This is a genomic window from Streptomyces sp. NPDC057694, assembly GCF_042799415.1.
Classification (GTDB): Bacteria; Actinomycetota; Actinomycetes; order Streptomycetales; family Streptomycetaceae; genus Streptomyces.
On the sequence record NZ_JBHVIX010000010.1, the window covers coordinates 1 to 57,188 of the forward strand.

Genomic DNA, 57,188 nt, shown 5'->3' on the forward strand with positions numbered 1-57,188 from the left:
CCCCTGAGATGCGCACTGCGTGCGCCATCTCAGGGGCGCGGGGAACTGCGCGACCAGCCACACTCAACCGGCACCCGAAGTCCCACGAAGCGCATGCCACGCTCCCCCGGGGAAGGATGGCCTCATGGGATTTCACGTCGACTCTGAGGCCGGGCGGCTGCGCCGAGTGATTCTGCATCGGCCCGATCTGGAGCTGAAGCGGCTCACGCCGAGCAACAAGGACCAGTTGCTCTTCGACGACGTCCTCTGGGTGCGCAGGGCGCGGCAGGAGCACGACGGGTTCGCCGACGTGCTGCGCGACCGGGGCGTCACGGTGCACCTCTTCGGCGACCTGCTCACCGAGGCGCTCGCCGGGGACGAAGCCCGCGCGCGTGTCCTGGACCGGGTCTTCGACGAGAAGGAGTACGGGCCGCTCGCCACCGACCACCTGCGGGCCGCCTTCGAGGCACTGCCCGCGCACGAGCTGGCCGAGGCGCTGATCGGCGGGATGACGAAGCGGGAGTTCCTGGCGAGACACCTGGAGCCGACGTCCGTCCGCTTCCATGTGATGGACCTCGACGACTTCCTGCTCGCGCCGCTGCCCAACCACCTCTTCACGCGTGACACGTCGGCCTGGATCTACGACGGGGTCTCGGTGAACGCGATGCGCTGGCCGGCCCGGCAGCGCGAGACCGTCCACTTCGAGGCGATCTACCGCCACCATCCGCTGTTCCGGGACGAAGGGTTCAACGTCTGGTCCGAGGGGCAGGCCGACTACCCGTCCACGATCGAGGGCGGCGACGTGCTCGTCATCGGGCAGGGCGCCGTGCTCATCGGCATGAGTGAGCGCACCACCCCGCAGGCCGTAGAGATGCTCGCGCACAAGCTGTTCGCCGCGGGCTCGGCCCGCACCATCGTCGCGCTGGACATGCCGAAGCGGCGGGCCTTCATGCATCTGGACACGGTGATGACGATGGTGGACGGGGACACGTTCACGCAGTACGCGGGCCTGGGCATGCTGCGCTCGTACACCATCGAACCGGGCGCGTCCGCGACGGAGTTGAAGGTCACCGACCATCCGCCGGAGCACATGCACCGGGCCATCGCGGCGGCCCTGGGCCTGAGCGGCATCCGGGTCCTGACCGCCACGCAGGACGTGCACGCCGCCGAGCGCGAGCAGTGGGACGACGGGTGCAACGTGCTGGCGGTGGAGCCCGGCGTCGTCGTCGCCTACGAGCGGAACGCGACGACGAACACCTTCCTGCGCAAGCAGGGCATCGAGGTCATCGAGATCCCGGGCAGCGAGCTGGGCCGGGGCCGGGGCGGTCCGCGCTGCATGAGCTGCCCGGTGGAGCGGGACCCGGTGGCGTAGACCGACCGCCCCACCGAGCCACCGTGCACGGCGCCGAAGACAGCCCGTATATAAATGTGGAGCATCGTATAGACTTACATCGTCCTGTTGTTCCTTTCCTTGTCCCCGAGCCTTACTCAGGAGCGCCCCATGGCGACGACCGCCCGCCCCGACCTCGCAGGCCGCCACTTCCTGAAGGAGGTGGACTTCAGCGCGGAGGAGTTCCGTGGGCTGGTCGAGCTGGCCGCCGAGCTGAAGGCCGCCAAGAAGGCGGGCGCCGAGACGCAGTACCTCAAGGGCCGGAACATCGCGCTGATCTTCGAGAAGGCGTCGACGCGGACCCGCTGCTCGTTCGAGGTCGCGGCCGCCGACCAGGGCGCCTCGACGACGTACATCGACCCGGCCGGCTCGCACATCGGCAAGAAGGAGTCGAGCAAGGACACCGCGCGCGTCCTCGGCCGGATGTTCGACGCCATCGAGTTCCGCGGTGACGAGCAGGCGATCGTCGAGACCCTCGCCGAGTTCTCCGGCGTCCCGGTCTACAACGGACTGACCGACGACTGGCACCCCACCCAGATGCTCGCCGACGTGCTCACGATGACCGAGCACAGCGACAAGCCGCTGAGCGAGATCGCCTTCGCCTACCTCGGTGACGCCCGCTTCAACATGGGCAACTCCTACCTCGTCACCGGCGCCCTGCTCGGCATGGACGTCCGGATCGTCGCGCCCAAGAGCTACTGGCCCGCCGCCGAGATCGTCGCGCAGGCCGAGAAGCTCGCCGAGGCGAGCGGAGCCCGCATCACGCTCACCGAGTCCGTCCCGGACGGCGTCGCAGGCGCCGACTTCGTCGTCACCGACGTCTGGGTCTCCATGGGCGAGCCCGAGGAGATCTGGGACGAGCGGATCAAGGCGCTCACGCCGTACGCCGTCACGATGGACGTGCTGCGCGCGACGGGCAACGCGGACGTGAAGTTCCTGCACTGCCTCCCTGCCTTCCACGACCTGGGCACCAAGGTCGGCCGCGAGATCCACGCGAAGTACGGACTGGAGTCCCTGGAGGTCACCGACGAGGTCTTCGAGTCGGCGCACTCCGTCGTCTTCGACGAGGCCGAGAACCGGATGCACACCATCAAGGCCGTCATGGTCGCCACGCTCGGCCGCCCGTAGATCGCGTAGCAAACACCCCATAACCGTTCAAACTGGTGGGGCCGGAACACCCTCTCCGGCCCCACCGGCATGCGGCACACCCCCCGCCGCACCCGTACCACCAGAAAAGAGCACCACCCCATGCCGCCGACCCCCACCGGCCTGCGCATCAAGTCGCCCGAATCCCTCATCGCCGAATCGGGCGCCGACCTCGAAGGCCATGGCCTCAAGCGCACCATGGGGCTCTTCCAGCTCGTGTGCTTCGGCGTCGGCGCGATCGTCGGGACGGGCATCTTCGTCGGCCTGTCCGACACGGTCGCCGAAGCCGGTCCCGCCGTCATCGTCTCGTTCGTGCTGGCCGCGATCACCTGCATCTTCACGGCGTTCTCGTTCGCCGAGCTGGGCGGCGCGATCCCGGTCTCGGGATCCTCGTACTCCTTCGCCTACGCGACCCTCGGCGAGCGCGTCGCGTTCCTCGTCGGCTGGTGCCTGCTCCTGGAGTACGGCGTCTCGGTGTCCGCCGTGGCCGTCGGCTGGAGTCAGTACCTCAACGAGCTCCTCGACAGCCTCTTCGGTTGGCAGCTGCCCGCAGCCCTGTCCGCGGGCCCGTCCGACGGCGGCGTCATCAATCTGCCGGCCGTCGTCGTCCTGCTGATGGCCGCGACGCTGCTGGTGCGCGGGATCCGGGAGAGCGCGGGGGCCACCGCGGCCATGGCCGTGCTGAAGATCGGCATTCTGGTCGCGTTCTGCGCCATCGCCTTCACCGCGTTCCAGGACCACAACCTGACGCCGTTCCTCGCGAACGGGGTCGGCGGGGTCACCTCGGGCGCCTCGCTCGCCTTCTTCTCGTACATCGGCTTCGACGCCGTCACCACCGCCGGCGAGGAAGTGAAGAACCCGCGGCGCAACATCCCCATCGCGATCCTGATCTGCATCGGGATCGTCACGCTGCTGTACTGCGCGGTCGCGGTCGCCGCCATCGGCGCGCTCGGCGCGGACGCCGTCGGCGACAAGCCCGCCGCGCTCTCCCTCGTCGTCGACGACGTCACCCACTCCGGCGTCGGCGGCGGCATCATCGCCTTCGGCGCGGTCGTCGCCATCGCGTCCGTCGTGCTCGCGGTGATGTACGGGCAGACCCGGATCCTGATGTCGATGTCCCGCGACGGGCTGATCCCGCGGGTCTTCGAGCGGGTCTCCCCGAAGACGTCGACGCCGGTGCGGGGCACCTGGATCGTGGCGGTCGTCTTCGCGATCCCCGCGGCGTTCTCGTCGCTGGACGCCGTGGTGAACCTGACGACCATCGGCACGCTCGCCACCATGGTCGCCGTCAATGTCGCGGTCGTCGCCCTGCGCCGCTCGCACCCCGGCCTCAAGCGCTCGTTCCGGGTGCCGCTGTACCCGCTCAGCCCGGCCCTGGGCGTCGTCTTCTGCCTCTACCTGATCTGGGGCACGGGCTGGACGACCTGGGTGCAGTTCGCGGTGTTCCTCGCCGTCGGCGTGCTCGTCTACGCCTTGTACGGGCGCAAGAACTCCCGGCTCGGCGCGGGCGCGGACGCTACGCCTCCGAAGGGGGCCGCTGCCTAGGCACCGCGGGAAGCGTGAACCACACCGCCTTGCCGGACTCGGTGGGGCGGTGCCCGCACGACGAGGACAGCGTGCGGATCAGGAGCAGGCCGCGGCCGTGCTCCTGCCACGGGTCGGGCTCCTCGGCGTCGTCCGGATTGGTGAGATCCGCGGGCGGCGCCGGGTCGGCGTCGTGCACCTCGACCTGGCAGCCGGTCTCCAGCAACTCCACCACCAGCTCGATGGGGGCGTCACCGGCGGTGTGCTCCACCGCGTTCGCCACCAGCTCGGCCGTGAGCAGCTCCGCGGTGTCCATGTCGGCGGCCGGCGAGTCGATCTCGGTCAGCGCGGTACGGACGAGGGCGCGCGCCACCGGCACGGCGGCAGCCGTGTGCGGCAGGGCTATGCGCCACGACGTGGGCGTGGAGGGCCCGGGGGGAGGAGTCAAAGAGGGTCCTGAGGGGGCGGGTGGGGGCGGTTCGGGCGGGACGGGCGGTGGGGAGTGCTGCGTGAGGTGGCCGTCCTGCGTTCAACCTTATGAATGGTACGGCGTGCGTCGATAGAGGCTCCCGGTGGTCTTCCTCGGGACATTGGGCTCTATGAGCTGATCTGCTCCTTATTCCCGCCCTCCGTCTCCGACCCCAAGGGTGCACCAGGCACCTGTATCGCGTTCTGCTGACGACAGTCACGAAGCGGTGATACCTTCGAGAGGTAGCCGCCGGAGCACGCCTGCCCGCAGGAGGCCGTACGCGCATGAGTCCCTTCACCGGCTCCGCCCCGCGCACCGAGACCTGGCGCCACCTCGCCTACGGCGTGGACCCGCACGGCGTCGCCACCGTCACCCTCGCCCGGCCCGAGAAGCTCAACGCGCTCACCTTCGGCGCCTACGCCGATCTGCGCGATCTGCTCGCCGAGCTGTCCCGGGAGCGGGCGGTCCGCGCCCTGGTCCTGACCGGCGAGGGCCGCGGCTTCTGCTCCGGCGGCGACGTCGACGAGATCATCGGCGCCACCCTCGCCATGGACACCGCCCAGCTGCTCGACTTCAACCGGATGACCGGGCAGGTGGTGCGGGCCGTGCGCGAGGCGCCCTTCCCCGTGATCGCCGCCGTGCACGGGGTCGCCGCGGGCGCCGGGGCGGTGCTCGCGCTCGCCGCCGACTTCCGCGTCGCCGACCCCAGCGCCCGCTTCGCGTTCCTGTTCACCCGGGTCGGACTGTCCGGCGGCGACATGGGCGCGGCCTATCTGCTGCCCCGCGTCGTCGGCCTCGGCCACGCCACCCGGCTGCTGATGCTCGGCGACGCGGTGCGCGCCCCGGAGGCCGAGCGGATCGGCCTCATCAGCGAGCTGACCGACGAGGGGCGGGCCGACGCGGCGGCGCTCGCCCTCGCCCGCCGGCTCGCCGACGGCCCCGCCCTCGCCCACGCCCAGACCAAGGCGCTGCTCACGGCCGAGCTGGACATGCCCCTCGCGGCCGCCGTCGAGCTGGACGCCGCCACCCAGGCGCTGCTGATGACCGGCGAGGACTACGCCGAGTTCCACGCGGCCTTCACCGAGAAGCGTCCGCCGAAGTGGCAGGGGAAGTGAGGCCGGCGTGAGCGTGCGTGCGCGGAAGATCGCCGTCATCGGCGGCGGCCCCGGCGGTCTGTACGCGGCCGCGCTGCTCAAGCGGCTCGACCCGGCCCGCGAGATCACGGTCTGGGAGCGCAACGCCCCGCACGACACCTTCGGCTTCGGCGTCGTCCTGTCCGACGAGACCCTCGGCGGCATCGAGCACGCCGACCCGGTCGTGTACACGGCGCTGCGGGACGAGTTCGTGCGCTGGGACGACATCGACATCGTGCACCGGGGAGTCCGGCACACCTCCGGCGGCCACGGCTTCGCCGCACTCGGCAGGCGCCGCCTCCTGGAGATACTGCAGAGCCGCTGCCGCCAGCTGGGCGTCGAGCTGCGCTTCCGCACGCAGGCCCCGCCCCTGGACCGGCTGCGCGCCGAGTACGACCTGGTGGTGGCCGCCGACGGGGTGCACAGCGCGACCCGCACGGCCTGCGCCGACGCGTTCCGCCCGCACATCGAGGAGCACCGCAACCGCTACATCTGGCTCGCCGCCGACTTCGCCCTCGACGCGTTCCGCTTCGAGATCGCGGAGACTCCGCACGGAGTGATGCAGCTGCACGGCTACCCCTACAGCGACAGCGGGTCGACGGTCATCGTCGAGATGCGCGAAGAGGTGTGGCGGGCCTCCGGTCTCGCCGACCTGGAGGTGCGGGAATCGGTCGAGGCCTGCGCGAAGACCTTCGCCGACGCGCTCGGCGGACGCGGCCTGAAGTCCAACAACTCCTCCTGGCTCACCTTCCGCACCGTCGTCAACGACCGCTGGTCGCACGGCAATTGCGTCCTCATCGGCGACGCCGCCCACACCGCGCACTTCTCCATCGGCTCCGGCACCAAGCTCGCCGTCGAGGACGCCCTCGCGCTCGCCGCGTGCCTGCACGAACACCCCACCACAGGCGCCGCGTTGCAGGCGTACGAGGCCGAGCGGCGGCCCGTCGTCGCCTCCACCCAGCGCGCCGCGCGGGCCAGCCTCGAATGGTTCGAGGACCTGCCGCGCTATCTGGACCAGCCTCCGAAGCAGTTCGCGTTCAACCTGCTCACCCGCAGCCGCCGGGTCACCCACGGCAATCTGCGGCTGCGCGACGCCGGCTTCACCGAGTCGGTGGAGCGCGAGTTCGGCTGCCCCGAGGGCACACCGCCGATGTTCACGTCGTTCCAGTTGGGCGGGCTGCGGCTGCGCAACCGCGTCGTCGTCTCCCCGATGGACATGTACGCGGCCGTGGACGGCGTGCCCGGCGACTTCCATCTGGTCCACCTGGGCGCCCGGGCGCTCGGCGGGGCGGGCCTCATCATGACGGAGATGGTCTGCGTCAGCCCCGAGGGCCGCATCACCCCGGGCTGCGCCGGGCTCTACACCCCCGAGCAGTCGGCGGCCTGGCGGCGGATCACGGAGTTCGTGCACACCCGGGCGCCCGGCGCCGCGATCGGCGTCCAGCTCGGCCACTCCGGCCGCAAGGGCTCGACCCGCCTGATGTGGGAGGGCATCGACGAACCGCTGCCCGACCCGGCGGACAACTGGCCGCTGGTGGCGGCGTCCCCGATCCCGTACAAGGAAGGCAGCCAGACTCCGACAGAACTCACGGCCTCTCAACTCGCGACCGTCCGGGACCAGTTCGCCTCGGCCGCCTGGCGGGCCGCCCGCTCGGGCTTCGACCTCCTCGAACTGCACTGCGCGCACGGCTATCTGCTGTCCGGCTTCCTGTCACCGCTGACGAACCGGCGCGACGACGCCTACGGAGGCCCCCTCGAAGCGCGGCTGAGGTTCCCCCTGGAGGTCTTCGACGCGGTGCGCGAGGTGTGGCCCGACGGCCGGCCCATGACCGTACGGATCTCGGCGACGGACTGGGCCGACGGCGGCACGACACCCGAGGACGCGGTGGCGATCGCCCGGGCCTTCGCCGCGCACGGCGCCGACGCGATCGACGTGTCCACCGGGCAGGTCGTCGCCGACGAGCGGCCGGCCTACGGGCGCTCCTACCAGGTTCCGTACGCCGACCGGATCCGCGGCGAGACCGGTGTCCCGGTGATCTCCGTCGGGGCGATCTCGTCCTGGGACGACGTCAACTCCCTGGTCCTGGCCGGGCGTACCGACCTGTGCGCGCTGGCGCGGCCGCACCTGTACGACCCGCACTGGACCCTGCACGCCGCGGCCGAGCAGGGCTACACCGGACCGGGCGTCGGATGGCCGGATCCGTACCGCGCGGGCAGCAGGCCGCCGCAGACCGGACGGCTCGACGCGCCCAAACCCCGCCTGGTGCTGCCGAGCTGACCCGGCCCATGAGCGTTCACCCCACCTCATTGCAATGACGCCTTCTTAACGCGCCTTTACCTCGCGTGTGTTGACGAATTCGATCGTTGACCACCTGGTGAACGCAATGTAGCTTTCGGGCGTTCGACGAATCCTGACCATGTGCACGGGCGCCGACGGCGGCGCAGGGGGAGTGACGTGATGGGGCAGAACGGCAGCGGTTTCTCGAAAACGGGGCTGCGGAAGGTGCACGACGTGCTGGCGCGGAGCGTCGACACGGGCAAGATTCCCGGAGTGGTCGCCCTGTTCAGCCGGGGGGACGAGACGCACGTCGAGACGATCGGCACGATGCGCCACGACGGCGGCGACCCGCTGCGCCGGGACACGGTCTTCCGGATGGCGTCGACGTCCAAGCCGGTGTCCGTCTCGGCGGCGATGGTCCTGCTCGACGAGTGCCGGATCCACCTCGACGACCCGGTGGAGCAGTGGCTGCCCGAGCTGGCCGACCGCCAGGTGCTGCGGACGATCGACAGCCCGCTGGACGACACCGTGCCCGCCCACCGCCCGATCACCGTGCGGGACGTGCTGACCTCCACGTTCGGCCTCGGCATGGATATGACGGTGATCGGCACCCCGGTCATGAACGCCGTCTTCGAGAAGGGCATCACCCCCAATCTTCCCGAGCCGATGCCCGGGCAGGACGAGTGGATGCGCCGCCTGGGCACCCTGCCGCTGATGTACCAGCCCGGCGAGCGCTGGCAGTACCAGATCGCCAGCGACCTGGCCGGCGTCCTCGTCTCCCGGGTCGCGGGCCAGTCCTACGAGTCGTTCCTGCGCGAGCGGATCTTCGAGCCGCTGGGCATGAAGGACACCGGGTTCCATGTCCCGGCGGACCAGCTGCACCGGCTGCCCCCGCTGTACGCGCCCGACCCGGCGACCGGCGAGTTCCATGTGTGGGACGAGGCCGCGACCGGCCGCCACAGCGCGCCCCCGGCGTTCCAGGGCGGCGGCGGTGGACTGAACTCCACGGCCGACGACTACCACGCCTACTTCAAGATGCTGCTCGACGGCGGCCTGCACGACGGGGAGCGGATCCTGTCCCGGCCCGCCGTCGAACTGATGACGACGAACCGGCTCACCCCCGAACAGCAGGCAGCGCGCCAGGAGTTGGCCCTCAACAACGTGCACATCTCCTTCGGCCAGGGCCAGCACGGCGGCTGGGGCCTCGGCATGGCGGTGCGCACCTACCGAGGCGACTACGCGCCCGTCGGCCAGTTCGGCTGGGACGGCGGCAGCGGCACCTCGACGTACGCCGACCCGGTCAACGGGATCGTCGGCATCCTGCTCACCCAGGTCGGGGCATCCGCGCCGTACTCGATCCACCTGATGCACGACTTCTGGACCACCCTGTACCAGGCGCTCGACGACTGACGGCGGCCAACGACGTGCGCCCGGTCCCGGTGAACAGCACCGGGACCGGGCACACGCCCTCACTTATCAGCGGGACAACTCGGCCATCCCCGCGGTCAGCGTCGTCCCGTCCGCCGGGTCGACCAGCAGGAAGGCGCCGGTGCGGCGGATCTCCGTGTACGCGTCGAGCGCCAGTGGCTCGGCGGTGCGCAGCACCACGTGCCCGAGGTCGTTCGCCGTCAACTGCGCAGCCCCGCCCAGGGACTTGACGACGGCCTTCACCGTGCGGGTGGTGTGCCGTACGAGGACGCGCTGCCCCACCGTCAGCGGCTCGTCCGCGAGATGGCAGACGGCCGCGCGCACGTCCTGGGTGACCTCCGGCGTCCGGTCGCCGACCGGGGCGATCAAGTCCCCGCGCGCCACGTCCAGTTCGTCGGAGACCCGCAGGGTCAGGGACGCACCGGCGTGCGCCTCGTCCACGGCCGTGCCGAGGACGCTCAGGGCGGTGACCGTGGTCGTACGGCCCGAGGGGTGCACGGCGACCCGGTCGCCGACGCGCAGGGTGCCGGAGACGAGCTGCCCCGCGTAGTGCCGCGCCTCGCCGTGCCGGATGACGTACTGGACCGGGAAGCGGGCGGGCGCGTGCGGCGACTCCGCGGTGACCTCGACCGTCTCCAGGTGTTCCAGGACCGTCGGGCCGCCGTACCAGTCCATGCGGGCGGACGGCTCCACGACGTTGTCGCCGGCCAGCGCCGAGATCGGGATCGCGGTGACCGCGGGAATCCCCAACTCCGCAGCCAGTGAGCCGAATTCATTGGCTGTCCGGGCGAACGCCGATTCTTCGTAGCCGACGAGGTCCATCTTGTTGACGGCGAGCACGACGTGCGGGACACGAAGCAGCGCGGCGATGGCGGCGTGCCGGCGGGTCTGCTCGACGACGCCGTTGCGCGCGTCGACCAGGATGATCGTCAGCTCCGCCGTGGAGGCGCCCGTCACCATGTTGCGCGTGTACTGCACATGGCCCGGGGTGTCCGCGAGGATGAACCGGCGCCGGGGCGTCGCGAAGTAGCGGTACGCGACGTCGATGGTGATGCCCTGCTCGCGCTCGGCGCGCAGCCCGTCCGTGAGCAGCGCCAGATCGGGCGTGCCGGTGCGGGAGATCGACTCCAACTGGTCGGCGAGGACCGACTTGGAGTCGTGCAGCAGCCGCCCCACGAGCGTGGACTTGCCGTCGTCGACGGAACCGGCCGTGGCGAGCCGCAGCGTCCCGACGCCGGCGATCGGGGAAACAGCGGGGACAGTGGGGGAGGTCATCTCTAGAAGTACCCTTCGCGCTTGCGGTCTTCCATCGCGGCCTCGGACATCTTGTCGTCGGCGCGGGTGGCGCCCCGCTCGGTGAGCCGGGAGGCGGCGATCTCGGCGATGACCTGGTCCAGCGTCTCCGCGTCGGAGTCGACGGCACCGGTGCAGGACATGTCGCCGACCGTGCGGTAGCGCACCCGGCGCTTCTCCGGGACCTCCCCGTCCTTCGGGCCGCCCCACTCACCGGCCGTCAGCCACATGCCGTTGCGGCTGAACACCTCCCGCTGATGGGCGAAGTAGATCTCGGGGAGTTCGATGTTCTCGCGGGCGATGTACTGCCAGACGTCGAGCTCGGTCCAGTTGGAGAGCGGGAAGACGCGGACGTGTTCGCCGGGCGCGTGGCGGCCGTTGTAGAGCTGCCACAGTTCGGGCCGCTGGCGGCGGGGGTCCCACTGCGAGAACTCGTCGCGCAGGCTGAAGACGCGTTCCTTGGCGCGGGCCTTCTCCTCGTCGCGGCGGCCGCCGCCGAAGACGGCGTCGAACCTCTCGGCCTGGATCTTCTCGGTGAGCGGCACGGTCTGGAGCGGGTTGCGGGTGCCGTCGGGGCGCTCGCGCAGCAGACCGCGGTCGATGTAGTCCTGCACGGAGGCGACATGCAGCCGCAGCCCGTGCCGTTCCACCGCGCGGTCGCGGTAGTCGAGGACCTCGGGGAAGTTGTGCCCGGTGTCGACGTGCAGCAGCGGAAACGGCACGGGCGCGGGGGCGAAGGCCTTCAGCGCCAGGTGCAGCATGACGATGGAGTCCTTGCCGCCGGAGAAGAGGATCACCGGCTTCTCGAACTCGCCCGCGACCTCGCGGAAGATGTGCACCGCCTCGGACTCCAGGGCGTCCAGGTGGCTCAGTGCGTACGACGACTCGCTCATACCAGCCCCTCCGCGGACAGGACCGCGTGCACCGAACCGGCCGACTCGGCCGGCGTCTGCGCCTGCGTCTCCAGGAACAGATCCGGCGAGAGCGGCGCCTCGTACGGGTCGTCGACGCCGGTCAGCCCCTTGAGCTGACCGGCGGCCTGACGCGCGTACAGGCCCTTGACGTCGCGCTCGCTGCACACCTCCAGCGGCGTGGCGACATGGATCTCGAAGTACGGGGTGTCGCTCGCCGCGTGCCGCTTGCGGACGGCCTCCCGGCTGTCCGCGTAGGGGGCGATGACGGGCACGACGGCGAAGATGCCGTTCCGCGCGAGGATCTCGGCGACCAGGCCGATGCGCTGCACGTTCGTGTTGCGGTCCTCGCGGCTGAAGCCGAGGCCCGCGGAGAGGAAGCGGCGGATCTCGTCTCCGTCGAGCACCTCGACGCGGTGGCCCTCCGCGCGCAGCCGCCCGGCGAGGGCGCGCGCCACGGTGGTCTTGCCGGAGCTCGGCAGACCCGTGAGCCAGATCGTGGCCCCTCGGGGCCGCTGCCGTGCCGTCCCGGCCTGGTTGGCCGTAGTCATACGTGGAGTCCTTTCGCGGCATCGTGCGCGCCGCAACTCATCGGTGGAGCCTGTCAGTTGGTGGACTGGCCCGTGGTGGTCAGTTCGGTGAAGAGGGCCTCCCAGCGCGGGTGCACCGCGTCCGGGCCGTAGGCCGCCGCCGTCAGGAGCGCCGCCGTGCCCATCTCCGCGCGCAGCCCGCGGTCCGCCATCAGGCGGCTCAGCGCGTCGGCGAGCGCGTCCGGGTCCTGCTCGGGGACGAGCAGTCCGTCGACACCGTGCGTGAGGACGTCGGAGGGGCCCGTCGGGCAGTCGAAGGAGACCACCGGAAGGGCGTGCGCCATCGCCTCGATCATCACCATGGGAAGCCCCTCGAAGCGCGAACTCAGCACGTAGACACTGGCCTTGGCGAGTTCGTCGTCGAGCCGTTCGCTGTGCCCCATCAGGAAGACGTGGTTGTAGAGGTGGTGCTCCTCGATGAGAGCGCGAAGGTGCGCCTTCTTCTCGCCGGTGCCGTAGATCCTCAACTGCCAGTCGGGGTAGGCCTCGACGAGCTTCGCCCACGCCGGGATCAGCAGGTCGAAGCCCTTCTGGGGGAAGAGCCGCCCGGCCGCTACCACGATCCGCGAGCCGTGGTCGGAGGGGATCTGGTCGAGGGAGTGCACGGCGTTGGGGATCCGCACGACACGGGTTCCGGGCAGCAGCCGGGCGTACTCGGCGCGGTCCCGCTCCGTCAGTACGGCGACGGCGGCGAAGGCGCCGTACGTCTCGACGATGCGCCGCTGCACATCGGGCTTGTGCGTGCCGTGGTTCATGTGTTCCTGCGCCACCCGCACCACGCCGTTCGTGGCGTGCGCGGCGGCCAGGAAGTTCAGTGCGGGGCGCGTCGTGACGAGCACCCCGTCGGTCAGCGACCGCAGATAGTCGGCGAGCGCCAGCTCCACCCGGCGCGTGAAGTACCGGGCGCCGAACTCGCCGGCGGGTATCTCCGTGCCGGGCCCGTCGAGGTCCGTGAGCCGGCCGCGCAGGGCGCGCCGCAGCAGCGCGCCGAACCCGCGCGCGGGCGCCTGCGGCTCGGGGCGCCGGCCCTCGCGCATGTCGAGGAGCGTGGTCACGGGAATCCGCTCGTCCAGCGGGAACTGCAACGCGTCACGGTTGCGCAGCGCGCACACGATCTCGACGTCCCAGCCCGCCGCCACCAGGGAGTTGGCCTGGTTGAAGACGGTGCGGATGGTGCCGCCGCGCCCGTAGGCGTGCATGAGCAGATAGCGGATCTTGGGAGGGGTCGGGGCCGTCACGGGCGACACTCCAGGGACAGGTTGTCCTCGACCGTGAAGTACGGCTGCACCCCGAAGTCCGCGCCGGGTACCGGCTGCACCGGGTAGATCATGATCGCCTTCTTGCCGCGGATGTCGTCGAGCTTGCGGCCGACGCGCAGCTTGTGGGTGCCGTCCGTCAGGTGCAGGTCCCACTGCTCGGCGTCCGAGAGGGCTTCTTGAAAAGCGAGTTCGGAGACCTTGAACTCGCCCGCGAAGCGTTCGCCGTCCAGCACGGCGTCATAGCGCAGTACGTGGTCGGTGCGCGAGCGGCGGGTCAGGGTGAGCCGCCAGGAACGCTCCCGGGCCTCGTCCAGGCCGAGCAGCCGGCCGGTCACCCGGATCCGCCCGTCCCGCGGCCACACCTGCTCGACCTCGGCGTGGGGCTTCACTTGAGGTACCCCCAGGCCTTGCACATCGGCTTGAGGATCTCGGGGATCTCGTCGTCCTTCGGCAGCTCGCGGCCCTGCTGGACGGTGCCCGTCCGGATCTTGTCGCGCCAGTCGCCGAGCCCCTTCTGGATCTGGGTCTCGTCGCGCGAGCCGTACTCCAGCATGGAGGGTTCGAAGTCGATGCCGAGGAAGTCGCAGAGGGCGCGCAGCCTGCTCTCGGGGTCGGCGGTCAGCTCCTCGTAGCGCACGGTGTGGCCGCCGGTGAGGCCCTTGCGGGCGTTGTCGACGGCCTTCATGTAGCGCAGCGCGTCCGCGCACGCCTCGTCGTAACTCCGCTTGTCCGGGTCGCCCTCGTGCCAGGATTGGGCGATGGAGACCGGGTGGCGCAGCAGGAAGACGAACCGGGCGTCGGGCCAGCAGTCGCGGATCCGCCGGTAGACGAAGGCGTTGCTGGGCGTCTTCTCCACGATGAAGTCCTTGCCGGACCTGACGAGTTCGCGGTGCATGACGCGGTCCCACAGCAGATGCTCCAGGTCGCCGCGGCTCAGGTCGAGGGCGTCCATGGCCCGCTCCGACAGCTTGCTGCCGTAAGCGACCTCCAGGCGGCGGATGTGCAGCTCGTGCGGGGAGTGCAGCCGCGAGTGCGCGTTCAGCAGCATCCGCAGCAGGGTCGAGCCCGAGCGCACCGGCGACATGATGAAGACCGGCCTGGTGAGCAGCCGGTCCGTGGCCAGGTCGGCGGAGGTCGAGTAGGCGGGCGTGGGCCGCTTGGCCGGCGCGACGGCCGGCTTCGCGGGCTGTACCGGCACCTTCGTCAGCGGCGTCGCGGGTGCTCGTCGCACCTGGAGGCCGGTGGTGGCGGTGAGCGCCCGGTTCATCTTGCGCATCAGACTCATGCGTCCCGACGCTAAAGGCGCTTTCTGAGAAGAGGCACGGAGAAGCCTGAGGGTTCCCTTAGCACGCTTTCATGTGATGCGGATCACCAGCGGCGATGTGTTCATGAAGCGTTCACGAATCGGGCCGCCGCGGTGTGCAGCCGCTCGTGCAGCGCCCGGAACACCGCCGCCGACCGCAGCCCCGGCCACCGCGCGGGCAGCAGCTCGGGCGGCAGCCCCGGATCGGCGTAGGGCAGGTGGCGCCAGGAGTCGAGGGCGAGCAGATGGTCCCGGTAGGCCGCCATCGGCGGGGTGTCCTCGCGCGCCTCCCAGGCCCGCAGCACCGGCCCGTGCTCGTCCAGGAACGCCTCGTGCAGCTCCGCCAGGGCCGCCAGGTCCCACCAGCGCGCCACCGCCTCGGCCGTCGCCGCGAAGCCCAGGTGCTCGCCGGTGAACAGGTCCACGTACCCGGCGCAGCCGGCCCGCTCCAGGGTGTGCCGGGCCTCCGCGTACAGCCCGGCGGGCGCGAGCCACACCCCGGGCGCCGCCGTGCCGAAGCCGAGCCCGGCCAGTGTCGAGCGCAGGACGTGCCGCTTGGCCCGCTCGGACTCCGGGACGGAGAACACGGCGAGCACCCAGCCGGTACCGCCCGGGGCGTCCCCGTACACGCGGCGGTCGCCGTCGTCGAGGAGCTGGCGGGCGTCGTCCGACAGGGCGTAACCGGCGGCTCCGGCAGTGGTGCGCGCGGGAAGCAGCAGCCCGCGCCGCTTCAGCCGGGACACCGCCGAGCGCACCGACGGCGCGTCGACCCCGGCCGCGCCGAGCAGCCGGATCAGCTCGGCGACCGGGACGGGCCCGGGGAAGCCGCGCCCGTGGGCGCCGTACAGGGTGACGATCAACGACCGGGGCGTATGCGGGGTCTGCTCGGACACGTGATCACTTTACGGTTCCGGGCGCCGCGGGGCCGGGCTCGCTCTCGGCGGCTCCCGGCTCGCGCAGCCGGAACCGCTGGAGCTTCCCGGTGGCGGTGCGCGGCAGCGCGTCCAGGAACACGATCTCGCGCGGGCACTTGTACGGCACCAGCTCCGCCTTCACGAACTCCCGGAGCGCCTCGGCGTTCTGGCCCGCCCCCGCCCGCAGCACCACGTACGCCACCGCGATCTGCCCTCGCGAGGCGTCGGGCCGCCCCACGACGGCCGCCTCGGCCACATCGGGGTGGCGCAGCAGCGCGTCCTCGACCTCGGGGCCCGCGATGTTGTACCCGGCGGAAATGATCATGTCGTCGGCGCGGGCCACGTACCGGAAGTAGCCGTCGGGATCACGCACGTACGTGTCGCCCGTGATGTTCCAGCCGTGCCGCACGTACACGCTCTGCCGCGGGTCGGCGAGATAGCGGCAGCCGACGGGCCCGCGCACGGCGAGCAGCCCCGGCTCGCCGTCCGGCAGGCCGTTTCCCGCCCCGTCGACCACGCGCGCCCGCCAGCCCGGCACGGGCACCCCGGTCGTGCCGGGTCGGGCGGCGTCGTCGGCGGCCGAGATGAAGATGTGCAGGAGTTCCGTGGCACCGATGCCGTTGATGAGGCGCAGCCCCGTCGCCTCGTGCCAGGCGTGCCAGGTGGCGGCCGGGAGGTTCTCCCCGGCGGAGACGCAGCGGCGCAGTGACGTGAGGTCGTACGAGGTGCGGGCCGGGTCCGCGAGCATCGCCCGGTAGGCCGTCGGCGCGGTGAACAGGACCGACACCCGGTGCTCGGCGACGGCCGCCAACAGCCTTGGCGGGCGCGCCTGTTCGAGCAGCAGCGCCGAGGCTCCGGCGCGCAGCGGGAAGATCACGAGCCCGCCGAGCCCGAAGGTGAAGCCGAGCGGCGGACTGCCCGCGAAGACGTCGTCCGGGGTGGGCGCCAGCACGTGCCGGGAGAACGTGTCGGCGATCGCGAGCACGTCCCGGTGGAAGTGCATGCAGCCTTTGGGCCGCCCGGTCGTCCCGGACGTGAAGGCGATCAGCGCGACGTCGTCGGCGGAGGTGCGCACGGCCTCGTACGCGGACGGTTTCGTGGCCGCGCGGCGCAGCAGGTCGTCGGGCCCGTCCCCGCCGAACGGGGTGATCCGCAGCCCGGGTGCCTCGGCCTTCACCAGATCGTCGAGGGACCGTACGTCGCACAGGGCGTGCCGGACCTGCGCGATGTCGCACATCGTGGCCAGCTCGGCCGCCCGCGCCTGGGCGAGCACGGTCACCGCGACGCCGCCCGCCTTCATCACGGCGAGCCAGCAGGCGGCGAGGTGCGGGGTGGTGGGGCCGCGCAGCAGGACGCGGTTGCCGGGGACGACGCCCAGCTCGTCGGTGAGCACGTGCGCGATCCGGTCGACGGTGGCTCTCAGCTCGCCGTACGTCCACGAGGGCCGGCCGGGGGAGTGGAACGCGGGACGGTCCGCGCCGACCCGCTCCACGGTCGCGTCCAGCAGCTCGGCGCCGCAGTTCAGGACATCGGGGTAGCGCAGCTCGGGCCGGTCCAGGAGCAGGCCCGGCCACTGCTCGGCGGGCGGCAGATGGTCGCGCGCGAAGGTGTCGACGTGCCCCGAGGGGAGAAGTGAGCCGAGCGGATGGTTCATGGCCGGGTGCCCCCTTGCCGTCGCGTGGTCGCCCGCCGACATCGCACTCCAACCGTATCGTGATGGTGACGACAGTCAACGGGGCGCGATACGGTGCATGCATGGGCACCTTCTCGCTCGATCCCGACCAGTCGGCCTGGTGCGCGGAACTGCGCGGCCTCGCGCGACAGCATCTGGCCCCCCTCGCGGAGAAGGGCGAGCCGGGCCGGGTCAACCGCCCGCTCGTCGCGGAGCTCGGCCGACTCGGCCTGCTGGAGCGGCTGTTCACGTCCGGGGCGCTCGATCTGTGCCTGATGCGCGAGTCGCTGGCCCAGGTCTCCACGGAGGCGGAGACGGCCCTGGCCCTCCAGGGCCTCGGCGCCCACCCGGTCCACGCCTACGGCACCGAACCCCAGCGCACCCACTGGCTCCCCGAGGTCCGCGCGGGCCGAGCGGTAGCGGCCTTCGCCCTGAGCGAGCCGGCAGCAGGCTCCGACGCGGCAGCCTTGGAACTCCGAGCACAAGAGCAGCCCCGCCAGGGGCGCGGGGAACTGCGCGAGCAACCACAGGCGCCCCGTAAGGGGCGCGGGGAACTGCGCGACCAGCCACGACGAGACCCGCACGCGCCGACGGCGAATGAGCCCCGCCAGGGGCGCGGGGAACTGCGCGACCAGCCACGACGAGACGAGCACCCACCCACCCACACCTGGCTCCTCACCGGCGAGAAGACCTGGATCTCCAACGCCCCGGAAGCCGACTTCTACACCGTCTTCGCCCGCACCGGACCCCCCGAATCCCGAGCCGGAGGCGTCACCGCGTTCCTGGTACCGGCCGACCGCCCCGGCCTCACCGGCACCCCCCTCGACATGCTCTCCCCCCACCCCATCGGCACCCTCACCTTCGACGAGGTCCCGGTGACCGAGGCCGACGTACTGGGAGAGCCCGGCCAGGGCTTCCGCGTGGCCATGAACACCCTCAACCTCTTCCGCCCCAGCGTCGGCGCGTTCGCCCTCGGCATGGCCCAGGCGGCGCTCGAAGCGACCCTCGCGCACACCGCCCGCCGCGAGGCGTTCGGCGGCCCGCTCAAGGACCTCCAGACCGTGGCCCACCAGGTCGCCGACATGGCGCTGCGCGTCGAGTCCGCCCGCCTCATGGTGTACGCGGCGGCATCCGCGTACGACGAGGGCGCCGACGGCGTGCCGGGCCGGGCCGCGATGGCCAAACTCCTCGCCACCGAGACGGCCCAGCACGTCGTCGACACGGCGGTCCAGCTGCACGGCGCGCGGGCCCTGCGCCGTGGCCATCTCCTGGAGCACCTGTACCGGGAGGTGCGCGCGCCCCGGATCTACGAGGGCGCCTCGGAGATCCAACGTGCCATCATCGCCCGTGAGTTGTACAAGGAGGCAGCCCGATGAGCCGTGAGCCGAACCGGGTGAACCCACCCGAACTCTCCCCGCCCAGCGGCTTCTCGCACGCCGTCGTCGCCTCGGGCGGCCGCCTCGTCCTGCTCGCCGGGCAGACGGCACTGGACACCGACGGCAAGATCGTGGGGGAGGACCTGCCCGCCCAGTTCACCCGCGCCCTCACCAACCTGCTCACCGCGCTGCGCCACGCGGGCGGCGCCCCGGCGGACCTGGGCCGGGTCACCGTGTACGCGACGGACGTGGCCGACTACCGCGCGCACGCCCGTGAACTCGGCGCCATCTGGCAGAGGTTGGCGGGCCGCGACTATCCGGCGATGGCGGTGATCGGCGTGACCCGGCTCTGGGACGAGGCGGCCCTGGTGGAACTGGACGGGATCGCGGTCCTGCCCTGAGCCCGCGCGTAGGCTCGGCCGCATGACGACGCAGCAGATCGAACTCGCCGTAGGTCCGATCGCCTACGAGGACACCGGCGGCGACGGCACCCCGGTCGTCCTTCTGCACGGTCCCGCCCAGGACGGCACGGTGTGGCGGCACGTCGTGGACGAACTCGGCGCGTCCGTACGGTGCATCGTGCCGACCCTCCCGTACGGCAGCCACCGCACCCCGCTGCGTCCGGGCGCCCGGCTCTCGCCGCGCACCATGGCCCTGCTCATCGGCGAGTTCGCCGACGCGCTGAAGCTCGGCGACGACACGGTGTTCGTGGAGAACGACGCGGGCCGCCTCCAGCAACTCGTCGCCCAGCGGCCCGAGCGGGTGGGCCGGATGGTCGTCGCGGGCTGCGAGGCCTTCGACAACTACCCGCCGGGCGTGCCCGGCAAGATGCTGGAGATGGCCGCCCGCGTCCCGGGCGGCGTCGCCTTCCACGCCTGGATGCTGTCCGTACGCCCGGTGCGGCGGATCCCCGGCCTCGGATTCGCCGTGATGTCCCGGCGTCCCGTCCCGCACGAGCTGCTCGACCGCTGGATCGAGCCGCTGCGCAAGGACCCGGCGGCCCGCGCGGTCCTCGTCGACTACCTCCGTGCGAGTGTGCGGACGGAGATGATGGACACCGTGGACGCGCTGCGCGCGTACGACCGCCCGGCGCTGGTCGTCTGGGGCAGACAGGACCGGCTGAACCCGATCGCGCACGGCCGTCGGCTCGCCGAACTCCTGCCGCAGGGACGGCTGGTGGAGCTGGACGACTGCGGAACGCTGATCCCGCTCGACCAGCCGCGGGCGTTCGCGGCGGCGATCGAGGAGTTCGTGACGCGGACCTGAGGGGGCGCGATCCTCGGCAGCGGGGTTCGGCAGCGGGGGTTCAGCGGGCGAACCCGGACGACAGGAACGCGACCTCGTCCCGCGTCGAGATGCCCTCCGCGATCCACCAGTGCGTGAGGTCGTCCCGGCCGCCGTCGGTGGACGCGTGCAGTCCCCAGCCCCAGACGAGTTCGTCCTTGCCGTCGCCGTCGAAGTCGGCGACCTCGACCACGTGGGCGCCACGCCGCGCGGCCGACATCTTCTTGCCCGCGACCTCGGCGGGCCCCTGCCGCCGTACGACCGTCTGCGCGTCGCTTCCCTCGGCCAGGCTCACCCCGCCGGCGCTCGCGGTGAGCAGCAGCGCGTCGCGGCCGTCGCCGTCCGGGTCGGCCGCCCGATAGAAGCCGTGGGACGCAACCCGCAGCCCTTCCGGATCCGGCAGCCGGTATGTCACCGGATCGCCGCCGTCGCCCGGGTACACGGCCAGCGAACCGTCGACGTCCGCCGCCTCGGTCTCGTAGCCGGGCTCGTTGTTGCGGCCGCCGTCGTCACCGACGGCCAGATCGCGCTTGCCGTCCCCGTCGAAGTCGCCGAACGCGTGGGCGTTGCCCTTGCGGACCTTGACGCCGTGGCCCGAGCGGACATCGGCGTACCAGACGCCGTCCTCCTGCTCGCCGTCGTCCGTCGTGCGCACCAGTAGGCCGGTCCTGCGCGGGTGTCGGGGGTCGACGTCGTCCGCGATGAGGCCGCCGCGCGCGGGCAGGGTCCCCGTGCGGGCCGCCGCCCCGCTCGACCGGTCGAAGGGCCCGTACAGGATCCACACCGTGTTCTGCTCGCCCGCGTCCTGCCCGGCGAGGTCCAGGTGTCCGTCGCCGTCGAAGTCGCCGCGCACCGGGCCGGACATGCCGAGCTTCGCCGCGGCGGGCAGCCGGATCCGGATCGCGCGGCCGCCGGCCGGGCCGTTCGCCGAGCCCCAGGTCACGTACGGTTCCAGGCGCTGGCCCGTGGTGAGCCCGTCGGTGGCCCGCTCTCCGGGCACGGTGTCGACGTAGTCGGGGAACCCGTCACCGTCGAGATCGGCGGTGACGATGTCGTCGGCGGAGATGCTGTCCGCGCTGCCTCCGGAGACGGGGTCGTGGGCGGGCAGCCCGAAGTCCCCGCGCTCGTGGACGACCCGCGTCGTGGGGTCGAGCCCGTGCGCCGAGCCGAACACGACGGCGATGCGCTGGTCCGCCCCGGACTGGTCGGACGCCCCGGTCGCGGGGCGCGTCGACACGGTCATCAGCAGATCCGGATGCCCGTCCCCGTTGAGATCGTCGGGGTCCTTCGACCCCTGTCCCGCCGCGGGCGCCCGGCTCGCCCGGGGCGCCCGCGGACCGTCCGCCGCCGAACTGCGCTGCGCAGAAGGTGACTTGTCGCTCCGCGATCCGGCGTCCCCGCTCCCGCACCCCGTGAGCAGGACGAGAGCGAGACCGGCGGAGAGGACGAGGGGGGAGCGGTGCCGAGGAGGCTTCATCCGCCCACCTTCACACCTCGCCCCCACCCGTACCCCTGTTCGCTACCGGATCGTTGCCGTCGCCACCGCGCCGGCGCGCGTCAGGGAGCCTGCCGACGCGCTTCAGGGGGTCTGCGGAACCCTGAACCGTCGCCGGTACTCCGTCGGCGTCGTGCCGACCTGGCGCCGGAACGCCCGCACCAGTGTGTCCACCGTCCCGAACCCGCAGACGGACGCGATCCGTTCGAGCGTGGCGTCCGACGACTCCAGTTCGTGCCGGGCCTTCTCCACCCGCACCGACTCGATGTAGGCGTGCGGGGTCGTGCCCAGTTCGGTCTTGAACAGCCGGGTCAGATGCCGGTCGCTGACGTGCGCGTACGCGGCGAGGTCGCCGACCGTGAGGGGCTCGGCGACATGGCGCAGGATGTGATGGCGCAGATCCTCGATCCGCCGCGTCGTGGAGACCTGCTCCAGCGGAACGCTGAACTGGCTCTGCCCGCTGGGGCGTTTGAGGTACATGACGAGCTGGCGGGCGACGCGCAGGGCGACCGCCTCGCCGAGGTCTTCGGCGATCAGGGCGAGGGACAGATCGAGGCAGGCGCTGATCCCGGCGCCGGTCCACACATTGTCCTCGCGGATGAAGATCGGGTCGGCGTCGACCTTCACCGCCGGGTGATCGGCGGCCAGTTGGGACGCCGTCGACCAGTGCGTGGTGGCCCGCTTGCCGTCGAGCAGGCCCGCCGCGGCCAGCAGATGCGCGCCCACGCACACCGAGGTGATCCGGTGCGTCCGCGCGGCGAGCACCTTCACCCAGTCGACCAGGTCCGGGTCGACGAGCGGCCGCGCCCGGCGCTCCGCGTCCAGCTCCACAGCCCCCGGCACGATGAGCGTGTCGATGGCACCGGCCGCGACGTCCGCGAAGGTGCGGTCCGGCAGGACGCGGACCCCGGCGCCGGTGGTGACGGGGTCCAGGGTCCGGGCGGCCAGCACCACCTCGTACCCGGCGGCCTCGTCGGTCTCGCGCAGGGCCAGCGAGAACACCTCGGGGGGACCGGTGACATCGAGCAGGTCGACGCCTTCGAAGAGCACGACGACGATCAGCCGCCCGGCCGCGTCCGCCACAGTTCCTCCCGCAGTCACAGTTCCTCCCCCAGCCGCATGTCGGTATCTGCATGTTAGACGTCATTGCCGACGTCACAGCGGGCTCATAGCGTGGTGGACGCGGCCCGGCGGAACACCACGGGCCGCGCCTCTCCCACGTAACTCCGAAGGCGGTACACCCATGTCCCGAACCACGCTGCGCGAGCTCAACGGCTTCGACCAGGCGCCCGCGAAGCTGGCCGACTCGACGCTGATCCTGATCGACTTCCAGAACACCTACACCCAGGGCGTCATGGAACTCGACGGCTGGGAGAAGTCCCTCGACGCCGCCGCGCAGCTGCTGGCCCGGGCCCGGGAGGCAGGCACCAAGGTCGTGCACGTCATCAATGACGGCGGCCCCGGGACCCCGTACGACATCCGGGCGGAGATCGGCCAGATCCACCCGAGGCTCACGCCCGTCGACGGCGAGCCGGTGGTCGTGAAGCAGGCCCCGAACGCGTTCGTCGGCACCGACCTGGACACGCACCTCAAGGAGGGGCAGGACGTCGTCATCGCGGGCTGGATGACCCACATGTGCGTGGCGTTCACCGCGCAGGGCGCGTTCCTGAACGGCAACCGCCCGACCGTCGTCGCCGAGGCCACCGCGACCCGCTCGCTCCCGGTCGCGGGCACCGACATCGACGCCTGCCAGGTGCACTACAGCGCGCTCGCCACCATCGCCGACCTGTACGGGGTCGTGGTTCCCACGCAGAAGGAGATCGTCCGATGAAGCTGCTCCGTTCGGCCGCCGCGCTGGGCGCCGCCGCCGTGCTCGCCGCCACGATGACGGCATGTGGCGGGAGCTCCGAGGCCGCCACCCGCACCGACGGCGGCAAGCAGCGTGCCACGCAGAACCACGCGAAGGACACGACGACGCTGCGGCAGCTGATGAAGCTGGACGAGACACCGGCGAAGCTGTCCAACGCCACGCTGGTCCTCGTCGACTACCAGAACGTGTACACCGACGGCGCGATGGAGCTCACCGGCTGGCGCGAGGCCGTCAAGAACACCAGGGCGCTCCTGGACCGGGCCCGCAAGGCGCACACGCCCGTCGTCCACATCGTGGAGAAGGGCTACGACCTCACGTCGAAGGCCGGGCAGATCATCCCGGCGCTCAAGCCGGTCAAGGGCGAGACCGTCGTCGAGAAGGCCGTCCCCAACGGCTTCCACGACACGAACCTCGACGCGGAACTCAAGAAGACCGGCCGCAAGAACGTCATCATCGCCGGCTTCATGACCCACATGTGCACCCTCTTCACCACCGAGGGTGCCGTCTACAACGGCTACCACCCGACCGTGATCGGCGACGCCTCCGCGACCCGCCCGCTCCCGGTCGAGGGCAACCCGCGGGGCATCCCGGCCCGGCAGGTGCACGAGGCTGCGCTCGCCACGATCCAGGACCGCTTCGGCGTCGTCGTGCCCCAGCAGCGCGACCTCAAGTAGCCCACGGCTCCACCACGTTCGGCAGGGAAAGAGCTGCAGCTCTTTCCCTGCTCACCGCTGACCCCCCATCTCCCCCCCATCCCCCCATCCCCCCATCCCCCCATCCCCCCAACCGAAGGTCCCCCCATGTCCGACCAGCAGTTCTCGACAACCCTCTCGACATCCCGATGGAGAAAACGAAGATGGCTACGCGCAGAGGTTTTATAGGCGGCGCCACCGGTGTCGGCACCGCGGCCCTGCTCGGCTACTCGGCGAGCCCGAGCGCCGCCGACACCGTGACCGCGGCGGCGGTCACCCAGACACAGGCGCGCGAGTCGATGTTCGCGGTGAACGCGGGCATGCGCGCCAACTACGCGACGCTCAAAGCCGAGTTGATCAAGCACCTGTCCCCGGTGGTCGTCGTCCAGAACGACGCCAAGGGCGGCCGGTTCACCCTCGTGACCAAGGACGGGCAGGAGTCCGTCAACCCCGTCTCGCAGACCTTCGAGCTGGCGAAGTCCATCGCCCACACCCCGCTCGGCGTCTTCTCGGTGATCGCCTCGTATCTCGCGGACAAGATCCCGAACCTGCCGAACGCGGACCGCATCGACCCGCACGACCTGATGATGGTCGCCTTCAACGACGACACGTCCACCGCCTGGATCGAGCCCCTGAAGGCCTACGCCACCAAGCTCTCCACGGCCCGCCAGAACCTCGCGTCCGCCGGACTGCCGGCCGCGCTGCAGACGTCCTGCGCCACGATCCTCGACGGCGCCCTCGCCTTCATCAAGACCTCCGTCGCCGCCAAGCGCTTCGACATGGCGTCGTTCGAGGAGTTCTCCGGCAGCGTCTACCCGGCCATCCGCACCAACATGGAGCACGCCTCGCAGGCCCAGATCAAGGGCGTGCAGGACATCATGAAGACCTGGCGCGCCAAGATCGGCGAGACGGCGTGGGCGGACCTCTACTGCGTGGTGATCTCGCAGTGGACCACCAGCGTGCTCAACCAGAACACCATCATCATCAAGGACTGCATGAACGCGGCGAAGGTCGCCACTCACCTGATCGACCTGCCCGGCCTTGAGCCTCCGGCGGACCCGGTCTTCACCGCGCTCGACAACCTCGCCCGCATCGTGCAGGACAACATCGCCGCGGAGATGGTGTTCCCGAAGGACACGGTCGTCGCCGACGCCCTCAAAGGCCAGCAGGACCTGCTCTCCGACGAGATCCTGAACCAGCTCGGCAGCACCAACGTGACGGCACAGGCCGCCCCGCTCTACAACACGGTCGCCACCCCGGGGGTGTGCCCGGTCCGGAAGTAGCCGTACGCGCCGCGGCGGCCCCTCCCGGAGGGGGAGGAGCCGCCGCGGCACCGTGCGCCGGGGCTAGATGTCCCGGAACGTCTCGATCTGCGCGCCCACGGAGTTCAAGCGCTCCGCCAGCTCCTCGTAACCGCGGTTGATCACATACACGTTGCGCAGCACCGACGTGCCCTCGGCCGCCATCATCGCCAGCAGCACGACCACGGCCGGGCGCAGGGCCGGCGGGCACATCATCTCCGCCGCGCGCCAGCGCGTCGGGCCCTCGACCAGGACCCGGTGCGGGTCGAGGAGCTGGAGACGGCCGCCGAGCCGGTTGAGGTCCGTCAGGTAGATCGCGCGGTTGTCGTAGACCCAGTCGTGGATGAGGGTCTTGCCCTGGGCCGAGGCCGCGATCGCCGCGAAGAACGGCACGTTGTCGATGTTCAGGCCCGGGAACGGCATCGGGTGGATCTTGTCGATCGGCGCCTCCAGTTTGGAGGGACGGACCGTGAGGTCGACCAGGCGCGTGCGGCCGTTGTCCGCGACGTACTCCGCCGAGCGGTCGTGGTCGAGGCCCATCTCCTCCAGGACCGCGAGTTCGATCTCCAGGAACTCGATCGGGACGCGCTTGACGGTGAGTTCGGACTCCGTGACGACCGCGGCGGCCAGCAGGCTCATCGCCTCGACCGGGTCCTCGGACGGCGAGTAGTCGACGTCCACGTCGATCTTCGGCACGCCGTGCACCGTCAGCGTCGTGGTGCCGACGCCCTCGACCTTGACGCCCAGGGTCTCCAGGAAGAAGCACAGGTCCTGGACCATGTAGTTCGACGACGCGTTGCGGATGACCGTCCGGCCGTCGTGGCGGGCCGCCGCCAGCAGCGCGTTCTCCGTCACCGTGTCGCCGCGCTCGGTCAGCACGATCGGGCGGTCCGGGGCGACGTCCCGCTCCACCTGCGCGTGGTACAGCCCTTCAGTGGCCGCGATGTCCAGGCCGAACCGGCGCAGCGCGATCATGTGCGGCTCGATCGTGCGCGTGCCGAGGTCGCAACCGCCCGCGTACGGCAGCCTGAAGCGGTCCATGCGGTGCAGCAGCGGGCCGAGGAACATGATGATCGAGCGCGTGCGGCGGGCCGCGACCTCGTCGATGGCGTCCATGTCGAGGTCGGCGGGCGGCACGATCTCCAGGTCGACGCCGTCGTTGATCCAACGGGTGCGCACACCGATGGAGTTGAGGACCTCCAGGAGCCGGTAGACCTCTTCGATCCGGGCCACGCGGCGCAGCACCGTGCGCCCGTCGTTCAGCAGCGACGCGCACAGCAGTGCCACACACGCGTTCTTGCTCGTCTTGACGTCGATCGAGCCCGACAGGCGGCGCCCGCCGACGACGCGCAGATGCATCGGGCCCGCGTAACCGAGGGACACGATCTCGCTGTCGAGGGCCTCGCCGATCCGGGCGATCATCTCAAGGCTGATGTTCTGGTTGCCGCGCTCGATCCTGTTCACAGCGCTCTGGCTGGTGCCGAGCGCCTCGGCGAGCTGCGCCTGCGTCCAGCCCCGGTGCTGGCGGGCGTCGCGGATGAGCTTGCCGATGCGTACGAGGTAGTCGTCTGCCATAGGGGCACGTTATCTCAGATATGAGATGACGCATTTCGGGGGGTCCAACAGGGTGAGGCGGTGTCAGTGACCCCTGCTGCGCTTGGTGGTCGTCTTCCGCCAGCCGAACGGGCCGGGGAGGTCCATGGAGGTCGTGCGGCGGCCCGTGCTGCTGTGCGTGTGCTTCGGCCCGTGGGAGCCGCCCCCGGTCGTGATCGACCAGGACTTGCGGTTGATGTTGAGCCGCACCCCGGGGAGGATGCGGAAACTCTTGCGGAATGTGAGGGGCATGGGCTGGTCTCCTTCCGGCTGGTGCCGACCGGATACCCGCCCGATGCCCGATCAGACGTCAGCCGACGGGGAACACCGCGCCCGGCGCCGCGTACGCCACCGGCCCCGCGTACGTCGAGGCCGCTCGCGTCACCGCGTCCCCCGGAGTGATCCCGCGCCCCACGTGCGTCACGATCAGCCGTCCGGCGCCGGCCGCCGCGGCGGTCTCCCCGGCCTCCTCCGGACCGTGGTGCACTCCGTCCGCCGTGTCCCCGTCGGCCTCGCACAGCAGGGTCCCGCACCCGGTCGCCAGGTCGGTCAGGGCGGTGCAGGGCGCGCTGTCCCCCGAGTAGACGAGCGAGTGCCCCCGGTGCTCGACGCGCAGCGCGAACGCGGGCATCCCGTGCGCCACTTCGCGCGACGCCAGGTCGAGGGCGCCGATCCGGGCGCCGTGCCCGTCCGACAGCTCCCGTATGTCGAAGGCCTCTTCGACGGGGCTGCGCCGGTCGCCCGTGGTGAGGAAGTCCGCGAGGCGGTCGGCGATGCCCGGCGGCCCGTACAGCGGGAGCGGCCGCTCGCGCCGGATGTCCGCGTACAGCAGCCCGTAGTAGGCGGTGAGCAGATCGGCGGTGTGGTCGGCGTGCAGATGGGAGATCCAGACGGCGTCGATCTCGTCGAGCCGGGCGTGCCGCTGCAACGCCCCGAGTGTTCCGCTGCCCGCGTCCACCCAGAGTCTGGCCCCGCCGCCCTCGACGAGATATCCGGAGCACGGGTTGCCCGCCTCCGGGTATGGGGTGGCGCTGCCGAGAACGGTGAGACGGAGGTCACTGGCCATTGCGGGACGCTATCGGACCGGGGTCGGGGCCCGTGCGGAGGGGCCCGCCTCCTCCCTAACGGCGCTCGTACGTGCCCGTCAGCCGCCCCCGTCCGAGGGGCGGCGCGCTGATCGACGACAGCAGCGCCCGCGGCCGTGCCCCCTCGGCCGCGTCGTCCAGCGGAGCGGACAGCGCGTACAGCAGGAAGACGTACCGGTGCGGACCGTGCCCCTTGATCGGACCCGGGCCGTGGTAGCCGCGGCCGATGCTCGCGCGCGGCAGCCGCACCCCCGGACCCGGCCGCTTCGCGTCGAGCGCGCCGGGCTCCAGCTCGGTGCGGGACGGGTCGATCAGCGCCACGCAGTGCGTGATCGGCCGGGGGAGCGGGACGTCGAGGTCCTCCATGACGAGCAGGAGCTGGGCGGTCCCGGCGGGCGGGGCGGTCCAGGCCAGGTGCGGGGAGAGGTCCTCGCCGCCGCCGTGCTTCGCCGCCTGCCGGGCCGGCATGGGGGCGCCGTCGGTGAAGTCCCCGCTGGTCAGGGTCAGGTTGTCCGGCGCCTGGAGGCCGGGCCGGTGCCAGGCGGAGGCCGCCTCGTCGGCCTTGCGGTTCTTCAGGAGCTTGCCGAGCAGCGTCATCGGGCCGCCTCCGCCAGGGTGGCTTCCACCATGTCGATGATCTCGTCCGTGGTCGCGGTCTCGCCCAGCTTGGGGAAGACGCGCCGCACGCTGTGCTCGTGGATCACCGCGTCCGGGTCGTCCATCGCGTCGGTGGCGAGCACGACGTGGTAGCCGTGGTCGACGGCCGAGCGCGCCGTCGACTCGACGCCCGAACCGGTCGCGACGCCGGTCAGCACGACCTGCGTGACCTTGTGGTCCCGCAACAGGGTGTCGAGCCCGGTGTCGTGGAACGCGCTGCGGCGCCGCTTGGTGACCCTCAGATCGCCCGGCTGCGCGCCGAGTTCGTCCACGAGGTCGGCGAAGCCGTCGGGCAGGGCCGTGCCGGGCCGGATCCGCGAGGTCTCGGAGCGGCCGGGCGCGACCCCGTTGACGTTGACGAGGATCACCGGCAGGCCGTGCCGCCGGAACGTCTCGGCGAGCCGGGCCGACCGCTCCACGACGGGGTCGAACGGGGATCCGGCCGGGGCGATGCCCTCTTGAAGGTCGATCACGACGAGCGCGGGGACGGTGTCGATGGTGCTGAGTGCCATGGTGCTGATTACTCCTGGAGATCGGACGACGCCGGAGTCGGCGTCCTGGGGGAGGGGGAGGTGCCGGACGCCGCCCGCCCACGGACCCGGCCGGGGCCGCGCAGCAGCGACGCGAGCGCGGCGAGGAGAGCGAGCACCGCGCCGAACGCGAACACGACGACCAGGCCCGAGTGGAAGGGCCCGGAGAGCAAGTGCGGGAAGAACTCGCCACCGGTCAGAGTCTGTTGCTGCGCCGGGCTGAGCTGGTGCAGGGCGCCGCTGGGCTTCAGCAGGTTCTCCACCGGGTTGACGCCCAGCTGGGCGGCGAACAGCGAGGCGACGGGCGGCAGTTCACCGACCTGCGCGGCGACGTGCGCGGACACGCCCTGCTGTTGTAGGCCCGCGGTGAGGGTCTGCGGGAGGCTGCCGGCCAGGCCCGCGATCATCAGCGAGAAGAACACGCCGATGGACACGGCGGTGCCCGAGTTCTGGAAGGTGGCGCGCATCCCGGAGGCGACACCGCGCAGTTTCGCCGGGACACTGCCCATGATGGAGGAGGAGTTGGGGGAGGCGAACATGCCGCTCGCTATCCCGTTCACCGCGATGAGCACCGCGAAGACCCAGTAGCTGAAGTCGATCGGCAGCGCCATCAGGCCGAGGAAGCTGGCGCCGAAGAGCAGCGCGCCGCTCGTGGCCAGGCCCCGCGAGCCGAACCGGTCCGACAGATATCCGGACACCGGTCCCGCCGCGAGGAACCCCGCGGTCAGCGGCAGCATGAAGATGCCCGCCCACAGCGGGGTCGCGTCGTAGGCGTAGCCGTGCAGCGGCAGCCAGATGCCCTGGAGCCAGATGATCAGCACGAACTGCATCCCGCCGCGCCCGATCGAGATGGCGAGGCCCGCGAGATTGCCGAAGGTGAAGGCGCGGTTGCGGAACAGCCCCGGCTTGATCATCGGGTCCTCGACCCGCCGCTCGATCACGACGAACGCGACGAGCAGCGCGATCCCGCCCACCACCAGCGCCTGGACCAGTGGGTTCGTCCAGCCCATGGTGTGGCCGCCGTAGGGCTGGAGGCCGAAGGTGACGCCGATCAGGGCCGCGCTCAGCCCGACCCCGAAGGTGATGTTGCCCCACCAGTCGATCCGGCCGCCGCTGTGCCGGCCGGTCTCGCGCAGGGTGCGGTACGCCCACACGGTGAAGAAGAGCCCGACGGGGACGTTCACCCAGAACACCGCACGCCAGTCCCAGGCCGCGAGCAGCCCGCCGAGGACCAGGCCGATGAACATGCCCGCGAGGGCGGCCACCTGGTTGATGCCGAGGGCGAAGCCGCGCCGCTCCTCGGGGAAGGCGTCGGTCAGGATCGCCGCGGAGTTCGCGGTGAGCATCGAGCCGCCGACGGCCTGGAGCACCCGCCAGCCGATCAGCCACATCGCCCCGTGACCGCCGTCGAAGGGGTCGAAGGAGAGCAGGATCGAGGCGAAGGTGAAGACCGCGAACCCGCTGTTGTAGATCCGCACCCGCCCGTACATGTCGCCGAGCCGCCCCACCGTGACCACCAGGACGGCCTGGACCAGCCGGTAGCCCATGATCATCCACAGCAGGTACGCGATGTTGCCCGGCGCCAGCGGGTCCAGATGGATGCCGCGGAAGATCGCCGGCAGGGCGATCAGCACGATGGAGCCGTCCAGCGCGGACATGAAGACCGCGGCGGTCGTATTGGTCAGTGCCGTCCACTTGTAGCGCGCGTCGGGGACGCGCTCGGATATGAGCGTCCCGCCGGAATCCGTCATCGGCCCGCTTCCTCGTCAGGTTCTCGTCACGTGCCTCAGAGACGCTGGGCCAGCCGCTCGACCAGCGGGGCCACGGCCTGGAGCTGAGCCAGCTCGGCCGGACTGAACGCGTCGGACCCGAGGACCCGGCCGAGCATCTCGACCCGCTCGTTGCGCTTGTCCCGCAGTGCCCGGCGCCCGGCCTCCGTCACGGACAGGACCATCCGGCGCCCGTCCTCCGGGTCCTGGCTGCGCTCGACGAGGCCGCGCTCGCGCAGCACGCCGAGCGTCGCCCCCATGGCCTGCGCCGTGATCTGCACCTCGCGGGCGAGCGCCGACGAGGTGGTCGGGCCCAGCCGCTCCAGGCGGGACAGCGCCGTGCGCTGCGGCATCGTCAGCCCGCTCTCGACAGGCACCTGCCGCACGCGCCGCACCAGCACGCTGACGCTCGCGAGCAGAGCGGAGGCGACCGCCTCGGGGTCCGGCTCTTGGTTCATACACTAAGGCTAATTGATAAGGCTGCCTTAGTAAATCTGCGGGGGTCGGTACTTTCAGCACTGGTGGAGCCCTGGGCCCCGTACGACGATGGAGGGGGTGCCCGTGGGTACGCGCATCAGTGAACCCCGCGCGGCACCGCTTGATGGCACCGACGGGTGATGTATTAGAGTTATCTCGACATCGAGATATCTGCCGAGGCGCACGCAGCCGCGCGCCGACTGTCGAGTCCGACGGTAAGGGTTACCTAACTTAGCCTTACCTTAGCGGATGGGCGACCCGTCGTGGCGGCAGGATGCGGTGGAACGCGCACATATATGAAGGAGACTGTCGTGTCGGCGAACAGCTTCGACGCCCGCAGCACGCTCAGCGTGGGCGACGAGTCGTACGAGATCTTCAGGCTGGACAAGGTCGAGGGCTCTGCTCGCCTTCCCTACAGCCTCAAGGTCCTTCTGGAGAACCTGCTCCGCACCGAGGACGGCGCGAACATCACCGCCGACCACATCCGTGCGCTCGGCAACTGGGACTCCCAGGCGCAGCCCTCGCAGGAGATCCAGTTCACGCCGGCCCGCGTGATCATGCAGGACTTCACCGGCGTGCCCTGTGTCGTGGACCTGGCGACCATGCGTGAGGCCGTGAAGGAGCTGGGCGGCGACCCCGCGAAGGTCAACCCGCTCTCCCCGGCCGAGCTGGTCATCGACCACTCCGTCATCGCCGACAAGTTCGGCACGAAGGACGCCTTCGGCCAGAACGTCGAGCTGGAGTACGGCCGCAACCGCGAGCGCTACCAGTTCCTGCGCTGGGGCCAGACCGCGTTCGACGACTTCAAGGTCGTCCCGCCGGGCACCGGCATCGTGCACCAGGTCAACATCGAGAAGCTGGCCCGCACGGTCATGGTCCGCAACGGCCAGGCCTACCCCGACACCCTCGTCGGCACGGACTCGCACACCACGATGGTCAACGGCCTGGGCGTGCTCGGCTGGGGCGTCGGCGGCATCGAGGCCGAGGCCGCCATGCTCGGCCAGCCGGTCTCCATGCTGATCCCGCGCGTCGTCGGCTTCAAGCTGACCGGCGAGCTCCCGGCCGGCACGACCGCCACGGACCTGGTCCTCACGATCACCGAGATGCTGCGCAAGCACGGCGTCGTCGGCAAGTTCGTCGAGTTCTACGGCGAGGGCGTCGCCGCCACGTCGCTGGCCAACCGCGCCACCATCGGCAACATGTCGCCGGAGTTCGGCTCCACCGCCGCGATCTTCCCGATCGACGACGAGACGCTGAACTACCTGCGTCTGACCGGCCGTGACGCCCAGCAGGTCGCGCTCGTCGAGGCGTACGCCAAGGAGCAGGGCCTCTGGCTCGACCCGGCCGCCGAGCCCGACTTCTCCGAGAAGCTGGAGCTCGACCTCTCCACGGTCGTCCCCTCCATCGCCGGCCCGAAGCGCCCGCAGGACCGCATCGTCCTCGCGAACGCCTCGCAGCAGTTCGCCGTCGACGTGCGCAACTACGTCGCCGACGACGAGGAGGCGGGCAAGGAGTCCTTCCCGGCCTCCGACGCCCCGGCGTCCACGAACGGCGTTCCGTCGAACCCGGTCACCGTGACCGCCCCCGACGGCACCACGTACGAGCTGGACCACGGCGCCGTGACGGTCGCAGCGATCACCTCCTGCACCAACACGTCGAACCCCTACGTGATGGTGGCCGCGGCCCTCGTCGCGAAGAAGGCCGTCGAGAAGGGCCTGACCCGCAAGCCGTGGGTCAAGACCACCCTCGCCCCGGGCTCGAAGGTCGTCACCGACTACTTCGACAAGTCGGGTCTGACCCCGTACCTGGACAAGGTCGGCTTCAACCTCGTCGGTTACGGCTGCACCACCTGCATCGGCAACTCGGGCCCGCTGCCCGACGAGGTCTCGAAGGCGGTCAACGACCACGACCTCGCCGTCACCTCGGTCCTCTCCGGCAACCGGAACTTCGAGGGCCGCATCAACCCCGACGTCAAGATGAACTACCTGGCGTCCCCGCCGCTGGTCGTCGCGTACGCCATCGCCGGTTCGATGAAGGTCGACATCACCAAGGACGCGCTCGGCGTCGACCAGGACGGCAAGCCCGTCCACCTGGCCGACATCTGGCCGACGGAGGCCGAGGTCAACGACGTCGTCGCCAACTCGATCGGCGAGGACATGTTCAACAAGTCCTACGCCGACGTCTTCGCGGGCGACGCCCAGTGGCAGGCGCTGCCGATCCCGACCGGCAACACCTTCGAGTGGGACACCGAGTCCACCTACGTCCGCAAGCCCCCGTACTTCGAGGGCATGACGATGGAGACCACCCCGGTCTCGGACATCTCGGGCGCCCGCGTCCTCGCCAAGCTGGGCGACTCGGTCACCACCGACCACATCTCCCCGGCCGGTGCGATCAAGGCCGACACCCCGGCCGGCAAGTACCTCACCGAGCACGGTGTGGAGCGTCGTGACTTCAACTCCTACGGCTCGCGCCGTGGTAACCACGAGGTCATGATCCGCGGCACGTTCGCCAATATCCGCCTGCGCAACCAGCTCGCGCCGGGCACCGAGGGCGGCTACACCCGCGACTTCACGAAGGAGGACGCCCCCGTCTCCTTCATCTACGACGCGTCGCGCAACTACATCGACCAGGGCACCCCGCTGGTCATCCTGGGCGGCAAGGAGTACGGCTCCGGCTCGTCCCGCGACTGGGCCGCCAAGGGCACCGCGCTCCTCGGCGTCAAGGCCGTCATCACCGAGTCGTACGAGCGCATCCACCGCTCGAACCTCATCGGCATGGGCGTCCTCCCGCTCCAGTTCCCGGAGGGCCAGAACGCCGACTCCCTCGGCCTGACCGGCGAGGAGACCTTCTCCTTCACCGGCGTCGAGGAGCTGAACAACGGCTCGACCCCGAGCACGGTGAAGGTCACGACCGACACCGGCGTGGAGTTCGACGCGGTCGTCCGCATCGACACCCCCGGCGAGGCGGACTACTACCGCAACGGCGGCATCATGCAGTACGTGCTGCGCAACCTGATCCGCAACTAAGCGGCAGGGAGCAGTAGTTGGGGCCGCGTCCCGGGTTCGCCCGGGGCGCGGCCCTTCGCGTTGCGCCATCACGGATGCCGCTGGTCGGTCCTGATTGCGCGCCGCAAGCACAGAACGATTCCCGACGCCGCTATTTCCGGTGCTTCGACCGGAACGACAGATAGACCACGATGCAGATCGCATCCACGACGACAGCCACCAGCAACGGAGCGAAGGCCGCATCCCATCCCCCCTTGACCCACAGGAGTGCCGAAAGAACGTAAAGGGCCAGCGAGCTAGCCGCAACGATGGCGGCGTTTCGCTTGTTCGTTCTTCTGGATGCGTATGGCTGGTTTGCCATTCTGTTGCTCCTGTCCGGTCGCGAGGGCCCCGATGGTCGCGAGAAGTACGCAAGCTGACACGGAAAGCACACAAGTCAGCTGTCCTGCCCGCGAATGCGGAATCCATACGGGCAGGAACAAGCCCCTCCGGATCAGGGGTGAATCACCCTTGATGGCCGTTTTTTGCTCGCCTCAAGCAACAGTTTCTATGGTGCAACTTGAGGAAGCGGCTGCAAAATATGGCTGGAAACGCTCAACTCTCCGATCGGCGTGGCGAAAAGAGTCGAGTGGGCGCCCATATTGAGTCAGGTCCAGGCCGGGCAAATATGTGAATTGCCCGCAATGGTGCCTCGTTTTGCCCGCTGGTGCACCAGTTGGGGTGATGCGGAAAGTTGACGCCCGGATCCGGTACGCGCGTAGAAGGCGCTGGCCGGACCCCGCGCCGACGCGCACACTGGCCCAGCTTCACCACCCGCTTCCTGCCCCACGCAGGTTCCAGCCGTGCGTGCCCCACCTCGCCAGGCCCTCGCCCCGCCGCCCCTTGTCGCGGCGCTGAACGCAGGAGCACCTGTGCACACCGATCAACACCTCCACGAGCCGCACGACTCCGGCCACCGGCGGCTGCCGCTCCCGACCAGTCGTGCGACGCGCCTCGCCGGTCGGCTGCTCTGCGCCGGCATCGGGGCGGCCATGGTGGCCTCGGCGCTCGATGTGACCGTCTCCGCCCACCTGCCTCCGTGGTGGCCCGTGGTCTGGACAGTGCTCTGGTCGGCCGTCCCGGCCACGGCGGTCGCCTGGGCTGTCGCCCGGTACCGCGAGAAGCGCCGGAACGCGGCGGCGGGCCGTCGGTCAGACGAAGCCGCAGCCGGACGCGTAGAAGAACAGGAAGGCGGCCGTGCAGGTGGTCACCACGAAGAGTGTCGTGGTGACGGCGGCGAGGGCGCGGTGACCGCGTTTCCTCGCCGACTTCCGATACCGACTCCACGCGCCGTGAGCGAACAGCAGGCTGAACACGCCGGCCCCGATGAGCGTGCCGCGTGGGCTGACTGACCAGCTCAGGTACGCGGTCCCCACCAGGGCGGCGAGCAGGAGACAGGCGAGCACCGAGAGCACCGCCTCGGCGACGAGTTCCCCCACGGTGTCGGCCAGGAACTCGGCGAACCCCTTCACCGTCACGCGGCCCCCCATGCCCCCCACCCACCTTTCGGCTCGCCGCAACCTTGTGGGACGGCGCGTCGGGGTGGCGATGAGTTCTGGGGGCGGGGAGAGTCTCAGCAGTGTTGTCCGCTATCCGGGAGGAACCCATGCCAGAGCAGCTGTTGCGCGTTCAGAACTTCAATGTCTCCGGTGACGGCTTCGGGGCCGGAGACGATCAGACCTTCGAGCGGCCGTTCGGGCATGCCGATCCGCGGGTTCTGATGGCCTGGTGCGGGGAGACCGCCAGCTGGCTGATGCGCTCCGAGCCCGGCGGCAGCCGCGGCATCGACGACTACCTGGTCCGGGACTACGCCCGCAACATCGGCGCCGAGATCATGGGGCGCGGCAAGTTCGGCCCGCAGAAGGGGGCCTGGGAGGACCACGAGTGGCAGGGCTGGTGGGGTGACGAACCGCCGTTCCACACACCGGTGTTCGTCATGACCCACCACACCCGCCCCGCGATCACCCTCTCCGACACCACGTTCCACTTCGTCGACGACGACCCGGCGACCGTCCTCGCCCAGGCGCGCGAGGCGGCCCAGGGCAAGGACGTCAGGCTCGGCGGCGGGGCCACGACCATCCGCGAGTTCCTCGACGCCGATCTCGTCGACACCCTGCACGTCGCGGTGTCACCGGGCATCAAGCTCGGCTCGGGCTCCCGCCTGTGGGAGTCGCCGGACGAGCTGCGCGACCGGTTCCACGTCGACGTGGTGCCGAGCCCGGGCGGCAGCGTCGTCCACTACCTGGCCTGGCGCAAGTAAGCGCCGGAAGCCGTCAGTTGCGGTACCGGTAGAGGATCCGGCCGCGCGTCAGGTCGTAGGGGCTCAGCTCCACGAGCACCCGGTCGAACGGCAGGATCTTGATGTAGTTCTTCCGGATCTTGCCGCTGATGTGCGCGAGCACCTTGTGCCCGTTCTGCAACTCCACCTGGAACGTGGCGTTGCGCAGGCACTCGGTGACGGTGCCCTCGATCTCGATACCAGGGTTTGTCTTCGGCATCAGTGAAGTACGACCTCCAGGTTGGTTCCGACGCGCTGGGCGCCGATGGTGGTGAACAGTGCGTCGGCGGCCGCGTTGGCCGCGCCGACCTCGGCCGAAGCGGTCCCTACCCCGGCTCGGTGCAGGGAACCGAGTACGTCGGCCAGCAGCGCCCGCGCGATCCCGCGCCGCTGCCGGTCCGCCCGTACCGCGATGAGCCCGATCCTCGGCTGCCGGGGGACCGGCGCCACCCGCATCAGCCCCACGTACCGGTCGCCCTCGGCGGCCACCGCGTACTTCGTCGGGTCGATCACCGTGGCGTCGTCGAGGCGTGGCAGCACCTCGGCCGGCATCTCCCGCCAGCCCAGGGTGGCCTCGACCTCGGCCCGGATCGTACGGTCCAGCTCGCGCAGGGGGTCCTTCTCCGCCGCGCCGAGGGGGAGGATCGTCACGCCGTGCGGCGGGCGTGCCGGGCCGAGGCCCGTGAGCCCGGGATCGGTCGGTACGCGGTACACGAACTCGCTGCGCAGAGCCGTGAATCCCCTGCGCTCCCACTGGGACTTCAGTGCGAGATCGTCCGCGTCGACCATCGTGTGCAGCGGCCTCGGCAGGTCCGCCAGCATGGCGGCGGCGAGCCGGTCGAACGTCGTGTCGTGCCACGCGTCGATGTTTAGGAAGAGCCGTCCGTCGTGCCTGCTCCAGGCCTCGCCCCGGCCGACCACCTGGTCGTCCTCCAGCGCGTGCCAGTGCCCGTCGGCGACATGCGTGATCTTTGTAGTGTCCATAGGTCTCTGCCTCTCGGAATCGCCCAGTACAGGCGCTCCCGGCGACCTATGTCAGCTGCCGGCCCGTGAGGAAAAGGAGAGCACCCACGTGCGTACTGCTGTCATGGGTCCCACCTCCTCGGGCTGCATCACGGTTCGGGCCAGACTGTAAGCGCCGCGATGCCGTCCCGTCTACGTAATTAAGCGCGGGGCAGCTGGAGGAAGGCCGCCCAGGCGCCGGGGGCGACCGTGAAGTGGGGGCCTTCGGTGTTCTTGGAGTCGCGGATGTGGATGGCGGTGGGGTGGGCGGCGACCTCGACGCACTGCCCGGCCTCGCTGCTGCTGTAGCTCGACTTCCGCCAGACGTAAGCGACTTCGAGGCAGTCGCCGCCCTCGCTACCGCTGTAAGACGACTTGAACCAGGTCGGTGCGGTGCTCATCGCTCTCCTAGCAGGCGTTCCAGCAGGCCCATGGAGTCCTGCGGGGTGAGGGCCTGTGCTCGCAGCATCGCATACTTGCGCTCCAGGATGGATACCTCGTCGCGATCAGCAACCCACTGGCTGCCGCGTTGGGTCTCCATGTACGCGAGGTGCTGGTGGTCAGGCGTCTCAAGCAAGGTGAACGGGCCGTCCAGGGCTGCATGGTGAGGGCTGGAGAGCGGCAGGATCTGCAAGGAGATGCAGGGGAGTTCAGCCTGCTCGCGCAAGTGCCGAAGCTGATCGACCTGCGAACGGTGGCCGCCAACGGACAGTCTTAGCAGCGGCTCCCAGATGACGAAGCTGATCGTCGGCGGGACCTTCCGGTGGAGGATGGCCTGGCGCTCTATGCGGGCAGCGGTCTTGGTCTCGATCTCGTCCTGATCGTAAGCGGGGACCCGCTCGCGGAGAACGGCCCGCGCGGTGTCCTCGGTCTGGAGCAGGCCGGGGACGGCCAAGGCGTCGTACTTCGACAGCACGATGGCCTCGCGCTCGTGCTGAATGTACGACTCGGCCCACAGGGGGAACTGGTCGATCTCCGGCACATTGGCTACCGCGACGGCCAACGCACCCTTGGTGTCGAGGACTTGGTCCACCATCCTTGCCGTATCCATGGGCAACGGCCGCCTACCCTGCTCATACGCGGCAATGGTCGACTCGGCGATCACCAGCCGCGCGCCAAGCGTCGCCTGCGTATAACCGGCCGCCTTGCGGAACAGGGCGAGCAGCTCACCGACCATCCTCAACGCCGACGGATTCTTCGGCGGACGCTTCCCAGGGCTCATGACGGTCAATCTCCCCACCCCCACACCGACGTGACCCCACGCGCACCCCGACAAAAGATCTGTCGGGGTTGCCGCCCTGTCGTCAGTGAATCACTCTGCGCAACATTCGCCGCCATGAACCCCGAATCCCGCGAACGCTTCTACCGCCGCGAACGACAATCAGTCCCCGCCGCCCGCGACTTCACCCACGCAGCCCTCACCGCCTGGCGGAAAACAACCCGAGCCGACGACATCCTGCTCTGCGTAAGCGAGTTGACGACCAACGCCCTCCTCCACGGAGTACCGCCCGGCCGGGGCTTCCTCCTGAGGATCACGCACGACGAGCGCGAGGGCACCGTCCGCGTAGAGGTCCACGACAGCGGCACCGGCACCCCCGCCGTCCCCGTCCCCGCCCCCGAGCGGAGCGCCACCGACGAGAACGAGAACGGCCGCGGCCTGCTCCTCGTAGAAGCGCTGGCCGACAAGTGGGGCGTGGGGGAGCGGGACCCCGGCAAGGAGGTGTGGTGCGAGTTCGGGCCGGGAACGGCGCAGGCCCCGCCGGAAGGTTCCGACGGGGCCCGCGACGAGGAGAGCGGCTACGACAGCAGCTCGACCTCCGCGACGGTCGCCGCGCCACCCGTGAACACCAGGCGGTAGTGCTGGTACGAGCCCGGCTTCGGCACCGAGAACGCGCGGGTCTGCTTGTCCCAGGCGAAGGACTCGCCGGAGCGCGTGTCGAGCGTCTTCCAGGTCGTGCCGTCGGCCGACCCCTCCAGCTTCCAGCCCGTCGGGGCCTTCGCGTGGTCGTCGGACGTCAGCGTGTACTGCGCGGCCTTCGTGCCGGCCGCGGCGACGGGGAGGTCCACCGACTCGACGCTCGCCGACGTGGCCGAGGTGTTGTCGAAGAGCGGACCCGTGCCGGTGATCGCGTCCTTGCGGGGCGAGGCCACCTTGTCGTCCTTGGTGATGGACGTCGGCCCGGCGTCCTTGCCGGTGCCCCACGACGACGGCTTGTCGCCCATGGCGAACTCGATGACGCCGCCCTTGGAGACGACCGAGTTCGGCAGCGAGGTCTTCGACCAGGTCTTGCCGTTGACCTTGACGCCCTGCACGTAGATGTTCTTGGCGCTGTTCTTCGGCGCCTTGACGACCAGGTCGTGGCCGTTCTCCAGGTGCAGGGTCATCTTGGTGAACTGCGGGGAGCCGATGGCGAATTCGCCGCTGCCCATGACGAGCGGGTAGAAGCCCATCGACGAGAAGAGGTACCAGGCCGACTGCTCGCCGTTGTCCTCGTCGCCGTGGTAGCCCTGCCCGATCTCCGAGCCCGTGTACAGGCGGGACAGCACCTCACGCACGTTCTTCTGCGTCTTCCACGGCTGGCCGGCCGCGTCGTACATGTACGTGACGTGGTGCGCGACCTGGTTGGAGTGGCCGTACTGGCCCATCCGCACATCACGCGCCTCGGTCATCTCGTGGATGACACCGCCGTACGAACCGGCGACGTCCGCCGAACCGGTCTCCGGCGTCGAGAAGTACGTGTCCAGCTTCTTCGCCAGGCCCGCCTTGCCGCCGTACAGGTTCGCGAGGCCCTGGGTGTCCTGCACCGCGGTGAAGGCGTAGCCCCACCCGTTCGTCTCGGTGTAGTCGTAGCCCCAGATCGCCGGGTCGAAGTCCTCGGACTTCACCCGCCAGTCGCCCTTGGCGCTCTTGCCCTGGAAGAAGCCCGTACCGGCGGCCTTGTCGTCGAACATGTTGACGTAGTCGCGGGCCCGGTTGAGGAAGTACTCCGACTCCTCCTGGTACTGCTTCTTGCCGGTCTTCTTGAAGAGGGCCTGGCCCATCTGCGCGATGCCGTAGTCGTTGAGGTAACCCTCAAGAGCCCACGACATGCCCTCGTGCGTGTCCGTCGACGTGTAGCCGAGGAACGGCGAGGTGTCCATGCCCTTGCGGCCCACACCCGACTGCGGCGGCACCACGGTCGCGTTCTTCACGGCCGCCTTGTACGCGTCCTCCGCGTCGAAGTCGACGCCCTTCACGTACGCGTCGGCGAACGCCACGTCCGACGACGTGCCGGTCATCAGGTCCGCGTAACCAGGCGAGGACCAGCGCGAGATCCAGCCGCCGTCCTTGTACTGCTGCACGAAGCCGTCGACCATCTCACCCGCCTTGTCCGGCGTGAGCAGAGAGTAGGCGGGCCACGTCGTCCGATACGTGTCCCAGAAGCCGTTGTTGACGTACGGCTTGCCCTCGACGATCTTCGCGCCGGTGTGCGTCGGGGTGTCGGGACCCGGCATCGCCGAGAACGGCGACGCGTACTTGTACGTCGACTTGCCGTCCGAACGGACCTTCTCGAACGCCGAGTTGGGGTACAGGTACAGCCGGTAGAGCGAGGAGTACAGCGTCGTGAGCTGGTCCTGTGTGGCGCCCTCGACCTCCACCTTGTTCATGATCTTGTCCCACTGGGCGCGCGCCGCGTTCTTCACCGCGGTGAAGGACCGGTTCCCGGGGATCTCCTGCGCCAGGTTGTCCTTCGCCTGGTCGATGGAGATCAGCGAGGTCGCCAGGCGCAGCGTGACCGTCCGGTCCTTGCCCGCGTCGAAGGTGAAGTGGCCCTTCACCCCGGACGCGTCGGCGTCCTTGACCGGCTTGTCGAAGGTGCCGTACACGAACAGGCGGGTGGCGCCCGTCGACAGACCCGACTTCACGTCCGAGTAGCCGGTGACGGTCCCGCTGTCCTTGTCGAGCGTCAGGCCGCCCTGCTCCGAGACGTTGTCGAAGATCACGCTCGCGTCGTCGCCGGGGTAGCTGAAGCGCAGCGCGGCGGCGTGGTCGGTCGGCGTCATCTCCGCCGTCACGCCGTTCTCGAACTTCACGCCGTAGTAGTACGGGCGGTCCGTCTCGTTGTCGTGCTTGAACGGCAGGGCCCGCCCGGAGCGCGACGTGTCCAGTTTGTCGCCGGACGTCGCCGACGGCATCATCTGGAACGTCTGGCGGTCACCCATCCACGGGCTCGGCTCGTGGCTCGCCGCGAGCGCCTGCATCGTGGGGAGGTTGTCCGCGTTGTTTCCGCGCGCGTAGTCGTACAGCCAGCTGTCCGAGCCCGCGTTCGTCACCGGCGTCCAGAAGTTGAACCCGTTCGGGACGGCCGTCGCCGGGAACGTGTTGCCGCGCGAGAAGCCGCCGCTGGAGTTCGTGCCGCGTGTTGTCGACGCGTAGTCGCTCAAGTGCGCCTTGGGGGCGACCGGCTGCGCCCGCTTCACGGAGATGTCGTCGAGCCAGCCGCGGAACTTCGCCGGGCCCTTCGCCGAGTCGTACCCGACGAGGATCCGGTCGATCGTCTTACCGGCCGCGACCGACCCGATCGACGACTTCACGGCGTTCCACTGATTCACGTACAGCCGCTTGGCGTCGCCCTGGCCCTGCGGGGTGAGCAGGCCGCCGCCCGAGTCGGTCGCCTTCAGGTCGCTCAGGTACGTGCCGTCGGTGAAGGCGAGATCGACCGAGACGTTCGTGGCGTCGTAGTCGCGGTCGCCGTCCGCCATCTGCGGGAAGATCTTGTACGACAGCTCGGTGTTCCTCGCCACCGCGACATCGACATCGAAGATCTTGTTGTACGAGTACGCGCGGCCGTCCGTCTTGTGCGTGCCCGCGTAACGCAGCGCGTACTTGCCCGTGAAGCCCGCGCCCGCCTTCGCCGTCGGTGAGCCGCTGGGGCCCTTGTCGACGAGCGAGAGCATGTCCTCGGGCGCCGGTGCCTGCTCGTCGCCCGTCGAGAGCTGGAGGTCGGCCAGCTGGGTCGCGTCGCTCGCGCCGTTGTTCTTCGTGAACTCGACACGGAAGTGCGCGTACTCGGCCGGCTTCTCCAGCTCGTACTTCTTGGTCTGGAGCCGCTTGTCGAAGCTTTCCCCGGTACGGGAGTCGAGAGTGGTCCAGTCCTTTCCGTCGGCCGAGCCCTTGAGGACCCAGTCCTTCGGATCCCGCTCGTCGTGGTCGTTGGCCGACGTCAGCGTGTAGTTGGTGATCTTGAGCGCGGTGTCGAGGTCGTACTCGACCCAGGCGGTCGGCGTGAACGCCAGCCACTTCGTGCTCGACTCACCGTCCGCGAGATTGGTCGCGACCTCACCGCTGCCGGTGTTCTCGCCGCTCGCGCGGACCTCGGTCACATGGCCGTTCACATTGCCCGGAACTCCACCGGTGTAGGCGCCGTCGACCCCTGACGCCCGTTTGCTGCCGTCCGGGGCGGTGTCGACCGTGTTCAGCCAGTCGGGGACGGGTTGCCCCGCTTCGAAGGACGAAGTGAACTCCGCCTTCCCGTGCGGCTTCTGGGGCGATGCCGCGACGGCGGCGCCCTGCCCGGCCGCCGTGAGCACCAGTGCGGCCGCACCCAGGGCGGCCGTGGTGGCGAATCTGTGTCTGGTTCCTCTGCCTTGCATGGAGTGTGCACCCTCCGGCGACGTAAGACAACGTTGTCAGTTCGCTGCGCAAGGTCCAGTAGGGCGTCAAGTGACGGTTGGTGTCAAGGGTGTTGAGAGCCAGTGCGGAGGACGGTTGCGCGCGCTGAATTCATCGTTCCGCGTACACCCTTTGTAGGCAAGGAAGTTGGGAAGCTCGACAACGTCCGCCGTGCGGCTTATTTCCGGGAGGTCTCAACTCGGAAAAGACCGTTGTCCAAACCTGCATTCGATCTTGCCCAGCTCACAGGGAGTGGACTATACCTGTCGGCGTCCGGCCCGGACCGAGTTCAGGCCGCGGCAGGACCGGGGGGCGGGGGGAAACGGCGGGGCGCGTACGGCGTCCCGGTATCCGTGTATCTCCAGGCATCCCGGGTCGTTGCGCACCACCCAGCTCCATCTGCGTTCCCCTTCGACAGGGGCACAACACAGCACATCACCGCGGTGCCGGGGAGGATCCGGTTCACCGCCTGAGTCCTGGAGAAGGCGAGGACTTGAGCATGGGATCCACTTCCGACCAGCACGGTAACGGTGGCGTCGGCCGTCGCACTCTGATCAAGCGTTCCGCGGCGCTCGGCATCGCCGCCGTGCCGGCCGCGAGCCTGCTGTCCGCCTGCGCGAGCGGCGACAGCGGCAGTGACGACAAGGTCCAGAAGGGCACCAAGTCCAAGAGCAACCCGCTGGCGGTCAACGCGAGCGCGGCGCTGTCCGTGACCATCTTCGACGGCGGTTTCGGCACCAAGTACGCCACCGACGCCAACGCCCAGTACAAGAAGGCGTTCCCGAAGGCGAAGGTCAACTTCCACGCGACCCAGAAGATCCAGTCGGAGCTTCAGCCGAAGTTCAACGGCGGCACCCCGCCGGACCTGATCGACAACTCGGGCGCCGAGCAGATGGACATGGGCGTCCTCGTCGGCAAGAAGCAGCTCGCCGACCTGACCCCGCTCCTCGACGCGCCGTCCATCGACGACCCGAGCAAGAAGGTTCGCGACACCCTGCGACCGGGCATCGTCGAGATGGGCCAGTTCGACGGCGACCCGGTGTGGATCATGTACTACGCGTACACGGTCTACGGCGTCTGGTACTCGCAGACGGCCCTGGAGAAGCTGGACTCGGAGTACCCCGAGGACTGGGACGCGATGCTCGCCCTGTGTGCCAAGGCGAAGAAGAAGGGCATCGCCGGCTGGACGTACGCGGGCAAGTACCCGTACTACCTGCCGTTCTCGCTGTACCCGTTCATCGCGAAGATCGGTGGCCGCGAGGTCCTCGACAAGATCGACAACCTGGAGCCGAACGCGTGGAAGGACCCGGCCGTCAAGGCCGCCTTCGAGGCGTACTACGAGCTGTACAAGAAGGGCTACATCCTCAAGGGCACGCCCGGTATCGACCACATCCAGTCGCAGACCGAGTGGGCCAAGGGCAAGGCGCTGTTCATCCCGAACGGCTCCTGGGTGGAGAACGAGTCCGCCAAGGTCATCCCGAAGGACTTCAACCTCGCCGTCGGGGCGCCCTCCAGCCTCGACAAGAGCGACAAGATGCCGTTCGGCACCATCTGGGCGTCCGGCGGTGAGCCGTTCATCGTCCCGGCCAAGGCGGCGAACGTCGAGGGCGGCATGGAGCAGCTGCGCATCATGCTCAGCGAGGCCTCGTCGAAGAACTTCACCAGCCAGGTGAAGTCGCTGTCCGCCTTCAACGGCGGCACCGACGGCATCGAGCTGACCCCGGGCCTCAAGTCCGGTGTCGCGGCGCTGGAGAAGGCCGGCGACAACGTCGTCAACCCGCGCCTCCAGGACTGGTACGTCAAGCTCCAGAAGGAGCAGATCGGCGTCTCCGGTCTCGGCGAGATGATGGCGGGCCGCCTCACCCCGGCCGAGGCCATCAAGAAGATCCAGGGCTACGCGGACGCGGCGGCCAAGGACCAGTCGGTCAAGCACTACAAGCACCAGTAAGCGACAGGCGGAAGAACAGCACGTGCGCACAAGTCCACTGGTGCGGCACCCGCACAGCGATCGGGGTCGGTAACCATGCAACACGGCAAGTACCGCTTCATAGTGGGGTTCTTGGTGGCCCCCCTGGCGTTGTACGCCATCTTCGTCATCTGGCCGTTCATCCAGTCGATCTACTACTCGTTCACCGACTGGACCGGCCTGAGTCCCGACTTCAAGATGGTGGGCTTCGCCAACTACACGCGCCTGCTGCACGACGACATCTTCTGGAAGTCGTTGCAGCACAGTGTGATCTTCGTCGTGCTGTTGCCCCTGGTGACACTGAGCCTCGCGCTGTTCTTCGCCTTCATGCTGAACGTCGGGGGGCGGCGCCGTAAGGGCGCCGCCATCTCCGGCGTCCGCGGCTCCGGCTTCTACAAGATCGCGTACTTCTTCCCGCAGGTCCTCTCGGTCGCGATCGTGTCCCTGCTGTTCCGCTTCATCTACAACCCCAGCGGCGGCCTGCTGAACTCGGCGCTCGACGCCGTCGGCCTCGGCAGCTTCCAGCCCCAGTGGCTGGGCGACCCGAGCTGGGCGCTCTGGGCGGTCATGGCCGTCCTGGTCTGGAGCACCGTCGGCTTCTTCGTCGTGCTCTTCTCCGCGGGCATGGCGTCCATCCCCAAGGACTTCTACGAGGCGGCGCTGCTCGACGGCGCCAGCCGCTTCACGACCTTCTTCAAGATCACCCTGCCGCTGCTGTGGGACACCATCCAGTCCGGCTGGGTGTACATGGGCATCCTCGCCCTCGGCGCGGAGGCGTTCTCGGCGGTCAACATCATGACCGTCGGTCCCGGCGGCCCCGACTACTCGACCACCGTGCTGCCGCTGTACGTCTACCAGACGGCTTTCCGTGACGCGAACGCCGCCTACGCGACCACCATCGGCGTCGCCCTCCTCATCGTCACGCTGCTGTTCGCGGCGATCGTGATGCGTCTTGGCCGGCGCGATCGGCTGGAGTACTGATGAAGACCACTGACACCCCGCCCCCCGTGGACCCGACGACGGACACCACCGGGAAGATCCCCGGCCAGCGCGTGGCCAAGCAGGACGAGCCCGCCTCGGGGACGAGCATCACGGGCAGCACCCTGAACTTCTTCTCGCACGGTGTCCTGATCATCTGGGCGATCATGGTGGCCCTGCCGCTGATCTGGGCCGTGATGTCGTCCTTCAAGGACGACAACTCCATCCTGAGCACGCCGTGGGCGCTCCCCGACAAGCTGCACTTCGAGAACTGGTCGCGCGCCTGGTCGTCGGCGCACATGAGCGAGTACTTCCTCAACACGATCATCGTGGTGGGCTTCTCGCTGGTCGGCACGCTCGTGCTCGGCTCGATGGCGGCCTATGTCCTCGCGCGCTTCGAGTTCGTCGGCAACCGCTTCATCTACTTCCTGTTCGTCGGCGGCATGAGCTTCCCGATCATGCTGGCCCTGGTGCCGTTGTTCTACGTCATGAACAATCTGCAGCTTCTGAACACGCTGCCCGGCCTGATCCTGGCCTACATCGCGTACTCGCTGCCGTTCACGGTGTTCTTCCTGACGTCGTTCTTCCGGACCCTGCCGTCGTCGATCGCCGAAGCCGCCTTCGTCGACGGCGCCTCCCACACCCGTACGTTCTTCCAGATCATGCTGCCGATGGCCAAGCCCGGCCTGATCAGCGTGGGCATCTTCAACTTCCTCGGCCAGTGGAACCAGTACATGCTGCCGACGGTCCTCAACACGGAACCCAACAATCGGGTCCTCGCCCAGGGCCTGGTCGAGCTGGCCACCAGCCAGGGCTACAAGGGCGACTACTCCGGTCTCTTCGCGGGCCTGGTGATGGCGATGCTGCCGATCCTCGCGGCGTACATCATCTTCCAGCGACAGGTGGTGCAGGGGCTCACGGCGGGGGCGCTCAAGTAACCCTCCCCACCGATTCGTGCCAGGGATCCGGCCCCGGAGAGACACCTCTCCGGGGCCGGACTCCTGCGTGAAGGCGGGATACCGGCGGTAGCCGGCCGTGGACACGGCCTGGAACCGATTTCCGTCAAGGGCTTGACGGCACCAGCCGGTTCAGCAGAGCTTGGAGTTCATAACTTGTACAAGGTTCGGTCACCCACGGTGACGCGAGCCACGGATAAGGGTGGGTCAATGGAGACTCCGGGGTCGCAGTCGTCGCTGCACCGGGCCAATCTGGAGCGGGTCGTGCGCGCCGTGCGCCTCGCCGGATCGCTCACGCAGGCGGAGATCGCGAGGACGACGGGCCTGTCCGCGGCGACCGTCTCCAACATCGTCCGGGAGCTCAAGGACGGGGGAACGGTCGAGGTGACTCCCACCTCGGCCGGGGGGCGCAGGGCCCGCAGCGTCTCGCTCAGCGGGGACGCGGGCATCGTGATCGGTGTCGACTTCGGCCACACGCACCTGCGCGTGGCCATCGGCAACCTCGCGCACCAGGTACTGGCCGAGGAGTCCGAGCCGCTGGACGTGGACGCGTCCGCCGCGCAGGGCTTCGACCGGGCCGAGGAGCTGGTCGAGCGGCTGATCGCGGCGACCGGTGTGGACCGTACGAAGGTGGCCGGCGTCGGCCTCGGTGTGCCCGGTCCCATCGACGTGGAGAGCGGCACGCTCGGCTCCACCTCGATCCTGCCGGGCTGGACCGGCACCCGGCCCGCCGAGGAGCTGAGCCGGCGGCTCGGCGTCCCGGTGCACGTGGACAACGACGCCAACCTGGGCGCGCTCGGCGAGCTGGTCTGGGGGAGCGGGCGCGGGGTCAGGGACCTCGCCTACATCAAGGTCGCCAGCGGTGTCGGCTCCGGCCTGGTGATCGAGGGCAAGATCTACCGCGGCCCGGGCGGCACGGCGGGCGAGATCGGGCACATCACGCTCGACGAGTCGGGCCCGGTCTGCCGCTGCGGCAACCGCGGCTGCCTGGAGACCTTCACCGCGGCCCGCTACGTCCTGCCGCTGCTCCAGTCCAGCCACGGCACCGATCTGACCATGGAGGGCGTCGTCCGCCTCGCGCGCGACGGCGACCCCGGCTGCCGCCGGGTCATCGCGGACGTGGGCCGGCACATCGGCTCCGGTGTGGCCAATCTTTGCAATCTGCTCAACCCCAGCAGGGTCGTGCTCGGCGGCGATCTGGCAGAGGCCGGAGAGCTGGTTCTGGGGCCCATCAGGGAGTCCGTGAGCCGCTACGCGATCCCGAGTGCCGCCCGTCAACTCTCCGTCCTTCCTGGGGCGTTGGGCGGCCGCGCGGAGGTGCTCGGAGCGCTCGCCCTGGCACTGAGTGAAATGGGCGATTCGACCCTTTTGGAAGGTATTGGTGGGGGCTCTGTTCCCGCGGCTACACCTGCCTTCACTTAGAGAACGCATGACACCGTTGCCATCTCGTTAAGTATTTACTCCTTGACGCTTGTGTTGCGGCCGAGTTGACTCCCAGCTACCTCGGCCGCAACGACGCGGCCTCGTCAGGGAGGTTTCTGAAGTGAACATGCGTATGCGTCGTGCGGCCTTTGCCTTCTGTGCCACCACCATGGCCGTCTCTCTCGCCGCCTGTGGCTCCGCCAAGGAGTCCAAGGGTGACAGCGACAAGGCCAGCAGCGGCTCCAAGAAGGGCGACGCCATCACCGTCGGCCTGCTGCTCCCGGAGAACCAGACGGCTCGTTACGAGAAGTTCGACAAGCCGATCATCGAGAAGCAGATATCCGAGCTGACCAACGGCAAGGGCAAGGTCGAGTACCTCAACGCCAAGCAGGACGCTTCCCTGCAGTCGCAGCAGATCGACACGATGATCACCAAGAAGGTCGACGTCCTGATCCTGGACGCGGTCGACTACAAGGCCGTCGCCAACGGCGTGAAGAAGGCCAAGGACGCCGACATCCCCGTCGTCGCCTACGACCGCCTGGCCGAGGGCCCGATCGCCGCCTACACCTCGTTCGACAACACCGAGGTCGGCAAGACCCAGGGCAAGGCGCTGCTCGACGCCATGGGCTCGGACGCCAAGGCCAGCAGCAAGATCGTGATGATGAACGGCGCGGTCACCGACCCGAACGCCAAGCAGTTCAAGGACGGCGCGCTCTCGGTGCTCAAGGGCAAGGTGGACATCGCCAAGTCCTACGACACCAAGGAGTGGAAGCCGGAGAACGCCAACGCCAACATGGAGGCGGCGATCTCGGCGATCGGCAAGGACAAGATCAAGGGCGTCTACTCCGCCAACGACGGCATGGCGGGCGGCATCATCACCGCGCTCAAGGGCGCGGGTCTGAGCAAGCTTCCCCCGGTCACCGGCCAGGACGCCGAGCTCGCCGGTGTGCAGCGCATCATCACCGGTGACCAGAACATGTCGGTCTTCAAGTCGTACCCGCAGGAGGCCGAGACCGTCGCCAAGATGGCCGTCGCGGTCGCCAAGACGGGCAAGATCGACTCCGCGGGTCTGACCACCAGCACCGTCGACAGCGGCACCGACAAGGGCATCGCGTCCGTCATCGTGCCCGTCGTCTCCCTGACGCAGAAGAACATCAAGGAGACCGTCATCGACCAGGGCTACTACACCCTGGACGAGATCTGCACGGCCAAGTACAAGGCGGCCTGCGACAAGCTCAACCTGAAGTAGGCCGGTCGGAGCCACCGGGGCCGGCGCGGTCGCCCGACCCGCCGACCCGGTAACTCCTCGGTTCTGTACGGGACTTGCGCACTCGTCGCAGCAGCGCTCCCGTGGAAGACACGTCCGGCGCCCCGCCGCCGACAGCCCCGCAGCTCAACGGCGCGGCGCCGGACGGAACAACCCCCCTCATACTTCTTGGTTCAACCTCCCGCCCGGGTCAGGCCTTTGGCGGCGAAGGAGATGGTTCACGTGTCCGCTACGCCTGTGCTGGCGTTGCGCGGGGTCTCGAAGCGATTCGGTGCCGTTCAGGCGCTCACCGATGTCGAGCTCGAGGTCCACGCCGGAGAGGTGGTCGCCCTCGTCGGCGACAACGGCGCCGGCAAGTCCACCCTTGTCAAGACGATCGCCGGTGTGCACCCCATCGATGACGGCGTCATCGAGTGGGACGGCAAGGCCGTCGCGGTCAACAAGCCGCAAGACGCCCAGGGCCTGGGCATCGCGACCGTCTACCAGGACCTCGCGCTGTGCGACAACCTCGATGTCGTCGGCAACCTGTTCCTGGGCCGTGAGATCAAGCGGCGCGGCGTCCTCGACGAGGTCGAGATGGAGCGCCGCTCCCGCGAGCTCCTCGAGACGCTGTCGATCCGCATCCCGAGCGTGCGCATCCCGATCGCCTCGCTCTCCGGCGGCCAGCGCCAGGTCGTGGCCATCGCCCGCTCCATGCTCGGCGAGCCCAAGCTCGTCATCCTCGACGAGCCGACGGCGGCCCTCGGCGTCGAGCAGACCGCCCAGGTCCTCGACCTCGTGGAGCGCCTTCGCGAGCGCGGTCACGCGGTCATCCTCATCAGCCACAACATGGCCGATGTGAAGGCCGTCGCCGACAAGGTCGCCGTGCTCCGGCTCGGCCGCAACAACGGCGTGTTCGAGGTCAAGACGACCTCGCAGGAAGAGATCATCTCCGCCATCACCGGCGCCACGGACAACGCCGTGACCCGTCGTGCGGCGCGCAGCAACGCGGAGGCTCAGAAGTGAGCATCGACAAGACCAAGGCTCCCGTGGACACGGCTCCCGCCGCGGCCGGCGCCGCCGTGACCGCCGTCGACCCCCGCCTCCTCGTGCGCGAGCAGGGCTTCGCGGGCTACCTCAGCGAGTTCAAGCGCAAGATCAAGGGCGGTGACCTCGGTGCGATACCCGTCGTCATCGGCCTGATCGTCATCTGCGCGATCTTCCAGAGCCTGAACTCGGCGTTCCTCGGCGCGGAGAACCTGAACAACATCTTCGTCGCCATGGTGGCCACCGGCATGATGTCGGTCGGCATCATCTTCGTGCTGCTGCTCGGCGAGATCGACCTCTCGGTCGGCTCCGTCTCCGGTGTCTCCTCGGCGATCACCGCCGTCCTGAGCGTCACCCACGGCATGAACGAGTGGCTCGCCGTCCTCATCTCGCTCACGGCGGGCGCGATCATCGGTGCCCTGCACGGCTTCTTCTTCGCCCGGATCGGCGCCCCCGCGTTCGCCGTCACCCTGGCCGGCCTGCTGTTCTGGAACGGCTTCATGCTCCAGATCCTGGGCTCCAACGGCACGATCAACCTCGACAGCGACGGCGTGGTCGGCAAGCTCACCACGTACTACTTCTCGGACGTCGCCGCCGCCTACGGCCTGGCCGTCGTCGCGGTCCTCGCCTACTTCGTGCCGAGCTTCCTCGCCAACCGCCGCCGCGAGGCCGCGGGCATCCCGTCCCGCCCGCTGAGCGACCTGCTGGTGCGCACGGTGCTGCTCGCCGTCGGTGTCTTCGGCGTGGCGGTCATCTTCAACAACTACAAGGGCCTGCCGCTCGCGGTGCTGCTCTTCGGCATCGTCCTCGTCGGCTCCGACTTCGTGCTGCGCCGCACCTCGTACGGCCGCAAGGTCTTCGCGCTCGGCGGCAGCGTCGAGGCGTCGCGCCGTGCCGGTATCAACGTCACGGCGGTCCGCGTCTCCGTCTTCGCCATCGCGGGCCTCTTCGCGGCGGTCGGCGGACTCTTCTGGGCCTCCAAGATCGCGGCGGCCAACCAGGGCGCCGGCTCCGGCGACCTCCTGATGAACGTCATCGCCGCGGCCGTCATCGGCGGCACCAGCCTCTTCGGTGGCCGGGGCCGCACCTGGAACGCGCTGCTCGGTGTGCTGGTCATCACCTCGATCCAGTACGGCCTCGCCCTCCAGGGCATCGCCACCCCGATCCAGTACATGATCACCGGTGGTGTGCTTCTCGCCACGGTCGTCATCGACTCGGTCACCCGCAAGACCCAGAAGTCGGCAGGCCGTGCCTGACCCCTTCTGAGCAGGGCTTCCCCGACTGACTGTGCCCGGTGTCAACGGTGACGCCGGGCACAGTCATGCCCCGAACGCACGGCCCGGACGCCGCGCGCAACGGCGGAACATTAGACTCGACAGACCCGGCAAGTTCGAACAGCTCAACCAGCTACTACAGGCTCTACTGCAAGGAGGCACGGGTGCCGCTGCTGACCCGCATCACGGGACCGCGCGATCTGGACCGGCTCAGCCAGGAGCAGCTGGACCAGCTGGCGGATGAGATCCGGACCTTCCTCGTCGACGCGGTATCCAAGACCGGCGGCCACCTCGGGCCGAACCTCGGCGTGGTCGAGCTCACCATCGCCCTGCACCGGGTCTTCGAGTCGCCGCAGGACAAGATCCTCTTCGACACCGGACACCAGTCCTACGTGCACAAGCTGCTCACCGGCCGCCAGGACTTCTCCCGGCTGAAGATGAAGGGCGGCCTGTCCGGCTACCCCTCGCAGGCCGAGTCCGAGCACGACGTCATCGAGAACAGCCACGCCTCCACGGTCCTCGGCTGGGCCGACGGCATCGCCAAGGCCAACGAGCTGCGCCGCACCGACGACCACGTCGTCGCGGTCATCGGCGACGGCGCGCTGACCGGCGGCATGGCCTGGGAGGCGCTGAACAACATCGCGGCCGCCAAGGACCGCCCGCTGGTGATCGTCGTCAACGACAACGAGCGCTCCTACGCGCCCACCATCGGCGGCCTTGCGAACCACCTGGCGACCTTGCGCACCACTGACGGCTACGAGCGCTTCCTGGCCCGCGGCAAGGACCTCCTGGAGCGCACCCCGGTCGTCGGCAAGCCCCTTTACGAGACGCTGCACGGCGCGAAGAAGGGCCTCAAGGACTTCATCGCCCCGCAGGGCATGTTCGAGGACCTCGGCCTGAAGTACGTGGGCCCCATCGACGGCCACGACATCGAGGCCCTCGAATCGGCCCTCCTGCGCGCCAAGCGGTTCGGCGGCCCGGTCATCGTGCACTGCCTGACCGAGAAGGGCCGCGGCTACCGCCCGGCCCTGGAGGACGAGGCGGACCGCTTCCACGGCATCGGCCCCATCCACCCCGACACCGGCCTGCCCATCAAGGCCGCGGGCGCCGACTGGACCTCGGTCTTCGGCGACGAGATGCTCAAGCTCGGCCAGGAGCGCGAGGACATCGTCGCGATCACCGCGGCGATGCTCCAGCCCGTCGGCCTGGAGAAGTTCGCCAAGGCGTTCCCCGACCGCGTCTACGACGTCGGCATCGCGGAGCAGCACGGCGCGGTCAGCGCGGCGGGCCTCGCCACCGGCGGCCTGCACCCGGTCTTCGCGGTCTACGCGACGTTCCTCAACCGCGCCTTCGACCAGGTCCTGATGGACGTCGCCCTGCACAAGTGCGGAGTGACGTTCGTGCTCGACCGGGCCGGGGTCACCGGCACCGACGGCGCCTCGCACAACGGCATGTGGGACATGTCGCTGCTCCAGGTCGTCCCCGGCATCCGGATCGCCGCGCCGCGCGACGCCGACCAGGTCCGCGCCCAGCTGCGCGAGGCCGTCCAGGTCGACGACGCGCCCACGGTCGTGCGCTACTCCAAGGGCGCGGTCGGCCCGGCCGTCGAGGCCGTCGGCACGGTCGGCGGCATGGACGTGCTGCGCGAGCCGGGCCCCGACGCCGCGGCCCGGCCCGACGTCCTCCTCGTCTCCGTCGGCGCCCTCGCGCCCATGTGCCTGGAGATCGCCGACCTGCTCGACAAGCAGGGCATCACCACGACCGTCGTCGACCCGCGCTGGGTCAAGCCGGTCGACGAGGCGATGGCCCCGCTCGCCGAGCGGCACCGCGTCGTCGTCACCGTCGAGGACAACTCGCGCGTCGGCGGGGTCGGCTCCGCGGTGGCGCAGGCCCTGCGTGACGCGGGCGTCGATGTGCCGCTGCGGGACTTCGGCATTCCGCCGCGGTTCCTCGACCATGCCTCCCGCAAGGAGATCATGGCCGAGATCGGGCTGACCGCGCCGGACATCGCCCGCCAGGTCACCGGGCTGGTGTCCAAGCTGGACGGGCGGCGGGAGGCTTCCGCCGTCGCCGAGGAGATGGAGCCGGCGCGCGACTGAGCGACGCGCCCGGTGCCGCGGGGCTCCGCCCCGGACCCCGCTCCTCAATCGCCGGAGGGGCTTGAATGGGGTCGACCGAGGGGCTTTCATCGGTCGGGCTCACCCAATGGGTGAGTCCGACCAGCCCCATTCGCGTGAACCTGGGTGACTGACCGGCCCGTCAGGGGCTACTCGTCTCGATCATGTCGAGGACGACGCAGCCAATGGAGGTACACCGGTGACCATCCAGCCAGACCCGCCGGCGGGGCGCACCCGCACGGGACTGCTCCGCACGAAGTCCATCGAGCAGTCCATCAAGGACACCGAAGAGCCCGAGCACCAGCTCAAGAAATCCCTCTCGGCGCTCGACCTCACCGTCTTCGGCGTCGGGGTCGTCATCGGCTCCGGCATCTTCGTCATCACCGGCACCGCCGCCACCGACTACGCCGGCCCGGCGGTGACCATCGCCTTCGCCGTCGCCGCCGTCGTCTGCGCCCTCGCCGCGCTCTGCTACGCCGAGTTCGCCTCGACCGTCCCGGTCGCCGGATCCGCGTACACCTTCGCCTTCGCCTCGCTCGGCGAGTTCCCCGCCTGGATCATCGGCTGGGACCTGATCCTCGAACTGGCACTGGGCTGCGCCACCGTCGCCGTCGGCTGGTCCGGCTACGTCCAGTCGCTCCTCGACAGCTGGGGCATCCCGCTGCCCGAGGCGCTGCGGGGCCCCGGGGAGGGCAGCGGCTTCACCTTCAACCTCGCCGCGTTCCTGCTCGTCCTCGCCGTCATGACGGTCGTCGTCCTCGGCATGAAGCTGTCGGCCTGGGTCACCTCGGTCGTCGTCGCCATCAAGGTCGTCGTCGTCCTGATCGTGATCGCGGTCGGCGCCTTCTTCATCACCGGCTCCAACTACGACCCGTACATCCCGCCGAGCAAGGCCACCGAAGGCGGCTCGGGCCTGTCGCAGACGCTCCTCGAAGGCATCGCCGGATTCACCCCGTCCAGCTTCGGCATCATGGGCATCTTCACCGCCGCGGCCGTCGTCTTCTTCGCCTACATCGGCTTTGACGTCGTCGCCACGGCCGCCGAGGAGACCCGCAACCCGCAGAAGGACGTGCCGCTCGGCATCCTCGGCTCGCTCGCCATCTGCACCGTCCTGTACTGCGCCGTCGCCGTCGTCGTCACGGGCATGCAGAACTACAAGAAGCTCGACCCGGACGCGCCCCTCGCGGAAGCCTTCAAGGCGGTCGGCCACCCGTTCTGGGCGGGCGTCATCTCCTTCGGCGCGGTCGTCGGCCTCACGGTCGTCTGCATGATCCTGCTGCTCGGCCAGAGCCGCGTCTTCTTCGCGATGAGCCGCGACGGTCTCCTGCCGCCCGTCTTCAGCGCCGTCCACCCCAAGTTCCGGACGCCGTACCGCTCGACGATCATCCTCGGCGTGCTCACCGCGCTCGTCGCGGGCTTCGTCTCCCTGACGGAGCTGTCGAAGCTGGTCAACATCGGCACCCTGTTCGCCTTCGTGATCGTCGCCCTCGGCGTCCTCATCCTGCGCCGCACCCGGCCCGATCTGCCGCGCGGCTTCAAGGCCCCGTGGGTGCCCTTCCTGCCGATCGCGTCGGTGGCCTGCTCGGTGTGGCTGATGCTGAACCTGTCGGTGGAGACCTGGCTGCGGTTCGCCATCTGGATGGTCATCGGCGTGGTCATCTACTTCGCGTACGGGCGTCAGCACAGCCGCGCCGCGGTCGACACCGGAGCCGACAACTCCCGGTAACCGGCAATCCCTTGATCCGGCCCCGTATGTCCCGCTTCGGCAGGGACTGCGGGGCCGGATAGTTTGACGCATATGCTCATCCAGGCGCAGCAGTCGCTACCGTACGTGTCCGACGACCGCCGCGCCGCCCCGCACCCCGCACGCGCCCCGGCTCGCCGCGGCTACTGGAGACGGCTGCTCCCGCTGCTCGCCCTCCTCGCCTGCGCCACCCGCGTGCCGTCCTTCGCGCAGCCGCTGTGGAACCCCGACGAGGGCTATCTCGCCGTCCAGGCGCGGATGCTGGCGCACGGCGGCACGCTGTACGAGTCGGTTGTCGACCGCAAACCACCGCTCGTGCCCTGGCTGTACGAGGCGGTGTTCGCCGTCTTCGGATCCCAGTCGCTCACCCCGCTCAAGTGGTGTGCCGTGGCGGCGCAGTTGGTGACGGCGGTGCTGCTCGCGTCGACCGCCCGGCGCCGCTGGGGCGACGGCGCGGGCCGCACGGCGGGCGTGCTGTACCTCCTGATCTCCGTCGGACTCAACCCGGAGGACGCGCAGGCCGCCACCTTCGAGGTGTTCATGCTGCCGTGGACCGCGGCGGCCGTGTGGTGCGCCGACCGGCGCCGCTGGGGATGGTGCGGCGCCGCCGTCGCGGGGGCCTTCCTCGTCAAGCAGACCGGGGCCGCCGTCCTGGTCCCGGTGGCCTGGACGCTGTGGCGGTGCGGGGCGCCGCGCAGAGACGTGCTGCGCTGCACGGCCGGTGTGGTGCTGCCCGTGCTCGCGGCGGCCTGCGCCACCGACCCCGCCGGTTTCCTGTTCTGGACGGTGACCGGTTCGGGCGCGTACGCCTCGTTCACCGGCTCCGAACTCCACGTACTCGTAAGAGGATTGACGAATGCCGCGATCCTCGCGGTGGCCTGCGCCGGGATCCTCCCGCCCGTCGTACGCGTGCTGCGCATCGCCCGCACCGGCCGCGGCGAACTGTGGCTGTGGCTCGCTTCGTCAGCCGTGGCGGTCCTCGCCGGCTTCCACTTCTTCGGCCACTACTACCTCCAACTAACCCCGCCGCTGGCTCTGTTGGG

49 protein-coding genes and 1 pseudogene (1 of these 50 running past the window's edge) are annotated in these 57,188 nt (G+C 69.8%); 25 read left to right on the plus strand and 25 right to left on the minus strand.

Annotated features, from left to right (window positions below; translation table 11 throughout):
• Positions 1 to 124 precede the first annotated feature (124 nt).
• The 3 genes from ACFVDP_RS22135 (at position 125) to ACFVDP_RS22145 (ending at position 4,060) form a co-directional block, all read left to right on the plus strand.
• On the plus strand, positions 125 to 1,351 hold the full coding sequence (locus ACFVDP_RS22135; RefSeq protein WP_383491991.1) for an arginine deiminase: 1,227 nt from the start codon (positions 125 to 127) through the stop codon (positions 1,349 to 1,351).
• A 129-nt stretch (positions 1,352 to 1,480) separates the two neighbouring features.
• Complete coding sequence (gene argF / locus ACFVDP_RS22140; RefSeq protein WP_383491993.1) at positions 1,481 to 2,497, plus strand: ornithine carbamoyltransferase; 1,017 nt, start codon at positions 1,481 to 1,483, stop codon at positions 2,495 to 2,497.
• Between the two features lie 120 nt (positions 2,498 to 2,617).
• Complete coding sequence (locus ACFVDP_RS22145; RefSeq protein WP_383491995.1) at positions 2,618 to 4,060, plus strand: amino acid permease; 1,443 nt, start codon at positions 2,618 to 2,620, stop codon at positions 4,058 to 4,060.
• On the opposite strand, the gene ACFVDP_RS22150 is transcribed toward ACFVDP_RS22145, so the two are convergent.
• Positions 4,032 to 4,487, minus strand: coding sequence for an ATP-binding protein (locus tag ACFVDP_RS22150; protein ID WP_111662457.1), 456 nt, complete (start codon positions 4,485 to 4,487; stop codon positions 4,032 to 4,034). The two genes, ACFVDP_RS22145 and ACFVDP_RS22150, sit on opposite strands and share 29 nt — an antisense overlap.
• Positions 4,488 to 4,792: 305 nt before the next feature.
• Here ACFVDP_RS22150 and ACFVDP_RS22155 point away from each other — a divergent pair, with 305 nt between their 5' ends.
• From ACFVDP_RS22155 to ACFVDP_RS22165, 3 genes are all read left to right on the plus strand, one after another.
• Entirely contained in the window at positions 4,793 to 5,623 is an 831-nt protein-coding gene (locus ACFVDP_RS22155; protein ID WP_383491997.1) for an enoyl-CoA hydratase family protein, read from the plus strand.
• A gap of 13 nt (positions 5,624 to 5,636) precedes the next feature.
• A complete protein-coding gene (locus ACFVDP_RS22160) occupies positions 5,637 to 7,919 on the plus strand; it encodes a bifunctional salicylyl-CoA 5-hydroxylase/oxidoreductase (protein WP_383492598.1) in 2,283 nt (760 codons plus the stop codon).
• A 180-nt stretch (positions 7,920 to 8,099) separates the two neighbouring features.
• The gene (locus ACFVDP_RS22165; RefSeq protein WP_383492000.1) at positions 8,100 to 9,329 is read left to right on the plus strand and encodes a serine hydrolase domain-containing protein; all 1,230 of its coding nucleotides are present in this window, start codon (positions 8,100 to 8,102) and stop codon (positions 9,327 to 9,329) included.
• 66 nt (positions 9,330 to 9,395) lie between these two features.
• Here ACFVDP_RS22165 and ACFVDP_RS22170 read toward each other — a convergent pair whose 3' ends face one another.
• From ACFVDP_RS22170 to ACFVDP_RS22205, 8 genes are all read right to left on the minus strand, one after another.
• A complete protein-coding gene (locus ACFVDP_RS22170; protein ID WP_383492003.1) occupies positions 9,396 to 10,622 on the minus strand; it encodes a sulfate adenylyltransferase subunit 1 in 1,227 nt (408 codons plus the stop codon).
• 2 nt (positions 10,623 to 10,624) lie between these two features.
• Positions 10,625 to 11,533: a sulfate adenylyltransferase subunit CysD gene (gene cysD / locus ACFVDP_RS22175; RefSeq protein ID WP_383492006.1), complete on the minus strand. Its 909-nt coding sequence runs from the start codon at positions 11,531 to 11,533 to the stop codon at positions 10,625 to 10,627.
• Positions 11,530 to 12,102, minus strand: coding sequence for an adenylyl-sulfate kinase (cysC, locus tag ACFVDP_RS22180; RefSeq protein ID WP_383492009.1), 573 nt, complete (start codon positions 12,100 to 12,102; stop codon positions 11,530 to 11,532). Before cysC ends, cysD begins: the two co-directional genes overlap by 4 nt.
• 53 nt (positions 12,103 to 12,155) lie before the next feature.
• Positions 12,156 to 13,379, minus strand: a complete 1,224-nt coding sequence (locus ACFVDP_RS22185; protein WP_383492012.1) for a glycosyltransferase family 4 protein — start codon at positions 13,377 to 13,379, stop codon at positions 12,156 to 12,158.
• On the minus strand, positions 13,376 to 13,789 hold the full coding sequence (locus ACFVDP_RS22190) for a hypothetical protein (protein ID WP_383492015.1): 414 nt from the start codon (positions 13,787 to 13,789) through the stop codon (positions 13,376 to 13,378). Before ACFVDP_RS22190 ends, ACFVDP_RS22185 begins: the two co-directional genes overlap by 4 nt.
• Positions 13,786 to 14,685 (minus strand): sulfotransferase family protein, encoded by a 900-nt coding sequence (locus tag ACFVDP_RS22195; RefSeq protein WP_383492018.1) that lies wholly within the window; start codon positions 14,683 to 14,685, stop codon positions 13,786 to 13,788. Before ACFVDP_RS22195 ends, ACFVDP_RS22190 begins: the two co-directional genes overlap by 4 nt.
• Before the next feature lie 101 nt (positions 14,686 to 14,786).
• Positions 14,787 to 15,596, minus strand: coding sequence for a PaaX family transcriptional regulator C-terminal domain-containing protein (locus ACFVDP_RS22200; protein ID WP_383492021.1), 810 nt, complete (start codon positions 15,594 to 15,596; stop codon positions 14,787 to 14,789).
• A 4-nt stretch (positions 15,597 to 15,600) separates the two neighbouring features.
• Complete coding sequence (locus ACFVDP_RS22205) at positions 15,601 to 17,271, minus strand: AMP-binding protein (protein ID WP_383492023.1); 1,671 nt, start codon at positions 17,269 to 17,271, stop codon at positions 15,601 to 15,603.
• Between the two features lie 101 nt (positions 17,272 to 17,372).
• On the opposite strand from ACFVDP_RS22205, the gene ACFVDP_RS22210 reads away from it, so the two are divergent.
• From ACFVDP_RS22210 to ACFVDP_RS22220, 3 genes are read left to right on the plus strand one after another with little or no spacing between them, the layout of a single operon-like run.
• Positions 17,373 to 18,665, plus strand: coding sequence for an acyl-CoA dehydrogenase family protein (locus ACFVDP_RS22210; RefSeq protein ID WP_383492026.1), 1,293 nt, complete (start codon positions 17,373 to 17,375; stop codon positions 18,663 to 18,665).
• A complete protein-coding gene (locus ACFVDP_RS22215; RefSeq protein WP_383492029.1) occupies positions 18,662 to 19,066 on the plus strand; it encodes a RidA family protein in 405 nt (134 codons plus the stop codon). Before ACFVDP_RS22210 ends, ACFVDP_RS22215 begins: the two co-directional genes overlap by 4 nt.
• A gap of 22 nt (positions 19,067 to 19,088) precedes the next feature.
• Positions 19,089 to 19,931: an alpha/beta fold hydrolase gene (locus ACFVDP_RS22220; protein ID WP_383492032.1), complete on the plus strand. Its 843-nt coding sequence runs from the start codon at positions 19,089 to 19,091 to the stop codon at positions 19,929 to 19,931.
• A gap of 40 nt (positions 19,932 to 19,971) precedes the next feature.
• Here the strand turns inward: ACFVDP_RS22220 and ACFVDP_RS22225 are convergent, their stop codons facing one another.
• Both ACFVDP_RS22225 and ACFVDP_RS22230 read right to left on the minus strand, forming a co-directional pair.
• Complete coding sequence (locus ACFVDP_RS22225; RefSeq protein WP_383492035.1) at positions 19,972 to 21,426, minus strand: hypothetical protein; 1,455 nt, start codon at positions 21,424 to 21,426, stop codon at positions 19,972 to 19,974.
• Between the two features lie 102 nt (positions 21,427 to 21,528).
• Complete coding sequence (locus ACFVDP_RS22230) at positions 21,529 to 22,545, minus strand: GlxA family transcriptional regulator (protein WP_383492038.1); 1,017 nt, start codon at positions 22,543 to 22,545, stop codon at positions 21,529 to 21,531.
• Between the two features lie 142 nt (positions 22,546 to 22,687).
• On the opposite strand from ACFVDP_RS22230, the gene ACFVDP_RS22235 reads away from it, so the two are divergent.
• From ACFVDP_RS22235 to ACFVDP_RS22245, 3 genes are all read left to right on the plus strand, one after another.
• Positions 22,688 to 23,275, plus strand: coding sequence for an isochorismatase family protein (locus ACFVDP_RS22235; RefSeq protein WP_383492041.1), 588 nt, complete (start codon positions 22,688 to 22,690; stop codon positions 23,273 to 23,275).
• Positions 23,272 to 23,988 (plus strand): isochorismatase family protein, encoded by a 717-nt coding sequence (locus ACFVDP_RS22240; protein ID WP_383492044.1) that lies wholly within the window; start codon positions 23,272 to 23,274, stop codon positions 23,986 to 23,988. The genes ACFVDP_RS22235 and ACFVDP_RS22240 overlap by 4 nt, the downstream gene beginning before the upstream one ends.
• Positions 23,989 to 24,170: 182 nt before the next feature.
• Complete coding sequence (locus ACFVDP_RS22245; protein WP_383492047.1) at positions 24,171 to 25,289, plus strand: hypothetical protein; 1,119 nt, start codon at positions 24,171 to 24,173, stop codon at positions 25,287 to 25,289.
• A gap of 63 nt (positions 25,290 to 25,352) precedes the next feature.
• Here the strand turns inward: ACFVDP_RS22245 and ACFVDP_RS22250 are convergent, their stop codons facing one another.
• The 7 genes from ACFVDP_RS22250 to ACFVDP_RS22280 form a co-directional block, all read right to left on the minus strand.
• Positions 25,353 to 26,882 (minus strand): helix-turn-helix domain-containing protein, encoded by a 1,530-nt coding sequence (locus ACFVDP_RS22250; RefSeq protein WP_383492049.1) that lies wholly within the window; start codon positions 26,880 to 26,882, stop codon positions 25,353 to 25,355.
• 63 nt (positions 26,883 to 26,945) lie between these two features.
• Positions 26,946 to 27,152: a DUF4236 domain-containing protein gene (locus ACFVDP_RS22255; RefSeq protein ID WP_383492051.1), complete on the minus strand. Its 207-nt coding sequence runs from the start codon at positions 27,150 to 27,152 to the stop codon at positions 26,946 to 26,948.
• A 58-nt stretch (positions 27,153 to 27,210) separates the two neighbouring features.
• Positions 27,211 to 27,966, minus strand: a complete 756-nt coding sequence (locus ACFVDP_RS22260) for an MBL fold metallo-hydrolase (RefSeq protein ID WP_383492054.1) — start codon at positions 27,964 to 27,966, stop codon at positions 27,211 to 27,213.
• A gap of 55 nt (positions 27,967 to 28,021) precedes the next feature.
• Entirely contained in the window at positions 28,022 to 28,582 is a 561-nt protein-coding gene (locus ACFVDP_RS22265) for a YbhB/YbcL family Raf kinase inhibitor-like protein (protein ID WP_383492056.1), read from the minus strand.
• Positions 28,579 to 29,154, minus strand: a complete 576-nt coding sequence (locus ACFVDP_RS22270; protein WP_383492058.1) for an isochorismatase family protein — start codon at positions 29,152 to 29,154, stop codon at positions 28,579 to 28,581. The genes ACFVDP_RS22265 and ACFVDP_RS22270 overlap by 4 nt, the downstream gene beginning before the upstream one ends.
• An 8-nt stretch (positions 29,155 to 29,162) precedes the next feature.
• A complete protein-coding gene (locus ACFVDP_RS22275; RefSeq protein ID WP_383492061.1) occupies positions 29,163 to 30,923 on the minus strand; it encodes an MFS transporter in 1,761 nt (586 codons plus the stop codon).
• Positions 30,924 to 30,958: 35 nt separating this feature from the next.
• Positions 30,959 to 31,399: a MarR family winged helix-turn-helix transcriptional regulator gene (locus ACFVDP_RS22280; RefSeq protein ID WP_383492064.1), complete on the minus strand. Its 441-nt coding sequence runs from the start codon at positions 31,397 to 31,399 to the stop codon at positions 30,959 to 30,961.
• 330 nt (positions 31,400 to 31,729) lie between these two features.
• Between ACFVDP_RS22280 and acnA the strand changes: the two genes are divergently transcribed.
• Positions 31,730 to 34,444 (plus strand): aconitate hydratase AcnA, encoded by a 2,715-nt coding sequence (acnA, locus tag ACFVDP_RS22285; RefSeq protein ID WP_383492067.1) that lies wholly within the window; start codon positions 31,730 to 31,732, stop codon positions 34,442 to 34,444.
• Positions 34,445 to 34,574: 130 nt separating this feature from the next.
• Here acnA and ACFVDP_RS22290 read toward each other — a convergent pair whose 3' ends face one another.
• Entirely contained in the window at positions 34,575 to 34,784 is a 210-nt protein-coding gene (locus ACFVDP_RS22290) for a hypothetical protein (RefSeq protein WP_383492070.1), read from the minus strand.
• An 829-nt stretch (positions 34,785 to 35,613) separates the two neighbouring features.
• A complete protein-coding gene (locus ACFVDP_RS22295; protein ID WP_383492073.1) occupies positions 35,614 to 35,952 on the minus strand; it encodes a hypothetical protein in 339 nt (112 codons plus the stop codon).
• A 116-nt stretch (positions 35,953 to 36,068) separates the two neighbouring features.
• On the opposite strand from ACFVDP_RS22295, the gene ACFVDP_RS22300 reads away from it, so the two are divergent.
• Positions 36,069 to 36,722, plus strand: a complete 654-nt coding sequence (locus tag ACFVDP_RS22300) for a dihydrofolate reductase family protein (RefSeq protein WP_383492076.1) — start codon at positions 36,069 to 36,071, stop codon at positions 36,720 to 36,722.
• Positions 36,723 to 36,735: 13 nt separating this feature from the next.
• On the opposite strand, the gene infA is transcribed toward ACFVDP_RS22300, so the two are convergent.
• The 4 genes from infA to ACFVDP_RS22320 form a co-directional block, all read right to left on the minus strand.
• Positions 36,736 to 36,960, minus strand: a complete 225-nt coding sequence (gene infA, locus ACFVDP_RS22305; protein WP_351453508.1) for a translation initiation factor IF-1 — start codon at positions 36,958 to 36,960, stop codon at positions 36,736 to 36,738.
• Entirely contained in the window at positions 36,960 to 37,724 is a 765-nt protein-coding gene (locus ACFVDP_RS22310) for a GNAT family N-acetyltransferase (protein WP_383492079.1), read from the minus strand. Before ACFVDP_RS22310 ends, infA begins: the two co-directional genes overlap by 1 nt.
• A 179-nt stretch (positions 37,725 to 37,903) precedes the next feature.
• Positions 37,904 to 38,143: a DUF397 domain-containing protein gene (locus tag ACFVDP_RS22315; protein ID WP_383492082.1), complete on the minus strand. Its 240-nt coding sequence runs from the start codon at positions 38,141 to 38,143 to the stop codon at positions 37,904 to 37,906.
• Complete coding sequence (locus ACFVDP_RS22320; protein WP_383492085.1) at positions 38,140 to 38,964, minus strand: Scr1 family TA system antitoxin-like transcriptional regulator; 825 nt, start codon at positions 38,962 to 38,964, stop codon at positions 38,140 to 38,142. Before ACFVDP_RS22320 ends, ACFVDP_RS22315 begins: the two co-directional genes overlap by 4 nt.
• Positions 38,965 to 39,078: 114 nt before the next feature.
• Between ACFVDP_RS22320 and ACFVDP_RS22325 the strand changes: the two are divergent.
• Positions 39,079 to 39,501, plus strand: a pseudogene (locus ACFVDP_RS22325) (ATP-binding protein); the annotation flags it as partial.
• A 38-nt stretch (positions 39,502 to 39,539) separates the two neighbouring features.
• Here the strand turns inward: ACFVDP_RS22325 and ACFVDP_RS22330 are convergent.
• Positions 39,540 to 43,376: a GH92 family glycosyl hydrolase gene (locus ACFVDP_RS22330; protein ID WP_383492088.1), complete on the minus strand. Its 3,837-nt coding sequence runs from the start codon at positions 43,374 to 43,376 to the stop codon at positions 39,540 to 39,542.
• A 518-nt stretch (positions 43,377 to 43,894) separates the two neighbouring features.
• Between ACFVDP_RS22330 and ngcE the strand changes: the two genes are divergently transcribed.
• From ngcE to ACFVDP_RS22380, 10 genes are all read left to right on the plus strand, one after another.
• Positions 43,895 to 45,343, plus strand: a complete 1,449-nt coding sequence (ngcE, locus tag ACFVDP_RS22335) for an N-acetylglucosamine/diacetylchitobiose ABC transporter substrate-binding protein (protein WP_383492091.1) — start codon at positions 43,895 to 43,897, stop codon at positions 45,341 to 45,343.
• A 75-nt stretch (positions 45,344 to 45,418) separates the two neighbouring features.
• The gene (locus tag ACFVDP_RS22340; RefSeq protein WP_383492094.1) at positions 45,419 to 46,342 is read left to right on the plus strand and encodes a carbohydrate ABC transporter permease; all 924 of its coding nucleotides are present in this window, start codon (positions 45,419 to 45,421) and stop codon (positions 46,340 to 46,342) included.
• Entirely contained in the window at positions 46,342 to 47,277 is a 936-nt protein-coding gene (locus tag ACFVDP_RS22345) for a carbohydrate ABC transporter permease (protein WP_383492097.1), read from the plus strand. The genes ACFVDP_RS22340 and ACFVDP_RS22345 overlap by 1 nt, the downstream gene beginning before the upstream one ends.
• Before the next feature lie 228 nt (positions 47,278 to 47,505).
• Positions 47,506 to 48,717 (plus strand): ROK family transcriptional regulator, encoded by a 1,212-nt coding sequence (locus ACFVDP_RS22350; RefSeq protein ID WP_361547521.1) that lies wholly within the window; start codon positions 47,506 to 47,508, stop codon positions 48,715 to 48,717.
• A 133-nt stretch (positions 48,718 to 48,850) separates the two neighbouring features.
• Positions 48,851 to 49,966 (plus strand): sugar ABC transporter substrate-binding protein, encoded by a 1,116-nt coding sequence (locus tag ACFVDP_RS22355; protein WP_383492601.1) that lies wholly within the window; start codon positions 48,851 to 48,853, stop codon positions 49,964 to 49,966.
• A gap of 231 nt (positions 49,967 to 50,197) precedes the next feature.
• Positions 50,198 to 50,989 carry an ATP-binding cassette domain-containing protein gene (locus ACFVDP_RS22360; RefSeq protein ID WP_383492100.1) on the plus strand — a complete coding sequence of 264 codons (792 nt, stop codon included), beginning with the start codon at positions 50,198 to 50,200 and terminating at the stop codon, positions 50,987 to 50,989.
• Entirely contained in the window at positions 50,986 to 52,266 is a 1,281-nt protein-coding gene (locus ACFVDP_RS22365) for a sugar ABC transporter permease (protein WP_383492102.1), read from the plus strand. Before ACFVDP_RS22360 ends, ACFVDP_RS22365 begins: the two co-directional genes overlap by 4 nt.
• 182 nt (positions 52,267 to 52,448) lie before the next feature.
• Positions 52,449 to 54,383 carry a 1-deoxy-D-xylulose-5-phosphate synthase gene (gene dxs / locus ACFVDP_RS22370; protein ID WP_383492105.1) on the plus strand — a complete coding sequence of 645 codons (1,935 nt, stop codon included), beginning with the start codon at positions 52,449 to 52,451 and terminating at the stop codon, positions 54,381 to 54,383.
• Positions 54,384 to 54,600: 217 nt separating this feature from the next.
• Positions 54,601 to 56,127 (plus strand): amino acid permease, encoded by a 1,527-nt coding sequence (locus tag ACFVDP_RS22375; protein ID WP_383492108.1) that lies wholly within the window; start codon positions 54,601 to 54,603, stop codon positions 56,125 to 56,127.
• A 72-nt stretch (positions 56,128 to 56,199) separates the two neighbouring features.
• Positions 56,200 to 57,188 carry the 5' portion of an ArnT family glycosyltransferase gene (locus ACFVDP_RS22380; RefSeq protein WP_383492111.1) on the plus strand. 499 nt of this gene lie beyond the right edge of the window, so only the first 989 of its 1,488 coding nucleotides appear in the window; its start codon is at positions 56,200 to 56,202; its stop codon lies off the right edge, out of view.

Coding starts and splice junctions, on each gene's coding strand:
- ACFVDP_RS22135 (WP_383491991.1), top strand. CDS start 125: ATGGGATTTCACGTCGACTCTGAGGCCGGGCGGCTGCGCCGAGTGATT.
- argF (WP_383491993.1), top strand. CDS start 1,481: ATGGCGACGACCGCCCGCCCCGACCTCGCAGGCCGCCACTTCCTGAAG.
- ACFVDP_RS22145 (WP_383491995.1), top strand. CDS start 2,618: ATGCCGCCGACCCCCACCGGCCTGCGCATCAAGTCGCCCGAATCCCTC.
- ACFVDP_RS22155 (WP_383491997.1), top strand. CDS start 4,793: ATGAGTCCCTTCACCGGCTCCGCCCCGCGCACCGAGACCTGGCGCCAC.
- ACFVDP_RS22165 (WP_383492000.1), top strand. CDS start 8,100: ATGGGGCAGAACGGCAGCGGTTTCTCGAAAACGGGGCTGCGGAAGGTG.
- ACFVDP_RS22170 (WP_383492003.1), bottom strand. CDS start 10,622: ATGACCTCCCCCACTGTCCCCGCTGTTTCCCCGATCGCCGGCGTCGGG.
- cysD (WP_383492006.1), bottom strand. CDS start 11,533: ATGAGCGAGTCGTCGTACGCACTGAGCCACCTGGACGCCCTGGAGTCC.
- cysC (WP_383492009.1), bottom strand. CDS start 12,102: ATGACTACGGCCAACCAGGCCGGGACGGCACGGCAGCGGCCCCGAGGG.
- ACFVDP_RS22195 (WP_383492018.1), bottom strand. CDS start 14,685: ATGAGTCTGATGCGCAAGATGAACCGGGCGCTCACCGCCACCACCGGC.
- ACFVDP_RS22205 (WP_383492023.1), bottom strand. CDS start 17,271: ATGAACCATCCGCTCGGCTCACTTCTCCCCTCGGGGCACGTCGACACC.
- ACFVDP_RS22210 (WP_383492026.1), top strand. CDS start 17,373: ATGGGCACCTTCTCGCTCGATCCCGACCAGTCGGCCTGGTGCGCGGAA.
- ACFVDP_RS22215 (WP_383492029.1), top strand. CDS start 18,662: ATGAGCCGTGAGCCGAACCGGGTGAACCCACCCGAACTCTCCCCGCCC.
- ACFVDP_RS22220 (WP_383492032.1), top strand. CDS start 19,089: ATGACGACGCAGCAGATCGAACTCGCCGTAGGTCCGATCGCCTACGAG.
- ACFVDP_RS22225 (WP_383492035.1), bottom strand. CDS start 21,426: ATGAAGCCTCCTCGGCACCGCTCCCCCCTCGTCCTCTCCGCCGGTCTC.
- ACFVDP_RS22235 (WP_383492041.1), top strand. CDS start 22,688: ATGTCCCGAACCACGCTGCGCGAGCTCAACGGCTTCGACCAGGCGCCC.
- ACFVDP_RS22240 (WP_383492044.1), top strand. CDS start 23,272: ATGAAGCTGCTCCGTTCGGCCGCCGCGCTGGGCGCCGCCGCCGTGCTC.
- ACFVDP_RS22245 (WP_383492047.1), top strand. CDS start 24,171: ATGGCTACGCGCAGAGGTTTTATAGGCGGCGCCACCGGTGTCGGCACC.
- ACFVDP_RS22250 (WP_383492049.1), bottom strand. CDS start 26,882: ATGGCAGACGACTACCTCGTACGCATCGGCAAGCTCATCCGCGACGCC.
- ACFVDP_RS22255 (WP_383492051.1), bottom strand. CDS start 27,152: ATGCCCCTCACATTCCGCAAGAGTTTCCGCATCCTCCCCGGGGTGCGG.
- ACFVDP_RS22260 (WP_383492054.1), bottom strand. CDS start 27,966: ATGGCCAGTGACCTCCGTCTCACCGTTCTCGGCAGCGCCACCCCATAC.
- ACFVDP_RS22265 (WP_383492056.1), bottom strand. CDS start 28,582: ATGACGCTGCTCGGCAAGCTCCTGAAGAACCGCAAGGCCGACGAGGCG.
- ACFVDP_RS22270 (WP_383492058.1), bottom strand. CDS start 29,154: ATGGCACTCAGCACCATCGACACCGTCCCCGCGCTCGTCGTGATCGAC.
- ACFVDP_RS22275 (WP_383492061.1), bottom strand. CDS start 30,923: ATGACGGATTCCGGCGGGACGCTCATATCCGAGCGCGTCCCCGACGCG.
- ACFVDP_RS22280 (WP_383492064.1), bottom strand. CDS start 31,399: ATGAACCAAGAGCCGGACCCCGAGGCGGTCGCCTCCGCTCTGCTCGCG.
- ACFVDP_RS22290 (WP_383492070.1), bottom strand. CDS start 34,784: ATGGCAAACCAGCCATACGCATCCAGAAGAACGAACAAGCGAAACGCC.
- ACFVDP_RS22295 (WP_383492073.1), bottom strand. CDS start 35,952: ATGGGGGGCCGCGTGACGGTGAAGGGGTTCGCCGAGTTCCTGGCCGAC.
- ACFVDP_RS22300 (WP_383492076.1), top strand. CDS start 36,069: ATGCCAGAGCAGCTGTTGCGCGTTCAGAACTTCAATGTCTCCGGTGAC.
- infA (WP_351453508.1), bottom strand. CDS start 36,960: ATGCCGAAGACAAACCCTGGTATCGAGATCGAGGGCACCGTCACCGAG.
- ACFVDP_RS22310 (WP_383492079.1), bottom strand. CDS start 37,724: ATGGACACTACAAAGATCACGCATGTCGCCGACGGGCACTGGCACGCG.
- ACFVDP_RS22315 (WP_383492082.1), bottom strand. CDS start 38,143: ATGAGCACCGCACCGACCTGGTTCAAGTCGTCTTACAGCGGTAGCGAG.
- ACFVDP_RS22320 (WP_383492085.1), bottom strand. CDS start 38,964: ATGAGCCCTGGGAAGCGTCCGCCGAAGAATCCGTCGGCGTTGAGGATG.
- ACFVDP_RS22330 (WP_383492088.1), bottom strand. CDS start 43,376: ATGCAAGGCAGAGGAACCAGACACAGATTCGCCACCACGGCCGCCCTG.
- ngcE (WP_383492091.1), top strand. CDS start 43,895: ATGGGATCCACTTCCGACCAGCACGGTAACGGTGGCGTCGGCCGTCGC.
- ACFVDP_RS22340 (WP_383492094.1), top strand. CDS start 45,419: ATGCAACACGGCAAGTACCGCTTCATAGTGGGGTTCTTGGTGGCCCCC.
- ACFVDP_RS22345 (WP_383492097.1), top strand. CDS start 46,342: ATGAAGACCACTGACACCCCGCCCCCCGTGGACCCGACGACGGACACC.
- ACFVDP_RS22350 (WP_361547521.1), top strand. CDS start 47,506: ATGGAGACTCCGGGGTCGCAGTCGTCGCTGCACCGGGCCAATCTGGAG.
- ACFVDP_RS22355 (WP_383492601.1), top strand. CDS start 48,851: ATGCGTCGTGCGGCCTTTGCCTTCTGTGCCACCACCATGGCCGTCTCT.
- ACFVDP_RS22360 (WP_383492100.1), top strand. CDS start 50,198: ATGGTTCACGTGTCCGCTACGCCTGTGCTGGCGTTGCGCGGGGTCTCG.